The organism is Tenacibaculum agarivorans, from assembly GCF_001936575.1.
Lineage (GTDB): Bacteria > Bacteroidota > Bacteroidia > Flavobacteriales > Flavobacteriaceae > Polaribacter > Polaribacter agarivorans.
Genome location: NZ_MSMP01000003.1, coordinates 1 through 57,671 on the forward strand (window position 1 = coordinate 1; position 57,671 = coordinate 57,671).

General features: G+C 29.6%; 55 protein-coding genes (1 of these 55 running past the window's edge). 24 read left to right on the plus strand and 31 right to left on the minus strand.

The features are described from left to right. The 5 genes from BVC87_RS02730 to BVC87_RS02750 form a co-directional block, all read left to right on the plus strand. Positions 1-669 (plus strand): gliding motility-associated C-terminal domain-containing protein (locus tag BVC87_RS02730; RefSeq protein WP_143569700.1); only part of this gene is annotated, 669 nt, incomplete at its 5' end. Positions 670-698: 29 nt separating this feature from the next. Then, complete coding sequence (locus tag BVC87_RS02735; RefSeq protein WP_075341016.1) at positions 699-1,637, plus strand: PorP/SprF family type IX secretion system membrane protein; 939 nt, start codon at positions 699-701, stop codon at positions 1,635-1,637. A 196-nt stretch (positions 1,638-1,833) separates the two neighbouring features. Next, positions 1,834-2,997 carry a helix-turn-helix domain-containing protein gene (locus BVC87_RS02740; RefSeq protein ID WP_083629226.1) on the plus strand — a complete coding sequence of 388 codons (1,164 nt, stop codon included), beginning with the start codon at positions 1,834-1,836 and terminating at the stop codon, positions 2,995-2,997. 94 nt (positions 2,998-3,091) lie between these two features. Then, positions 3,092-4,237 (plus strand): acyltransferase family protein, encoded by a 1,146-nt coding sequence (locus BVC87_RS02745; RefSeq protein WP_075340823.1) that lies wholly within the window; start codon positions 3,092-3,094, stop codon positions 4,235-4,237. Positions 4,238-4,269: 32 nt separating this feature from the next. After that, on the plus strand, positions 4,270-5,766 hold the full coding sequence (locus BVC87_RS02750; RefSeq protein ID WP_234974626.1) for a serine hydrolase domain-containing protein: 1,497 nt from the start codon (positions 4,270-4,272) through the stop codon (positions 5,764-5,766). A gap of 50 nt (positions 5,767-5,816) precedes the next feature. Here the strand turns inward: BVC87_RS02750 and BVC87_RS02755 are convergent, their stop codons facing one another. Beyond that, the gene (locus tag BVC87_RS02755; protein WP_075340824.1) at positions 5,817-8,303 is read right to left on the minus strand and encodes an outer membrane beta-barrel family protein; all 2,487 of its coding nucleotides are present in this window, start codon (positions 8,301-8,303) and stop codon (positions 5,817-5,819) included. Between the two features lie 240 nt (positions 8,304-8,543). Beyond that, a complete protein-coding gene (locus BVC87_RS02760) occupies positions 8,544-8,993 on the minus strand; it encodes a cation transporter (RefSeq protein ID WP_075340825.1) in 450 nt (149 codons plus the stop codon). Between the two features lie 90 nt (positions 8,994-9,083). Here BVC87_RS02760 and BVC87_RS02765 point away from each other — a divergent pair, with 90 nt between their 5' ends. Then, positions 9,084-9,956: a DMT family transporter gene (locus BVC87_RS02765; protein WP_075340826.1), complete on the plus strand. Its 873-nt coding sequence runs from the start codon at positions 9,084-9,086 to the stop codon at positions 9,954-9,956. Between the two features lie 50 nt (positions 9,957-10,006). On the opposite strand, the gene BVC87_RS02770 is transcribed toward BVC87_RS02765, so the two are convergent. Together BVC87_RS02770 and BVC87_RS02775 are read right to left on the minus strand one after the other, a co-directional pair. After that, positions 10,007-12,052: a M16 family metallopeptidase gene (locus tag BVC87_RS02770; RefSeq protein WP_075340827.1), complete on the minus strand. Its 2,046-nt coding sequence runs from the start codon at positions 12,050-12,052 to the stop codon at positions 10,007-10,009. A gap of 22 nt (positions 12,053-12,074) precedes the next feature. Beyond that, the gene (locus BVC87_RS02775; protein WP_075340828.1) at positions 12,075-13,391 is read right to left on the minus strand and encodes a M16 family metallopeptidase; all 1,317 of its coding nucleotides are present in this window, start codon (positions 13,389-13,391) and stop codon (positions 12,075-12,077) included. A gap of 259 nt (positions 13,392-13,650) precedes the next feature. Between BVC87_RS02775 and rplU the strand changes: the two genes are divergently transcribed. Together rplU and rpmA are read left to right on the plus strand one after the other, a co-directional pair. After that, positions 13,651-14,166 carry a 50S ribosomal protein L21 gene (gene rplU / locus BVC87_RS02780; RefSeq protein ID WP_075340829.1) on the plus strand — a complete coding sequence of 172 codons (516 nt, stop codon included), beginning with the start codon at positions 13,651-13,653 and terminating at the stop codon, positions 14,164-14,166. A gap of 24 nt (positions 14,167-14,190) precedes the next feature. After that, entirely contained in the window at positions 14,191-14,451 is a 261-nt protein-coding gene (rpmA, locus tag BVC87_RS02785) for a 50S ribosomal protein L27 (protein WP_075340830.1), read from the plus strand. A 408-nt stretch (positions 14,452-14,859) separates the two neighbouring features. On the opposite strand, the gene BVC87_RS02795 is transcribed toward rpmA, so the two are convergent. After that, on the minus strand, positions 14,860-15,516 hold the full coding sequence (locus BVC87_RS02795) for an HD domain-containing protein (RefSeq protein WP_075340831.1): 657 nt from the start codon (positions 15,514-15,516) through the stop codon (positions 14,860-14,862). Positions 15,517-15,594: 78 nt separating this feature from the next. Next, positions 15,595-16,602 (minus strand): aspartate-semialdehyde dehydrogenase, encoded by a 1,008-nt coding sequence (locus tag BVC87_RS02800; protein WP_075340832.1) that lies wholly within the window; start codon positions 16,600-16,602, stop codon positions 15,595-15,597. 193 nt (positions 16,603-16,795) lie between these two features. On the opposite strand from BVC87_RS02800, the gene trhO reads away from it, so the two are divergent. Beyond that, a complete protein-coding gene (trhO, locus tag BVC87_RS02805) occupies positions 16,796-17,836 on the plus strand; it encodes an oxygen-dependent tRNA uridine(34) hydroxylase TrhO (RefSeq protein WP_075340833.1) in 1,041 nt (346 codons plus the stop codon). A gap of 290 nt (positions 17,837-18,126) precedes the next feature. On the opposite strand, the gene yidC is transcribed toward trhO, so the two are convergent. After that, positions 18,127-20,013, minus strand: coding sequence for a membrane protein insertase YidC (gene yidC, locus BVC87_RS02810; protein WP_075340834.1), 1,887 nt, complete (start codon positions 20,011-20,013; stop codon positions 18,127-18,129). A gap of 174 nt (positions 20,014-20,187) precedes the next feature. Between yidC and BVC87_RS02815 the strand changes: the two genes are divergently transcribed. Continuing rightward, entirely contained in the window at positions 20,188-20,550 is a 363-nt protein-coding gene (locus BVC87_RS02815) for a cupin domain-containing protein (RefSeq protein ID WP_075340835.1), read from the plus strand. Between the two features lie 4 nt (positions 20,551-20,554). Here BVC87_RS02815 and BVC87_RS02820 read toward each other — a convergent pair whose 3' ends face one another. The 7 genes from BVC87_RS02820 to BVC87_RS02850 form a co-directional block, all read right to left on the minus strand. Then, positions 20,555-20,959 carry a hypothetical protein gene (locus BVC87_RS02820; RefSeq protein ID WP_075340836.1) on the minus strand — a complete coding sequence of 135 codons (405 nt, stop codon included), beginning with the start codon at positions 20,957-20,959 and terminating at the stop codon, positions 20,555-20,557. 77 nt (positions 20,960-21,036) lie between these two features. Then, positions 21,037-21,678, minus strand: a complete 642-nt coding sequence (locus BVC87_RS02825) for a response regulator (protein ID WP_075340837.1) — start codon at positions 21,676-21,678, stop codon at positions 21,037-21,039. Positions 21,679-21,736: 58 nt separating this feature from the next. Then, positions 21,737-23,524 carry a tetratricopeptide repeat-containing sensor histidine kinase gene (locus BVC87_RS02830; RefSeq protein WP_075340838.1) on the minus strand — a complete coding sequence of 596 codons (1,788 nt, stop codon included), beginning with the start codon at positions 23,522-23,524 and terminating at the stop codon, positions 21,737-21,739. After that, entirely contained in the window at positions 23,525-23,977 is a 453-nt protein-coding gene (locus BVC87_RS02835; RefSeq protein ID WP_143569702.1) for a hypothetical protein, read from the minus strand. A gap of 1 nt (position 23,978) precedes the next feature. Then, positions 23,979-25,127: a trypsin-like serine protease gene (locus tag BVC87_RS02840; RefSeq protein WP_075340840.1), complete on the minus strand. Its 1,149-nt coding sequence runs from the start codon at positions 25,125-25,127 to the stop codon at positions 23,979-23,981. A 123-nt stretch (positions 25,128-25,250) separates the two neighbouring features. Further along, positions 25,251-25,937: a ZIP family metal transporter gene (locus BVC87_RS02845; protein WP_075340841.1), complete on the minus strand. Its 687-nt coding sequence runs from the start codon at positions 25,935-25,937 to the stop codon at positions 25,251-25,253. Continuing rightward, entirely contained in the window at positions 25,934-26,659 is a 726-nt protein-coding gene (locus BVC87_RS02850) for an SAM-dependent methyltransferase (protein ID WP_075340842.1), read from the minus strand. Before BVC87_RS02850 ends, BVC87_RS02845 begins: the two co-directional genes overlap by 4 nt. Before the next feature lie 273 nt (positions 26,660-26,932). Between BVC87_RS02850 and BVC87_RS02855 the strand changes: the two genes are divergently transcribed. Then, a complete protein-coding gene (locus tag BVC87_RS02855) occupies positions 26,933-28,096 on the plus strand; it encodes a THUMP domain-containing class I SAM-dependent RNA methyltransferase (protein ID WP_075340843.1) in 1,164 nt (387 codons plus the stop codon). Positions 28,097-28,137: 41 nt separating this feature from the next. Here BVC87_RS02855 and BVC87_RS02860 read toward each other — a convergent pair whose 3' ends face one another. The 5 genes from BVC87_RS02860 to BVC87_RS02880 form a co-directional block, all read right to left on the minus strand. After that, a complete protein-coding gene (locus BVC87_RS02860; protein ID WP_075340844.1) occupies positions 28,138-28,908 on the minus strand; it encodes a pentapeptide repeat-containing protein in 771 nt (256 codons plus the stop codon). Between the two features lie 113 nt (positions 28,909-29,021). Beyond that, positions 29,022-29,294: an HU family DNA-binding protein gene (locus BVC87_RS02865; RefSeq protein WP_075340845.1), complete on the minus strand. Its 273-nt coding sequence runs from the start codon at positions 29,292-29,294 to the stop codon at positions 29,022-29,024. A gap of 184 nt (positions 29,295-29,478) precedes the next feature. Beyond that, on the minus strand, positions 29,479-30,423 hold the full coding sequence (fmt, locus tag BVC87_RS23650; RefSeq protein WP_200799157.1) for a methionyl-tRNA formyltransferase: 945 nt from the start codon (positions 30,421-30,423) through the stop codon (positions 29,479-29,481). Next, positions 30,424-32,307, minus strand: a complete 1,884-nt coding sequence (locus tag BVC87_RS02875) for a RecQ family ATP-dependent DNA helicase (protein ID WP_075340846.1) — start codon at positions 32,305-32,307, stop codon at positions 30,424-30,426. 2 nt (positions 32,308-32,309) lie between these two features. Continuing rightward, complete coding sequence (locus BVC87_RS02880; protein WP_075340847.1) at positions 32,310-32,840, minus strand: AAA family ATPase; 531 nt, start codon at positions 32,838-32,840, stop codon at positions 32,310-32,312. A 113-nt stretch (positions 32,841-32,953) separates the two neighbouring features. On the opposite strand from BVC87_RS02880, the gene BVC87_RS02885 reads away from it, so the two are divergent. Genes BVC87_RS02885 through BVC87_RS02905 form a run of 5 tightly spaced genes read left to right on the plus strand, consistent with a single transcriptional unit; the run spans position 32,954 to position 38,024 of the window. After that, a complete protein-coding gene (locus tag BVC87_RS02885) occupies positions 32,954-33,235 on the plus strand; it encodes a DUF493 family protein (RefSeq protein WP_075340848.1) in 282 nt (93 codons plus the stop codon). A 5-nt stretch (positions 33,236-33,240) separates the two neighbouring features. Beyond that, positions 33,241-34,848 (plus strand): peptidylprolyl isomerase, encoded by a 1,608-nt coding sequence (locus tag BVC87_RS02890; protein ID WP_075340849.1) that lies wholly within the window; start codon positions 33,241-33,243, stop codon positions 34,846-34,848. Positions 34,849-34,861: 13 nt separating this feature from the next. Continuing rightward, positions 34,862-35,728 (plus strand): hypothetical protein, encoded by an 867-nt coding sequence (locus BVC87_RS02895; RefSeq protein ID WP_075340850.1) that lies wholly within the window; start codon positions 34,862-34,864, stop codon positions 35,726-35,728. Next, positions 35,691-37,070 carry a peptidylprolyl isomerase gene (locus BVC87_RS02900; RefSeq protein WP_075340851.1) on the plus strand — a complete coding sequence of 460 codons (1,380 nt, stop codon included), beginning with the start codon at positions 35,691-35,693 and terminating at the stop codon, positions 37,068-37,070. Before BVC87_RS02895 ends, BVC87_RS02900 begins: the two co-directional genes overlap by 38 nt. Further along, the gene (locus tag BVC87_RS02905; RefSeq protein WP_075340852.1) at positions 37,071-38,024 is read left to right on the plus strand and encodes an AAA family ATPase; all 954 of its coding nucleotides are present in this window, start codon (positions 37,071-37,073) and stop codon (positions 38,022-38,024) included. It begins immediately after the preceding gene. On the opposite strand, the gene BVC87_RS02910 is transcribed toward BVC87_RS02905, so the two are convergent. Then, positions 38,021-38,377 carry a hypothetical protein gene (locus BVC87_RS02910; protein WP_143569703.1) on the minus strand — a complete coding sequence of 119 codons (357 nt, stop codon included), beginning with the start codon at positions 38,375-38,377 and terminating at the stop codon, positions 38,021-38,023. The genes BVC87_RS02905 and BVC87_RS02910 overlap by 4 nt on opposite strands. Positions 38,378-38,496: 119 nt before the next feature. Further along, positions 38,497-41,088: an endonuclease gene (locus BVC87_RS02915; protein ID WP_075340854.1), complete on the minus strand. Its 2,592-nt coding sequence runs from the start codon at positions 41,086-41,088 to the stop codon at positions 38,497-38,499. Positions 41,089-41,255: 167 nt separating this feature from the next. Between BVC87_RS02915 and pheT the strand changes: the two genes are divergently transcribed. From pheT to BVC87_RS02935, 4 genes are all read left to right on the plus strand, one after another. Beyond that, positions 41,256-43,682, plus strand: coding sequence for a phenylalanine--tRNA ligase subunit beta (pheT, locus tag BVC87_RS02920; protein WP_075340855.1), 2,427 nt, complete (start codon positions 41,256-41,258; stop codon positions 43,680-43,682). A gap of 166 nt (positions 43,683-43,848) precedes the next feature. Beyond that, positions 43,849-44,886 carry a quinone-dependent dihydroorotate dehydrogenase gene (locus BVC87_RS02925; protein ID WP_075340856.1) on the plus strand — a complete coding sequence of 346 codons (1,038 nt, stop codon included), beginning with the start codon at positions 43,849-43,851 and terminating at the stop codon, positions 44,884-44,886. Positions 44,887-44,906: 20 nt separating this feature from the next. Continuing rightward, a complete protein-coding gene (locus BVC87_RS02930) occupies positions 44,907-45,401 on the plus strand; it encodes a hypothetical protein (RefSeq protein WP_075340857.1) in 495 nt (164 codons plus the stop codon). Between the two features lie 10 nt (positions 45,402-45,411). After that, a complete protein-coding gene (locus BVC87_RS02935) occupies positions 45,412-46,029 on the plus strand; it encodes a LysE family translocator (protein WP_075340858.1) in 618 nt (205 codons plus the stop codon). Here the strand turns inward: BVC87_RS02935 and BVC87_RS02940 are convergent. Beyond that, positions 46,009-46,686: a tetratricopeptide repeat protein gene (locus BVC87_RS02940; RefSeq protein ID WP_075340859.1), complete on the minus strand. Its 678-nt coding sequence runs from the start codon at positions 46,684-46,686 to the stop codon at positions 46,009-46,011. The two genes, BVC87_RS02935 and BVC87_RS02940, sit on opposite strands and share 21 nt — an antisense overlap. Before the next feature lie 216 nt (positions 46,687-46,902). On the opposite strand from BVC87_RS02940, the gene lon reads away from it, so the two are divergent. Beyond that, positions 46,903-49,359 carry an endopeptidase La gene (gene lon / locus BVC87_RS02945; protein WP_075341019.1) on the plus strand — a complete coding sequence of 819 codons (2,457 nt, stop codon included), beginning with the start codon at positions 46,903-46,905 and terminating at the stop codon, positions 49,357-49,359. A gap of 55 nt (positions 49,360-49,414) precedes the next feature. On the opposite strand, the gene BVC87_RS02950 is transcribed toward lon, so the two are convergent. The 9 genes from BVC87_RS02950 to ruvX form a co-directional block, all read right to left on the minus strand. Continuing rightward, a complete protein-coding gene (locus BVC87_RS02950) occupies positions 49,415-49,942 on the minus strand; it encodes a hypothetical protein (RefSeq protein ID WP_075340860.1) in 528 nt (175 codons plus the stop codon). A 158-nt stretch (positions 49,943-50,100) separates the two neighbouring features. Continuing rightward, positions 50,101-50,922 carry a hypothetical protein gene (locus BVC87_RS02955; protein ID WP_075340861.1) on the minus strand — a complete coding sequence of 274 codons (822 nt, stop codon included), beginning with the start codon at positions 50,920-50,922 and terminating at the stop codon, positions 50,101-50,103. Positions 50,923-50,935: 13 nt separating this feature from the next. Next, on the minus strand, positions 50,936-51,490 hold the full coding sequence (locus BVC87_RS02960; protein WP_075340862.1) for a thioredoxin family protein: 555 nt from the start codon (positions 51,488-51,490) through the stop codon (positions 50,936-50,938). A gap of 25 nt (positions 51,491-51,515) precedes the next feature. Next, positions 51,516-52,244 carry an SDR family NAD(P)-dependent oxidoreductase gene (locus BVC87_RS02965; protein WP_075340863.1) on the minus strand — a complete coding sequence of 243 codons (729 nt, stop codon included), beginning with the start codon at positions 52,242-52,244 and terminating at the stop codon, positions 51,516-51,518. After that, positions 52,237-53,331, minus strand: a complete 1,095-nt coding sequence (locus tag BVC87_RS02970) for a glycosyltransferase family 4 protein (protein WP_075340864.1) — start codon at positions 53,329-53,331, stop codon at positions 52,237-52,239. Before BVC87_RS02970 ends, BVC87_RS02965 begins: the two co-directional genes overlap by 8 nt. An 8-nt stretch (positions 53,332-53,339) precedes the next feature. Continuing rightward, a complete protein-coding gene (gene mazG, locus BVC87_RS02975) occupies positions 53,340-54,122 on the minus strand; it encodes a nucleoside triphosphate pyrophosphohydrolase (protein WP_075340865.1) in 783 nt (260 codons plus the stop codon). Between the two features lies 1 nt (position 54,123). Then, on the minus strand, positions 54,124-54,543 hold the full coding sequence (locus BVC87_RS02980) for a DUF5606 family protein (protein WP_075340866.1): 420 nt from the start codon (positions 54,541-54,543) through the stop codon (positions 54,124-54,126). A gap of 8 nt (positions 54,544-54,551) precedes the next feature. Continuing rightward, on the minus strand, positions 54,552-55,136 hold the full coding sequence (def, locus tag BVC87_RS02985) for a peptide deformylase (RefSeq protein WP_075340867.1): 585 nt from the start codon (positions 55,134-55,136) through the stop codon (positions 54,552-54,554). Between the two features lie 56 nt (positions 55,137-55,192). Beyond that, a complete protein-coding gene (ruvX, locus tag BVC87_RS02990; RefSeq protein ID WP_075340868.1) occupies positions 55,193-55,603 on the minus strand; it encodes a Holliday junction resolvase RuvX in 411 nt (136 codons plus the stop codon). Between the two features lie 123 nt (positions 55,604-55,726). Between ruvX and BVC87_RS02995 the strand changes: the two genes are divergently transcribed. From BVC87_RS02995 to BVC87_RS03005, 3 genes are all read left to right on the plus strand, one after another. After that, positions 55,727-56,542, plus strand: coding sequence for a 2,3,4,5-tetrahydropyridine-2,6-dicarboxylate N-succinyltransferase (locus BVC87_RS02995; RefSeq protein ID WP_075340869.1), 816 nt, complete (start codon positions 55,727-55,729; stop codon positions 56,540-56,542). A 61-nt stretch (positions 56,543-56,603) separates the two neighbouring features. After that, on the plus strand, positions 56,604-57,350 hold the full coding sequence (locus BVC87_RS03000) for a glycosyltransferase domain-containing protein (protein ID WP_075340870.1): 747 nt from the start codon (positions 56,604-56,606) through the stop codon (positions 57,348-57,350). Continuing rightward, positions 57,350-57,671: the beginning of a glycosyltransferase gene (locus tag BVC87_RS03005; protein ID WP_075340871.1), read on the plus strand. The gene runs 479 nt beyond the window's last position; 322 of the gene's 801 nt are visible here — the first part of the coding sequence; the start codon lies at positions 57,350-57,352; its stop codon lies beyond the right edge, outside the window. Before BVC87_RS03000 ends, BVC87_RS03005 begins: the two co-directional genes overlap by 1 nt.

Here is a 57,671-nt window from a genome sequence, read left to right on the forward strand (position 1 = left end):
ACTTTAAGTACAGGTAATTTTTATTATACAGGAAGTGGAGGAACAGGTAGCTTATTAAATGCAGGGGATGTTATTACAAGTAGTCAGACGATTTACATTTACACTGGTACAGCTAGTTGTAATAATGAGAGTAGTTTTACGATAACGCTTAGTGGCTTACCAAGTGTCGATAGTTTATCTGATGTTTCAGCATGTAGTAGTTATACTTTACCAGCTTTAAGTACAGGTAATTTTTATTATACAGGAAGTCGTGGAACAGGAACTTTATTAAATGCAGGAGATGTTATTACAAGTAGTCAAACGATTCACATTTTTACAGGTACGGTTAGCTGTAATAATGAGAGCAGTTTTATAGTAACAATAAATAATTGTCTCAACTCTTCTTTTACTTTACCAAACGCATTCACACCAAATGGAGACGGTAAAAATGATTTTTTCGAATTAGCAGGTATAGAAAAATCTTACCCTAACTTTAATATTAAAATTTATAATCGAGTAGGTAATATACTATTTAATTACACTCATGATGGAAGTATTATAAATCAACCACAGTGGTGGGATGGTACTTATAATGGGGTAAAATTACCTCAAGGGACGTATTACTACACTTTGTCTTATAACAAAAATGACCTTCTTCCAAAATCATCTTGGATTTATTTGAATTATTAAAAATGTATTACATCATAAAAAGAAAAAGAATGATAAATAGAATTAAGTATCTATCAATACTAGTATGTGTTTTTTTAATTAGAGATTTATTTGCACAACAATTACCACAATATACACAGTACAATTATAATATGAATTTAGTCAATCCTGCCTACACAGGATCTATCAGCGCTTTGAAAGTTAATATGATGGGGAGATCTCAATGGAATGGAGTAGAAGGGGCACCAACAACAGGTACTTTAGTAGTAGATACAGCTTTAAAAAATAATATAGGCTTAGGTTTTTCAGCAATTTATGACCAGTTAGGTCCTGTAAAACAAACCCATATTTATGGTGATGTTTCATATGGAATAAGGGTTTCTGATGAAGGAAGGTTGGCATTTGGTCTAAAAGGAGGGATATCATTCCAAAATGTAAATACTAATTTATTACAATTTTCAATACCAGAGTCTGTAGTTAATGGAATCAACGACAAACCTTCACCAAACTTTGGAATTGGAATGTATTATCATGAAGATGAATTTTATTTAGGGTTATCGATACCAAATTTATTACCGAATAGCTTTTCTCAAATAACTAATGTATCGGTAAATAATATTGAGAATGAAACTAACATTTATTTGTCAGGAGGATATCTTTTTGAAGTTAATGGAAGCAGAGATTTTATTTTTAAGCCTTCTATCCTTGTTAGGTACTCTACGTTATTTCCTGTAATCACAGATATATCAGCTTCAGTATTCTTAAATCAAAAGATAGAATTGGGGATATCTTATAGAACCAATCAAACTATAAGTTTGACATCATTATTTAGACTCGGTGATAACATGAGAGTAGGATATGCTTACGATTATAATTCAGGAGAACTTTCTGCAATTAACAACGGTTCACATGAAATTCTATTACTTTTCAATTTCAGAAACGAACATAGAAGACGAAAAGGAAAATATAATAGATTTATGTGTTTTTAATTTTTTTAATCCCAAGTTTAATGAGATCTGCATTATTGCAGATCTTTTTGTTTGTTAAAATATGTAGATTAAATTTTCAAAGTTCATAAAACAACATATTACTTCGTTAAAAAAAAACTAGATTTAAGTGTACTCTTTTGGTTACTGGTTTTAAGAAATTCAATTACATTTATGATTTAAAATAAAGTTTGTTATAATGATGTCGGTTGAATTACGTTTAGATATTTCTGCCTTTATAATACTAGTTGGAATTGTTCTAGGATTTTTGTTATCGTATTTTTTTATTCAGAAATCATTCAAACACAATAAAGCTAATATTTTTCTAGGTTTGTTGTTACTAACATTCACATTGAATATGTTAGAAGGTTGGTTAAACTATACAGGACTTATATTTAGAGCGTTACATTTAACCAATTTTTCTGAACCCACTAATTTTATTATAGCGCCATTATTATACCTATTTGTTTCAAGGCAATTAGCTGAAAAACCCAGTAAAAATGAATGGATACATTATATTCCTTTCGTTTTATGGTTGTTGTATTGTGTATTCTTTTTTAAACAGTCTGCCGATTTTAAATATAACTCCAACATATATGCATTAGGGTTTGATTTAAATCCTCTGGAAATAGATTACAGCAAAGCAAATGATAATCCTTTTGGTATTAGAAGTTACGTGAACGAACTTACTATTTTGCATATCACCATATATTCATTGTTTCTACTTCGAAAAATAGTTAGAAAGAGTAAGTCTTTGGGAGAATCTATTTTTACAACGTCAAATCATACACTTAAATCGTTAAGAAGTTCTGTTTTCCATTTTATAGCGCTATTGGTATTATTAATTATAGTAAAAGCTACGTTCAAAAATGATTTTGGTGATTATATCTTATATATTTACTTATCTTTTATTTTATTACTAACAATGTTTCAAGTAATGAATAGTTCGTTGTATTTTGAAGAATCATCATCTTTTTTAGAATTTCCAACTTTAAAATATCAAAAGTCATCGTTAACGAAAAAAGATAAAAAAAGTATAGCTGAAAAAGTAAAAATGAAAATGGAAAAAGAATATTACTATAAAAGTAATTTAGCGTCCCTATCCGATTTGGCATTCCATATAAATGAAAGTTCTCATCATGTATCTCAAGTCATTAATGAGGAGTTAAAACTGTCTTTTTTTGAATTGTTAGCAAAATATAGAATTGAAGAAGCAAAAATTATACTGGCTTCTGTAGAAGGGAAAAAACTAACAATAGAAGAAATAGCTGAACGAGTAGGATATAACTCAAAATCAGCATTTAATACTTCATTTAAAAAGCTTACTAATACAACACCATCTTCATATAGGAAAGCAAATTAATGTTCTTCCCGATAAACTCGAACAGCTACTTTATAAGCAAATACATAAAAATGAAATAATCTAAAATAGGTTTGTAACTATAATTTTATAGCTTATGAAATCTAAAATCTCAACAAAAAACAATCGTCAGTTTTATATCGATTGGCTTCGAATTCTATTAATTTTTAGTGTATTTCTTTATCACATAGGAATGTATTTTAACTCATGGACTTGGCATGTTAAAAACAATATAACGGTAACTTGGTTAAATAGGTTGATGTGGTTTTTACATTTATGGAGAATGCCTTTATTGTTTTTGGTATCTGGTGTAGGAACCTATTATGCCTTAGGACATAGAACAGTAAAGAAATATCTTAGAGAACGTTTTGTAAGATTATTTATTCCATTTGTTATAGGAATACTGATATTAGTTCCTGTTCAGGTATATATTGAAAAAATTAATGAATATACCTCTTTAATTGATTTCTACTTTAATATGTTTAAGGGTGTATATCCCGAAGGAAATTTTAGTTGGCATCATCTATGGTTCATTTTATATTTATTTCTAATTTCTGTACTAATTTCTCCGTTTTTAAATCACTTAAGAAGCGAACAATTTATTTCTTTTAAACAAAGAATTATCCCCTTCTTTGAAAAGCCATTAACGTTAAATGTTTTTTTAATCCCCTTAATTATATCTCAAGCAATATTGAGAGAATTTTATCCTGATGAAACACATGCTTTGTATAATGATTGGGCTTACTTTGTTTACTACATTTTATTTTTTGTAGCAGGAATATTTTTTATAACAGATCAAAGTTTGGTAAAAGCTATTGAAAAACAACGTCAATTGTATCTAATAGAAACAATTATAGCTACGATCTTTTTATTTTCTATTTCATCTTTATTTACTAATGAAAATGTAATGGATTGGTTGTATGGAATAACAGAAATAGTAATAGGATGGAGTTGTAGTATTACTGCATTAGGATATTCGAGAAAATATTTTAATAAAGATTCAAAATGGAGAAAGTTATTAAATGAAGGTATTTATCCATTTTATTTATTACACCAACCCGTTATTATTGTGATAGGCTATTTTATTAAAGATTTAACTTTACCCATAATTTTAAAAATGATAATGTTAACTTTAACAAGTGCTTTTGTGAGTGCATCGATTTATTATTTTTTAATTAAACCTTATAATTTTACAAGAGTGATTTTTGGTATGAAAAGAAAAATTAATAAATCAAAACACTAGCTTATGAAACTATAACCAATATAAATCAAACAATGAGAAAACTAATATTATTCTTAATTACTTTAGTGATGATAGGTTGTCAAACTCAAACTACAAAATCAAAAGAAGAAAAGAAGAATACAAATGAAAAAAACTTTGCTCAATTAATAAATTTCGTTGATACCTATGCTAATGAAACGTTACAAAAAGGGAACATAAATGCCATAGGGCTCGCAGTATATAAAAATGGTGAAATCTATCATAATTATTATGGAGCTATTAATGAAGAAAAAGGAAAACCTAACGATAGTACACACTTCGAAATTGCATCTATTTCAAAGGTATTTGCAGGATCTTTGGTGGCAAAGGCAGTATTAGAAAATAAAATAAAATTAGAGGATGATATTAGAAAATATTTAAAAGGAGAGTATCCTAATTTAGAGTTTGAAGGTGTACCTATTACTATTAAAAATTTATTGACGCACACTTTAGGATTTAAAGAGAGAAGACCACCAAAAATGGACAAAATTTGGAACGATGTTTCTAAAGGTGAATACGAAAATAAATCCATAACATATGCTGTGGATGATTTTTTAGAAGAACTCAAAAATGTTGAACTTGATAAAAAACCAGGTACATATTACATGTATAATTCAGTAGGTTCTGAAATACTAGCTTATATTTTAGAGCAAGTTTATCAAGACTCTTTTGAAAATATATTGGACAAGTTTTTAAAAGAAATGGATATACACGATTCATATTTAGAGGGATGTAGACCACGAAGTGAACATATAATTGATGGGTATGATGAAAATGGACAGTTAGCATCAAAAACAAGAAATATATTACTAGGAGCAGGAGGATCAATGATTGCTACACTACCTGACTTAATTAAGTTTATGAAATTTCAATTGGAAAGTAAAAATCCACTAATTAAGGAGTCTACCAAGGAATTATATTTAGATAGAGAAGGTGACAAAACAGGGTATTTATGGGATGTTGGTTATGCTAAAGAAGAAGGTTTTTATTATAAGAAAACTGGTACTTCTGATGGAGTTCAAAGTGTAATACTTATTTGTCCTGATACAAATTATGGACTTATTTTAATTATGAATAATACTTCAGAAAAAGCTTATAGAGATTGGGCAAATTTATATAATAGAGTAGAAGTAGATCTTATTAAATTTCCTCGAAAAAACTTAGTTTCTGTACTTAAAAAAGAACTTTTAGAAAATACTGATGCTTCCATAATAGAATATAAAAAACACATTAAAAATGAATCAGAATATTTTGCAAAGCCTGGAGATTTAAATAGAATTGGGTATCAATTATTAAGAAATTCTAAAGTAGAAGAGGCTATTAAAATATTTAAATTAATGGTAGATCAATTTCCTGAAAATTCAAATGTTTATGATAGTTTAGGAGAAGGGTATTTTACAAATAAAGAATATAATAAAGCTTTAAAGAATTATGAAAAGTCATTTGTTTTAGATTCTACAAATACTAATGCGGAGAAATATATTTTAAAAATTAAAAAATTATTAGAATAAAAAAAAGGCTCACAAATTAACGAATTGTGAGCCTTTTTACTATGAATTAACTAACCTCCAAAACCTTCACCACCACCACCATCATAATCTCTTTGTGGACGTTGTCTTTTTTTCTTTTGATTAAAACGGTACGTAAAATTCAATGAAATTTGGCGTTCTCTCCATTGGAACGTACCATTAGATATAGTATTAGGATTTTCTCTTCCACCAAAAAAAGTAGTACTTTCTCGTTGACGAGAATTTAATACATCACTAACATTTAAAATCAATGAAGCTTTATCTTTAAATAGATCTTTGCTAAAAGCTAAATTAGCTACAAAAATTCCTTCACGATCGCTTTGAGCATTTGATTGCGGACCTCTGTATGACATTCTAGTTTGCCATTCTACTTTTCCTGGTAAAGTAATTCTAGAGTTAAATCGAGCAAACCAAGTACTTTCATTTACTTCACTTAATTGTTCAACTCTAGTTACTATTGTGTTTGTGTCTGGATCTAAAAAAGAATATGAAAAATCGAAAGGATCTGTTTGAAATTTAAAGAAATTAAAAGATCCTGATAACCTAATTTTTTTAGAAACAGCATAATTTGTAGTAAACTCAAAACCATACCTATTCTCATCATTTTGATTAACAGGTTGCCTTACAAAAACATTTGTTCCGCCTCTGATTTCATTTATACCTACTGGACGAATGATGTCTGTTGAAATTTGATAATATAATGAAGCACCTAACGTTAGCTTTTTAATTTTTGTATTATAGCCTAAATCAAAAGAGCTTGTAAATTCTGGAGTAAGTGCTGGGTTACCTCTAAATATATTGGTTGCAGAACTCCTAGTTTCAAACGGGTTTAAAAACCAAAAACGAGGTCTTTGTAGACGTCTACTATAACCTAAAGTTAAATTGTCATTATCATTCAATTCATATCCTAAATTTACAGTAGGAAAAAACTCAGTAAAGTTAATATCAATAAAATTATTGTCAGTTACTACAAATAAATCAATATCAGTAATTTCGGAACGCAATCCTAATAAGTAGGAAAACTTGTTAATTTTGCTCCCAAATTGCGTATAAAAAGCATAAACATTTTGTTTGAAATTGATCTCATTAGAAGGATCAAAATCGTTATTAGGGTCTAAAATTCGAACTCTAAAATCTGAATCTAAATCTTGTAATGTAGTTTTATGTCCGGCTTCAAACTGACTATTTTCTCCAATTGGTAACACATAATCTATTTGTAAAAGTTTATCTACAGAGTTTGTGATTTGAGAATTCAATTCAGATAAAGTACCGTTAACTGTTATAGGAGCATCTTCTACTTCGTTACTACCTCCATATTGAAGGTCTATCGTTAGTTTTTGTCCATTCCCGTCAAAATTATTGGTATAATTTATTGAATATTGTCGATCACTTCCATCTTCATCTTCGGTTTCTACACGATTTTCGTTAAATATAACTTGTGAAGGATCTTCAAACAAAAATCGATCTATGACATTAGTAGCTATATCATCACCTTTATTTTTTCTATAGAAGAAAGTTCCTGTTATTGAGCTTTTTTTGTTGATATAGTATTCTAAACCTAAAGAGGAATTGAAATTGTTGCTTTTTCTATCAAAAACTCTGTCTTCAGTCTGTGTACTTTCAATAGCACCAGTCGTTTCGTCTAAATAAGAAAATTTAGTAAATGAATTCCCTGGACCTTTTCTAAGTCGATATCCTATATTAGAGAAAAGGTTTAATTTTTTTGTTCTATAATTAATGTTTCCTCCAATTTGATATAATTCAGGATATCCAATAGTAGTATTTATAGCGCCGTTTAAGCCTGTGATTTTTCCTTTTCTAAGAATTATGTTTAAGATACCAGCAGTTCCTTCAGCATCATAACGTGCAGAAGGGGAGGTGATAACTTCTACTTTTTCTATGGCATCCGCAGGTAAGTTTCGTAAAGCATCTGTACCATTTAACCCCACTAAAGCAGATGGTTTTCCATCAATTAAAATTCTTACATTTTCATTACCACGCAGACTTACGGCTCCTTCGGCATCAACATTAACAGATGGCACATTATCTAAAACATCAGAAGCATTTCCACCTTTTAAAGTCATGTCTTTTCCTACATTATAAATCTTTTTATCCAATCGGATCTCTACTGTTGATTTTTCAGCAATGACTTCAACTTCATCTAGCGTTTCACTATCCTCGGTAAGCGTTATTGTACCTAAGTCTGTATTTTCAACTAATTTCTTTTGTGGAAGTTGTTTGGTTTTAAACCCAATAAATTCAACTTTCATTTGATACATTCCTTTCGGAATTTCTATAGAAAATTTTCCATTCAAATCTGTTACTCCACCAGTAACTCTTTTGGTTTTTACACTGGTTAAAATTAAAGTAGCATATTCTAAAGGTTGTTTTGAATTAGCTTCAATAATAGTTCCAGTAATAGTAATTTTAGGTCTTTTTTGAAAACTTTTAGCCCCCTGAGGTCTTTGAGCTAATACTGATGTACACAACAGTATTAGTAAGATGGTAATTTTTTTCATTAATGATTCGTTGATGTATAATCAAATTAGACAACGAAGTTCTATAATGGTTTAAAAAGTGTCTGTTAAAAGTGTGTTAAAGAAAAAAACCTCTAAAATATTTAGAGGTTTAGGGGATAGAATTTTTTTGAACGAACTACGTTTTACGTAGGACAACATTCTCTTTTGCAATCTTCCGCACACGACATTACCTTAGTCTTATTTGCACAGCTTTCATTTGCAATCTTCCGCACACGATATTTAAACTTTATCTGTTGTACAGCATTCTTTTTTGTTATCTTTCGTACACGATACTTTATTGTCTTTTTTTGTAGCACAACATTCATCTTTAGCATCTGTACTACATTCCTTTTTATTTGCTTCAGAAGCTTTATAAAGACCTCCAATGCCTTCAATAACAGAGATTAAATCTCCTTTGTTAATTTTATTAGCATCATATTTTACAGTAGCTAAACTATCATTAAAAATAACTTTAGCTTCTAATACGCCTTCCTTTTTAGCTAGCTTAGACTCTATTGTTTTTGCACAGCTCACTTCGCAAGACATTCCTGATATATTCAAAGAAACAGTTTCAGCCTTAGCAGCCATAGTTTCATTTGCTTGCTTGTTTCCTTCTTCTTTAGTCGCTGTTTTACAACTAAAAGTAATTAAACTTAATAGTAATACTAATGCTATATTTGAGATTTTCATATAAGATATCTATTTGTTTCGAATACAAATTTATTAAAAAAAGATTTCTATGTGTCTAAAATAGACGATTTTTACCTTTTAAACGACGAAATGAGTAAAAAACAATACAAGTGGTTCTATTTAATTTTTCTTTCTTTAATTTGGGGAAGTTCTTTTATTTTAATGAAAAAAGCACTAATCGGCTTATCGCCTATACAAGTGGGTGCACTAAGAATTATAATTGCTGCATTATTTTTAATCATCATAGGTTTTAAAAGTGTAAAGAAAATTAAGAAGAGACATTGGAAATATGTTTTTTTAAGTGCGCTTTGTGGTACATTTTTTCCTTCTTTTTTATATGCTTATGCGATTGTTGGTATTGATAGTTCGATAGCTTCGATATTAAATTCATTAACTCCTTTTAATACGTTACTAATTGGAACATTAATATTTCAAGTGGTTTTTAATAAAAAGCAACTTATAGGTATTTTGATAGGACTTTTAGGTACCATTATTTTAATCTTTAAGGGGGCAGATTTGAATCCGAATCAGAATTATTGGTTTGCATTATTCCCCATTGTATCATCTATTGGTTATGCTTGTAATGTTAATATAATAAAGAAGTATTTGCAAGATTTAGAACCACTGGCTATAACCACAGGAAATTTTATTTTAATTCTAATACCTACGCTGATCGTTTTATCTTTTACAGGATTTTTCACTTCATTTGAATTTTCTAAAGAAGCAACTGATGGATTGATTTATATTACAATTTTAGCTGTAATTGGTACTGGTATAGCTAAGGTAATGTTTAATAAATTGATTCATATTTCATCTCCAGTTTTTTCTACTTCGGTAACATATTTGATACCAATTGTAGCTGTTATTTGGGGTGTTGTAGATGGAGAGAAGCTTAGTGTAATACAGTTATTTGCTGGAATTATAATTTTATATGGAGTATATTTAGTAAATAAGAACAAATAAAAAAAAGAGCCAATATAATTGACTCTTTTTGTATAATTTATGATTATGAACTATTGGAAGTCTGCATCTGAAACTCCATCATTCACTTTAATCTCTTTTACAACAAAGTTTAAATCCATTGGCCCCATTTTACTATCGATTTTATGAGGGAATTTTACTCCATTTACTTCTTTGTAATCAGAAAATAATGTAGGAACTTTCATTTCTCCTTGTGGACTTTTAACTGTTCTTACTGATTTTATTTTTAAACCAGTTTTCATATCATAGAAAATTTCATTGTCGTTATGTTTAATTACATAAGCATTGTTACCATTTACAGGTTCTATTCTAACTAATTTTCCAGCTCTATAGGCTTCATCATCAAAAGGAGCTTTATTAGATTTTGCTTCTTCTAATTCTTTACCAGCTAAATCTTTTCTTCTACCTTGTTGTTCAGCATATCCTTTAGTTCCATCAAAAACTTGTTTACTTAACGTTTGTCCCATTCCAGTAACAACTTGAGATGTTTTGTTAGGAGCTGCTGATTTGGAAGTTAAGGTAATATCTAATCCTTGTACTTTAGCACCAGAAACCATTTTTACAGATTTAATTTGTGCTACCTTATCTTTCCCACCAATAGCTTTAAAATAATCATCTACTACTGTATTTGCAGTAACGCCAGCAGGAATAGGTAAATTCATTTTAGGTTTACTAGTAGGATTTCCTTTTTTATCAAAATATTTGATTGCGTATGATGTTTTCTCTAAATTTTTTAAAACATCACTACCTTTTCCAGTAACAAAGATTCTAGCTTTATCACCTTGGAAGTATTTTTTAGCTGCATTTTGAACATCATCTAATGTTACTGCATTAATATTCTCCAGATATTTTTCATAGAAATCAGCAGGTAAATTATAACGAGCGATGTTTAACGCAAAACGAGCTACAGTTCTTGGTTTTTGAACATCCATTACAAAGTTTCCAACATACTCAGCTTTAGAATTTTTAAGTTCTTCTTCGCTTACTTTTTGATAACGTATTTTATTGATTTCTTTTAAGATCTCTACAACAGAACTATCTGTAACCATATTTCTTACACTAGCACTAGCTTTAAATTTACCAGCATGCTTACTTTGTCTAACTCTTGAATAAGAACCATACGTATATCCTTTATCTTCACGTAAATTCATAAATAAGCGAGCAGTTCCACCACCACCTAAAATATTATTCGCAATTAAAGCAGCATAATAATCTTTATCTCCTAAAGTTAAATCGATATTATTTACAACAGCTACTTCAGATTGCACAGCATTTGGCATATTTACAAAATTGATTTCAGCAGTTGATGGATTTACAGGTTTAGGCATTGTATAATTAGGAATATTACCTTTTGTCCACCCACTAAATAATTTAGTTACTAATTTTTTTGTCTTCTTAGGATTGATATCTCCTACAATAACTAAATAAGCATTATTAGGTCTGTAATACGTAGTATAATTCTTTTTTACATCCTCTAATTTGATATTTTGCATTGATTCAGGTGTCACATACTCACCATATGGGTGTTTGCTTCCATATGTTAAATAGTCTTCAACTCTGCTAGCTATGGTTTTTACATCTTTCTCTTGATTTTTTAAACCTTCAAGATTCCTTTCTATCTCTTTATCAAATTCTTCTTGAGTAAAGATAGGGTTTTTAATTCCATCTGCCATTAAGGTTAAAATCTCAGGAAAATATTTTTCCAACGAGGCAGCAAAAGCTCCAGAACTAGAGAAATTTAAGCTTGCACCTAAATAATCCACTTTTTCATTAAACTCATCTTTAGACATAGTATTTGTACCATTACCCAATAAGCTTCCCATAATGCTAGATACTCCAGCTTTATCTCCTTCAAAAACAGGTTTGTTATCAATAGTTAAACTAGCTGAGGCGCGAGGTAACTTATGGTTTTCTACCAAAATAACTTGTAAACCATTTTTTAATTTAAATTTTTCTGGTTTTCCTAGTTTTATTTTGGGTGCAGGCCCAGGTTTTGGTTGGTTGTTTAAATCTCTTTGAGCATTAACAGCAAAAGACATGGTTAAGATTGCTATTAATGATGCTATTTTAATTTTCATAATTATATATTGTCTTTTGTTGTTATTGTTTCTTTTCCTCAGGTAAATATTCCATTACCAATCTTTGATTAGGATTTAAATATTTTTTAGCGACAGCTCTAATATCTTCTCTAGTAATAGATCTGTAAATATCGATTTCTGTATTGATAAGATTAGTATCTCCATATAATACATTATAAGTAGCTAAAGAACCAGCAATACCTTCAACACTAGCGTTAGAATTCACAAATCTATTTTCAAATTGATTTTGAAGTTTTTGATAATCTTTTTCAGAAATCAATTCATTTTGAAGTTTTACAATCTCAGCATCAATTTCTTTGGTAAGATCACTCAAGCTAACTTTTCCTAATGGTAAAGCATAAATGATATAAGTACCATAATCTTCTTGACTTAAATTAATGGCTCCAGCTTGTAAAGACATCTTTTTGGTATCTACTAGTTTTTTATAAAGAACTGAACTTTTACCAGTACTTAAGTATGAAGAAATCATATCTAACACTCTAGATTCTCTAGTTTTCATAGATGGAGTTCTATAAGCTTGCATTATTGCAGGAATCTGGATGTTAGGATCATAAGCTTTAGCATCTATTTGTTGAGTGATAGGATCTTCTTTTGGAAAGTTTCTTGTAATTTCTTTTCCTCTAGGGATTCTTTCAAAATATTCCTTAATCCAAGTTTTAGCTTGTTTTACATCTATATCACCAGCAACAACTAAAGTAGCATTATTAGGAGAATAGAATTTTTTATTAAAAGCCAAAAACTCTTCTAGGGTAGCAGCATCTAAATGTTCCATTTTTCCAATGGTAGTTCCTTTATAAGGGTGCTTTTTAAACATGTGTTTTTTCACATTTTCTAAAAAACGTGAATATGGCTGATTATCTACACGAAGTCTTTTTTCTTCTTTTACTACTTCGTTTTGGGTATCTACACCTTCTTGCTTGATAATAGGCTGTAAAAGTCGTTCAGATTCCATCCATAAACCTAATTCAAGATTATTAGATGGAAAAATCTCATAATAATACGTTCTATCATCTGTAGTATTAGCGTTATTTCTTCCCCCATTAGAAGAAACAATTTTAAACCAATCTCCTTTTTTGATGTTTTTTGTTCCTTCAAATAATAAGTGCTCAAAGAAATGCGCCATACCCGTTCTATTAGGTTGTTCATCTTTAGCACCAACATGATACATTACAGATGTTACTACCACAGGAGCAGAATTGTCTTTGTGCAAAATTACATGCATTCCATTACTTAAATCGTACTCTTCAAATTCTACTTTTTGAGCTTTCACAGCAAAAAAAGAAGTAAAAATGATAAGCGTTAAAATAGTTTTTTTCATTCGTTACATTTATTTTTATCAATGATTTTGGAATTTGACGCAAGTCACACCAAATTGTTACACATTGAAATATAATTTAATTTGTTTGTAAATATACTTAACTCTTAACGAGTGGTTTATTAAATAAAATTAAAACTAGAAAAACAGTGTTAATTTTTGATATAATAACTTGTTTTGCAGTAGAAAAAACGTATATTTGCACCCGCATTTTGTAGAAAATGTGAACAATTAATTATAAATAAACGCAAAACAAGTTAGTATGTATGCAATCGTAGAGATAGCAGGGCAGCAATTTAAAGTAGCAAAAGACCAAAAAGTTTACGTACACCGTTTACCAGAGGCAGAAGGATCTCAAGTGACTTTTGACAAGGTAATGTTAATTGAAGACAAAGGTAATGTAACTATTGGCGCCCCAGCTATAGAAGGAGCAGGAGTAACTGCCAAGATTTTAGGACACTTAAAAGGTGAGAAGGTAATCGTTTTCAAAAAGAAAAGAAGAAAAGGATACAGAAAGAAAAACGGTCACCGTCAGTATTTAAGTGAAATTCAAATCGAAAGCATTGCTGCTTCAGGTGTAAAAGCAACTAAAAAAGCTGAGCCTAAAGCTAAAGCTGAACCTAAAAAGGAAGCAGCTCCAGCTAAAGAAGTAAAAGCAGAGTCAACTGATTTAAGTTCAATGACAGTTGCAGAATTAAAAGCTTTAGCTAAAGAAAGAGGTATTTCAGGATACACTTCTTTAAAGAAAGCTGAATTAATTGAAGTATTAAGTAAGTAATTAACCTTTAAAAAACTATAAAAGATGGCTCATAAGAAAGGTGTCGGTAGTTCGAAGAACGGTCGTGAATCGGAATCGAAACGTTTAGGAGTAAAAATTTTTGGAGGACAAGCTGCAATTGCAGGTAATATCTTAGTTCGTCAAAGAGGAACACAACATTACCCAGGTGAAAACGTATATATGGGTAAAGATCACACTTTACACGCTAAAGTTGATGGTGTTGTTCAATTCCAAAAGAAAAGAGATAACAAATCATATGTTTCTATAGTTCCTTTCGAGGCTTAAGAAAGAAACTAACTGATATAAAATTAGAAAGCTCAAATCTATAGATTTGAGCTTTTTTGTTACATTAGTTTTACTAGCTGCTCATATATTTTAATTATCAATTATATGATATAGTTATATCTTGGTGAATAAAATGAAGAAAGAATTATATAGATGTAAACTGACAAAACAGAAACTAAAAAGTATTTATAATTTAACAGAGATTTTTTGAGAACTTACTATTTTTAAGTTATTATTCACTTCTCACTTCTCACTTCTCACTTCTCACTTCTCACTTCTCACTTCTCACTTCTCACTTCTCACTTCTCACTTCTCACTTCTCACTTCTCACTTCTCACTTCTCACTTCTCACTTCTCACTTCTCACTTCTCACTTCTCACTTCTCACTTCTCACTTCTCACTTCTCACTCATACTGAAGCATTCCATTCTTGGTAAAATTGTTCTAGAAATTGTTCCATGAATTGATGACGCTGCTCAGCTAGCAATTTACCAGTTGCTGTGTTCATTTTATCTTTTAATAACAATAGCTTTTCGTAAAAGTGATTGATAGTAGGTGCTTTAGACTTTTTATACTCTTCTTTAGTCATATTTAGATTTGGTGGAATCTCAGGATTGTATAAAGCTCTATTCTTAAATCCTCCATAATTAAAGCATCTAGCTATACCAATTGCTCCTATAGCGTCTAATCTATCTGCATCTTGAATAATATCTAATTCTAGTGATTTGAATTTTTGCTCAAAGTTACCTCCTTTAAAAGAAATGTTTTCTATGATCTTTATTACGTGAACAATTTGGGGTTCTTCTACATTTTGACATTCTAGAAAAGCCCTAGCTTTTTTAGGTCCTACAGTCTCATCTCCATCATAGAATTTACTATCAGCAATATCATGGAGTAAAGCACCTAATGCAACAATAAATTCATCTGCATTTTTTTCTTGTTTAGCAATTGCTATTGCATTTTTATATACTCTTTCTACATGAAAGAAATCGTGTCCTCCTTCTGCGTTTTTCAATGTTTCCTTAACAAAAGTAATTGTATTACTTATAATTTCAATTGTATTCATTATTCAAAAATAAAAAATCCTGTTAGTTATAACAGGATTTTTATAATGTATAAGTTAAGTATTATAAATTCTAAAAACTTAAATAGCTACAGCACTTTTAATTAAGTTATGAGAAGCTAAATATTCTGCAATTTGTATGGCATTTGTAGCAGCCCCTTTTCTTAAATTATCTGATACTATCCACAAGTTTAAAGAATTAGGCTGTGATAAATCTCTACGAATTCTACCTACAAAAACGTCATCTTTTCCATGTGCATTTAAAGGCATTGGATATTCATTATTTTCAATATCATCTTGAACAACAACACCAGGAGTTTCTGATAAAAGTGTTCTTACATCATTCAATTCAAAATTATTTTCAAACTCAATATTAACAGACTCAGAATGACCGCCTACTACTGGTATTCTTACAGCAGTAGCTGTAATTCCTATTGATGGATCATTTAAAATTTTATGAGTTTCTCGTGTTAATTTCAATTCCTCTTTTGTGTAACCAGCTTCTTCAAATACATCACAATGTGGTAATGCATTTTTATGAATAGGATGTGGGTATGCATTTTCTCCTTCAACACCATTCACCTCATTTTCTAATTGTTGCACAGCTTTTACACCTGTTCCGGTAATCGATTGATAAGTAGAGATTACCAATCTTTTCATGCTATATTTTGAGTGTAATGGAGCTAAAGCCATAACCATCTGTATGGTAGAACAGTTTGGATTTGCTATAATTTTATCACTTTCTGTTAATTCAGAAGCATTAATTTCAGGAACTACTAACTTTTTAGTAGCATCCATTCTCCAAGCTGAAGAATTATCAATTACAGTTGTTCCTACTTCAGCAAATTTTGGAGCCCATTCAAGTGAAGTACTTCCTCCAGCAGAAAATAAAGCAATATCTGGTTTTAAATTTACAGCGTCATTCAGTCCAATAACAGTATAAATTTTTCCTTTAAAACTAATTTCTTTTCCAACCGATCGTTCAGAAGCTACTAAAAATAGTTCTGTAATTGGGAAATTACGTTCTTCTAATACTTGTAACATTACGTTACCTACCATTCCTGTTGCTCCTACAACTGCTACTCTCATAACAAATAGATTATATGATTAATATTTTATGATGTTTATTACAAATTTCGATAAAAAAGTTTTAAGAGAACGTTAAATCTATAAAAATTTCACAAGTTGTTTAATTTTAAACAACTTGGTATTTTGTAAATAAAAACTAAAAAATGTGTACATTTGCAGCCTTAAAATAATGTTTAACTTAAAATAGTATAGCATGCAACTGTACAACAAGTTAAGCGCAGAAGAACGCGCTAAATTAATAGATGAAGCGGGGAAGGACCGTATCACAATTTCTTTCTATCAATACTATAAGATAGAAAATCCTCAAATTTTTAGAGATAAACTATTCATTGAATGGAATGCATTAGATGTATTGGGTAGAACTTATGTTTCTTATGAAGGTATTAATGCACAAATTTCTGTTCCTGCTGAAAATTTTTTAGCGTTAAAAGCACAATTAGATAGTATTTCTTTTTTAAAAGATATCCGTTTAAATGTAGCGGTTGAACATGACAACAAATCGTTTTTAAAACTTAAGGTCAAAGTACGAAAGAAAATCGTTGCAGACGGGTTAAATGACGATACATTTGATGTTACGGATAAAGGAGTTCACTTATCGGCAAAAGAGTTTAATGACATGTTAGCAAATCCTAATACAGTATGTGTGGATATGCGTAATCATTACGAAAGTGAAATAGGACATTTTAAAGGTGCTGTAACCCCAGATGTAGATACGTTTAGAGATTCATTAGATATTATTGAAGAAGATTTAAAAGAACATAAAGAAGATAAGAACCTTTTAATGTATTGTACTGGAGGAATTAGATGTGAAAAGGCTTCAGCATATTATAAACATAAAGGTTTTAAAAACGTATTTCAACTCGAAGGAGGAATTATAGAGTATACAAGACAAGTGAAAGCAGAAGGCTTAGAAAATAAATTTTTAGGTAAAAATTTTGTGTTTGATCACAGAAGAGCAGAGCGTATTTCTGATGATGTAATTTCTCATTGCCATCAATGTGGAAAACCTTGCGATACACATACGAACTGTGCCAATGAAGCTTGTCATTTACTGTTTATTCAATGTGATGAATGTGCTGAGAAGATGGAAAATACATGTTCTACTGAATGTCAGGAGATAATTCACTTACCATATGAAGAGCAAAAAGCATTGCGTAAAGGTAAACATGCTAGTAATAAAATCTTTAAAAAAGGACGTTCTGAAAAATTAAAATATCAGAAACAAAATACGTAGTATTTTAGTCTAAATAAAATACAATTTTTTATTTCAGGCAAAGATAAAGGACTTCAATAATGTGAATCTTGCTTAAAGAAACTCCTGTCACTTCGAGTAAAATTATTTGTAATACAATGGAAAATAATTTTGTATCGAGAAGTATTTCACTAGTTCTCGATAAAATTTTACACCGTTAGCACTTTGTAAAATCACTCGAACTGACAAAAAAGTTTATCCAAGATCTTTCACGTTAAATAAAAATAGCCGCATTAGCTAATGCGGCTATTTTTATTTATATAGTTTGTGTTTTATTTCTTTTTTTTCTGAGTAGCTCTTTTTTGAGCTTCTTGTTGTTCTTGAGCTTGCTTCATAGCAGCATCTAAACGCTCTCTAAATTTACTCTTTTTAACAGGCTTCTTTTTGTTTTCTTCGATTTGTGCATGAATTTTAGTCTCATCAATAACATAATTCTTAATTACAAACATGATAGTGATTGTAAGCAAGTTTGAAATGAAATAGTATAAACTTAATCCACTAGCGTAGTTGTTAAAGAAAAATAACATCATAATAGGAGAGAAGTAGATCATGTATTTCATCATCTTACTCATGTCAGGCATTCCTTCTTGTGGCGGAGCCTGCATAGCCGATTGTTGACTCTGATTCATCTTCATATAAAAGAATATAGCAATAGAAGCTAATATTGGGAATAAACTAATGTGATCTCCATAAAAAGGAATCTTTATAGGTAACTTAGCAATGATATCATAAGAAGATAAATCATTAGCCCATAAAAATGCTTTTTGACGGAAATCTATATTGGTTGGGAAGAACTTAAATAAAGCAAAGAAAACGGGCATTTGTAATAATGCCGGTATACAACCAGACATCATACTTACTCCAGCTTTTCGTTGAACAGCCATTATTTCTTGTTGACGCTTCATTGCATTTTCCTTTCCAGGATATTTTTTATTGATTTCTTCCATTTCAGGACGAATCACTTTCATTTTTGCGCTAGACAAATATGATTTGTATAGCACAGGAGATAAAATGATACGAACTACAATAGTCATTAAAATGATAATGATTCCATAATTTCCTAAGAAACCTTTTAGCATGTTAAATACAGGATAGAAAACAGTTCGATTTAAGAATCCAAAAATTCCCCAACCTAAATCAGAAATTTGTTTTAGGTCAGTTCCTTCATATGTTTTTAATAAATTATAATCTGTAGGACCATAATACCACTCCATATTATAATTTAACTCTCCATTCTGTAAATTCAAAGGAGTGTTTAGAGCAAAAGTCTTAGTAAATAAACTATCCTTTTCTTCACCTAAAAAGTCAATAGATTTTAATTTAGCATCTGTAAAAGGAGTGTCAGTTAATAACGCCGCAGAGAAAAAATGTTGTTTGTAAGCGACCCATTCAACGTCGTTAGCTACTTCATCATCCTTCATTTGTAAGTATTCTACATCTCCATCTTCTTTGTAATAGTAGTATGTATACATATTTTCTGTACGCATACTTTTTTCTTTACGTAAAGCTTTTAAATCCCAGTTTAAATTAATCTGTTGCGAATTGTTAATTACATTACTTAACCCTTGAGACCTAATAGCAAAACCAATTCTATAATCGTTTGGCTTAATTTCGTATCTATATTCTAAGAATTGAGTATCTGATACTTTCAATTTCATAGATAATACTGTATTTTCTCCGTTTTTAGTTTGGGTAGGAGAAAATAATAAATCTTCAGTATTTAAAATACGATTATCTGTAGTACCAAAATTGATATTGAAAGATGCATTTTTATCTTTTATAACATATAATGGTAATGAATCATACGTTTTATAGTTTTTAATTAAGGCTTTTGTTATTTGTCCTCCTTTATTACTAACTGTAAGTTGTACTAATTCATTTTCAATTACAGTTTCACCTTCTTTTCCTTGAATAGCACTAAGAGCAAAGGCACCTAATTTATTTTTTAAAGCTATCTGTTTTAAAGAATCATTTGCAATAGTGTCATTACTAACTATCGCTGGTGTATCAGGCGTAGTTGTAGATGTTTGTTCTGTCTGTGTAGTGTTTTGTTGCTCAGTTTCGGTTTCAGGTTTATTTGTGTTTAACCACCAAAGTAGTATACCACCTAATAATAACATTCCGATAAATGAGTTGAAATCAAATTTTTTTTCTTCCATCAATATGTGTTAAATGTCAACTTGTCATTCTCATAAATAGTTAGCTGAGAAAAACGCGACAAATGTAGCAAAACTACATCTTATTTCAGTTGTTTAGTTATAATTAATTTATTCTCTTTATATAGTTCAATTGGTGTTCCATTTTTTATTTTTGTTACACAATTTTATGAACCAATGAAAAAATATACAATTCAGAAATCTCCTTTTGTGGTTCCTACTACGGATGGAAAACTCATAGAAGAACATTTTGGGAATGCTACTGACGGAAATAAACAAGTAAGTATTGCCCATATGATAGCACCTGCAGGTTGGGCAGAACCTTTTCAAACTCCTGAATTTGATGAATATACGTATATAATTAAAGGGAAAAAGCAATTTATTATAGATGGTGACACTGTTGTTTTAGAAGCTGGACAATCTATTAAAATAGAAAAGAATACAAGAGTACAATATTCTAATCCTTTTACAGAAGAATGCGAGTATTTAGCTGTTTGTTTACCCGCATTTTCTATAGATTTTGTGAATAGGGAGGAGTAAATTTTTAGTACTTTTTTAGATAATCTAGCACATTAAATTTCTTGCGGGAATTTACACTACTCGTTTCTATATTTTTATCAAGATTCATAGGGGCAAGGTTTTTACCTCTATTATTGAAAAGGTTAGAAATCACTTTTAATAAGTTTTTGATAATTACAGGATAAAAGAATCCTATTAGAAAAAGTTTTGTATTAGAATTAATAGTATCAATTTTAATGAAATCAACAATATAATTAGAAGTGATTCCAAAAAATAGAATAGAGATGATTGTAATTCCCCAATATATTTTAGAATTAAAAATTTTGACATCATTTCCTAAAGCCCTACTTAAATTAAACCAATGCAAAATTTCTTGACCTAAAGCTCCTAAGAAACTCGGTATAAATGCTTGTAAACTAATTAAAAACATACGATTTGAATTTTAGTTAATGTTATTTCAAAAGTATGTTGGAAAGTAGCTGGTTTTTATCCCTACAATTAGGTAATTTAAAACTGATATTTCTTATCTATAGCGTATTTAACGAGTTCGTTACCACTGTTTAGGTTTAGTTTACGAATCATGTTTTTTCGGTGTGTATCTACTGTGGTTTTGGCAATAAATAAGGTTTCAGCAATTTCTTTTGAAGTTTTACCGTTTGCAATTAAGTGTAGAATTTCTTTTTCTCTGTTGGATAAAACTACTTTATCTGATTTACCAATAGTAACTTTAGTATCGACGTAGTCATTCATAAAGTTAACGGCAACATTAGGATCAAAAAAAGTTTCTCCATTTGCTACGGTTACTATAGCTTTAGAAAGCATTTTTATTCCAGAGTTTTTTAACAAATATCCAGTAGCCCCAGCATCTAACATTTGTTTAATAGCATCAGGTTGATCAAACATAGTTAATGCCAATACTTTAATATGTGGAAGTTTAGCTTTTATAATTTTAGTGGCTTCAATACCATCCATTTTAGGCATACGGATGTCTGTAATCACTAATTTAGGTTGTTTTAAGGAGACTAGCTTTACTAAATCTTCTCCATTGTTCACTGAACCAATGATATTCACATCTTCATCATACTCAAAAAACGATTTTACACCGTCAATAAGCATTTGATGATCTTCAGCTATCACAATTGTAATCATACTTTTTATTTCAAATATACCAAAGAATGAATAAGATTATTTACTTACAAATAGGTATTTACACAGGAATATTAATAATAATTGTAGTTCCTCTATCAGGCATACTGTCTATTTGAAAAGTACCATCTAAATGATTGACTCTCTTTTTGATGGAACCTAATCCCATACCAGTATTAAACTCAACGTTGTCTTTATCGAATCCTTTTCCATCGTCTTCTACAATAATGTTTAAAGTGTTTTCAAAGTGAGAGATGTTAATGGTAGCTTCTTTGGCTTCAGCGTGTTTAATGATGTTGGTCGTTAGTTCTTGAATAATTCTAAAAATGGTAATCTCTGTATTGGTGTCTAATCGTTTTTCTAAACCAAAATCTATGATTTGTATGTGTAATTGATGTGCTGCAGAAATTTTTTCTGTCATCATTTTTACAGCGACTAATAAACCTTGATTGGCAATAACACCAGCATTTTTAGCATGTGCAATACTACGTACTTTTAAATAGGTTTCATCAATCAATTTTTCGGTCTTATCATATAATTCTTCTTGATTGAAATGTTTCTTTTCTCTATTGAGTTTTAAATTCTCAAAATGTAGTTTTAGTGTGGCCAATACACTACCTATATTATCGTGTAAATCTTCTGCAATACGAATGCGTTCTTTTTCTTGGCCTTCTACCATGGCATTTATAGTATTGATTTCTTGTTCTTTGAGTAAGGTAAGATTCTTTTGTTTCTCAATTTCTTTTTGCTGTTCAGCAAGTAGGCGCTTTTTACGAGAGTTTTTAAGGTTTAAATAGGCTATGATTCCTCCTAAACATAGAAAAGCTAAGGTACCAAGGAATAAGTTTCTGTTTTGTTTTTTCTTTTGTTGCTCAACTAAAATTTGTTTTTCTTTTTCTGCAGTTTTGTATTTTTTATCTAGGTCTGCAATAGCTATATTTTGTGCATTATCATTAATGCTATCTTTTAATTTATTATATTTTCTTAAGTATAGATTTTCATTTTCGTAATCCTTCATTTTACGATAAGTATCCGCTATATTTTCATAAAAAATAAGTTTAGTTTTAGATTTATGCCTATCTAAAGGTAGAGAATCAGCTTTTTTGTAATAGCTTAACGCTTTCTTATAATTGCCTAGTAATTTTAGTTGTTCTGCTCGATTATTAAAATTGTACGCAAGAATATTAAGTTTTTTATACTTTATATAAAAAGGAGTTGCTTTTCTTGTATAGAATCTAGCTGAATCAATGTTTTTAGGAGGGATTGTTTGGAAGGAAGTACCGATATTTTCATAACAATATCCTATTCTTACGCAATCTTTTAGTTTAGATACAATAGGGATTATTTTCCTGTAGTATTTTATAGCTTCTGATTGATTTTGAGTCTTGACAAAATTAGAAGCTATTCTGTGGTATATTCTCCTTAAAGCTATTGAATCATTATTTTCAAGAGCATAATTTTCTATTTTAGTTATAATATTACTAACATCAATATTAATATTTTTTTGATGACTAAGAACTGATAAAATCAAAAGATAGCAATCTATAACATCTTTATTTTTTGATAATTTTTTAAATTGTTCGGACGATATCAGTAAATTTTTATACGATATATCGTGATTATCTAGCTTATAATTTAAATCAGAATAATAATATAACCAGACAGCCTTATCGTATTTTGTAATAGTAGTAGTATCTATTTTTTTTAATTCTTTGTCTACTTGTACTAAGTTATTATGATCAAAAGCTATCAAAAGATCCTTAAATACATCTTTTTCTTGTGAATACAAAAAATCAGTAATTAAAAAAATTACTGATATAAATATGATTTTTTCTATGACTACTTTCATTTAATCTCCACCGACAATAATGTTTCCTTTAGAAGTTTCAGGTATAATTCCATCATAAAAATAGCAGTCAAGACATAATTTTTTCTTATGTAAGCCTTCTAACCTTTCTTTATCAGAAAACTGTAAAATAACTACTTGATTCTTTGAAAAATCACAAGGAGGGTTTATTTTGAATTTTTTCCCAACTGGTGTAGAAATTCCGTGTTTAGCCTTTAATTGAAATTCATTACATTTTTCATTATTATTACATTTCCTCTTTTTTAATGTTTCAATTTCTGTTATTTCAAAGTTAGGGACTGTATTCGTTATTATTTCTATTTCAGTAGCTTTTTTAAGATCACGATCCCAAGAAGTAAATTTTCCATAGATTAGTTCATTTGCGTTTTCAAGATTAATGTAAAGTAGGTAAGGATTTTTCTTATCTCCTAATTTAACTGGTGTAATGATTTTCATTTTAGTCATTGTTATTGTCTTTGAAATTAATAAATTTTTTAAAACTAATTTTAGGCTGGCATTTTTTTAAATTTAATGATGGATTAAAGATTTCGTGGAAATGATTGGCAAAAGTGGCAGTGTTATTTGTTGTTTTTGCGAAAATTAAACCTACTACATGATTTGATTTACTTACTAATAAAGAACCAGAATCCCCACTATCAGCCATACACGTAGTCATTATTTGATTAGTATAAAAAACTTGTTTACCCCTTAATCCATCCATAAATGCAATTGTAGCATTTACTGATTTAATTTCTCCTTCAGAATATTCAGTAGTCTTTCCACACTTTTTTACAGTCATTCCAATACTAGCTTTAATAGGGGTTTTAAGTTCTATTTTTCCACATCTAGTAAATTTTTTTACTTCCATATTAGTATTTAGTCTGATAATACCAGCATCTAACTTACCTTCATCAATCATCCAAAAAATATTACCTATGATTTTTTCTTCTCCTACATCTCCTTTAGCAGGATGTACAATTGCACTATTGTTGTCATTACAATCACCTTTATGAAAAACATGAGCATTAGTAATAGCATAATTATCATTACTATTGTGCATCTTGAATATTCCACCTAGAGTTCCTCCAAATTCAAAACTTTTATAATGAGATATACCAATACCGCCTTCTAAATATTTTTGAGCGTAAACTGAAGGATTATTATTGTTTTTACATAATTTATTGACTTCACCTGCTTCCTTAATATATATGTTTTTATTTATAATTTCGATTGATATTTTTTCTGAAAATCCAATAGATTTTAATGTCATTTGTCCTAATTCATTAATAATTTTACTATCAAAATCATTATAATATTCTTTATCGTTAAAATCTCCCTTTTCAGTATTAAATTGTTTTTCTTCTTTAGAGATACTTTTTATTTCATCTATAATAATTTGATTAGTATTTTCGTTTACCAATAAGTATTTTAGCCTATCTATTAAACTAGTTATAGTACTATTTTTGTATCCTATTTCAATTGCATATTCAAATGGAATTTCTGGATGTAATACAACGGCTGCGTATGAAGGAGTTCCATTTATGTTTTTTGCAAAAATTTCTGTTTGATAATCTTTTAGATAGTTATTAGCTTCAAGTTCCGTCATGGTAATTATATTAAATGGTTAGTTGATGTGATATATTTATAGTCCAAAACTCTAAAAAATACGAGTGAGATCACTACCTACAACTAGGTATTTTAACTACTTAAATATAAGGAAGAAAGTTTTTTAGTGCATGGTAAGCACAGTTAGGATGAATCCTAAAAGAATTGCAGTGAACTTCTGAATGTTAAATTTATGATTTTCAGTAGTTTCAAAAAGAATAATAGTGGAGATGTGTAAAAATACACCAATAATTAGTGCAGAAATTTTATCGTGATGTGTGGAAAACCAAGCTACTTTTTCGCCTAAAAAATAACCTAAAGGACTCATTATACTAAATATAGCTACAAAAAGTAATGTAGTTTTTTTTGAGAATTTAGAACTTAAGAAAAAAGAAGTCAATACCACAGCAATAGGAATTTTATGTACTGCTATGGCAAAAAGAAGGTTAGCATTTGTATTATGTATAGGCAAACCTTCAGAAAAGGCATGGATACATAAACTCACAAATAATAACCAAGGAAATGTTTTTTGTTCGGAAAGATGTACATGACCGTGTTCAGCTCCTTTAGAAAAAGACTCTAATACCGATTGTATAAGAATACCAATTAGGATTAATATACCTATAGTATGAAACTGTGTATGATCTTTAGCGTCAGCATAAACTTCTGGTAATAAATGAAGCACTGTCACAGATAATAGGTAAGAACCACTAAAAGCTAATAATAACTTAGTAAATAGTTTATTTGGTTTTATAAAAAAAACAAAAGTACTACCTAAAAAAACAGCACCTATTAATAAAAGGTAATTCATTCAGCAACTAAAATTAATCTATCTGAGCTTTGCTCCTCAAAAGGATTCAGCTCATAATCTCCAAAAGTATGTGTAATTTTTAAGCCTACTTGCTCAAAGTAAGACTTCATTTTTTCAATACTTAAAAATTTTACTTTTTCAGTATAAGAGTGTTGTGTATCATCAGCAAAAAAGTCGATATGTTTTAAAATAAAACCGTCTTTTATTTCTCTTTTAATATGAAATTCAATTCCGTCTATCGTTTTTACTTCTTGCTGTACTAAATTAGCTTCTGTTTTAATTACATTTAAAAAATCCAAAACTAATACAGCATTTTCTTTGAGTCCGCTTTTCATAGCTTTTAATACTAATAAATCTTCAGTATCATCATCAAAATATCCAAAACTAGTAAACAAGTTAAAAATCGCATCGTATTTATGTTGCAATTGTTTTCTCATATCCCACACTTCAAATTGTAAGGAATCATTTTCAAACTGCTTAGCAAAATCAATACTATTCTTACTTAAATCTCCTCCAGTAACTTTATAGCCTAAAGAATTTAAATAAATTGAATGCCTTCCTTTTCCACAAGGTAAATCGGCTATGTGAGCTGATTTTGGAAGTTGTAAAAAGGAAGTGATATTTTGCATAAAAAGTTGAGCATCTGTGTCATTTCTATGCTTATATAGGGTATGATAATAACTTGTATCGAACCAAGAAGTAAACCAGTCTTTTGTCTCCATAACTAATGTGGACGCAAAAGTAATGAAAACTTACAGTTTGGTGATTTAAAAAATCAAAAGATTCTAATATTTAATCTGTAAATATATGAACAGATGTATTTCAGTAATATGATTTTTAAAGAGTTATAGGGCCTTTTATTCATAGGTTTTTTAAATTAACTTCTAATTTTTTGTCTTGAAACTCTCTTTATTTTTAAATCGAGAAAGCTTTCAATCATTTATTCCTGTAATCATTCCATTATTCGATCTATCTTTGCATTTCAATTTGAGCACATGGATAAAGATTTTAAAATGGTGGCTACTACAATTTCTGGTTTAGAAGGAGTACTAGCAGATGAGTTGAAAAAGTTAGGCGCTAGAGATGTAAAAGAAGCGGTTAGAAGTGTACATTTCAGAGGTGACAAAGGTTTCTTATACAAAGCTAATATAGCATTACGAACAGCTATTCGAATTTTAAAACCTATCAAACGTAGTAAAGTTTTTGATGAAGAAGATTTATATGAGGCTATCCAAAGAGTGAAGTGGGAACGCTTATTAGATGTAGATGGTACATTTGCAATAGATGCCGTTGTATATTCCAGAAATTTTACCTCTAACTCTCATTATATTGCTTTAAAATCTAAAGATGCTATTGCTGATTATTTTACACACAAGTTTAAGAAAAGGCCGAATGTGGATCTAAAATACCCAGATGTAAAAGTTCATGTGCATATTCATAAAGAATGGTTGACTATTTCATTGGACAGTTCAGGAGAATCATTACATAAAAGAGGATATAGAAGCGCTACCAATATTGCACCTATAAATGAGGTGTTGGCTGCAGGTTTGGTGTTACTTTCAGGATATAAAGGAGAGGAAAACTTTATAGATCCAATGTGTGGTTCTGGTACTTTATTAATAGAAGCAGCAATGATTGCTAATAATATTCCGGCCAATATTAATCGTAAACATTTTGCTTTTGAAAACTGGAAAGATTATGATGAAGATTTGTATTTTATTATTCAAGATTCATTATTGAAAAAAATTCGCAATTCTCATTTTAAAATTATGGGATTTGATAAAGCGCCTTCAGCAGTTAAAAAAGCACGACAGAATATTATTAATGCGAATCTAGAAGAATTTATAGGGGTACATCATGTAAACTTTTTTAATTCTAAGAAAGAAGTTTTTGGTAAAACCACTATTTTATTTAATCCTCCATATGGAGAACGACTAAGTATTGATGTTAAAGAATTCTATAGCAAAATAGGAGATACCCTAAAACATGGTTATCCAAATTCAACTGCTTGGTTAATTACATCTGATTTTGATGCATTAAAATTTGTGGGATTAAGAACGTCTAGAAGATTACCAATTAAAAATGGAGATTTAGATTGTAAGTTTGTTAAATACGAATTATACGAAGGCAGTAAAAAAGCAAAAAAAGTTACTGAATAGTAACTTTCTTTTGTTGTGTTGTTAAATGGAATGTCTTTCTATTATCTATTTTTAAATAGGTATTTACTAAAACTTTTTCCGTTTATTCTGGTGTATTTTGAATCTATATCATAGTTTACAACCATATTATTAATATCAAACTCACCAGATACTTTCATATATTTTATGTTTAAATCTTCTTTAAATTGAGTATTGTTAAATGATACACCATCTTTAAATTCAGTGTATTTGAAAACAGCCGTTTCACTGAATTTAGAATTTGCAAAACTTACAAATCTTTTAAATTTCGCATACTTAAATGTTGCAGGTTCGTCAAAATGAGTACCTTCAAAAGAAATATTTCTGTAAAAATTTGCATATTTAAAGGTGCTATCGTCTAAAAATTTGGTTCCACTAAAATCTGCATTCTCTTCAAAATCAGAATATTTAAACATCGATTTTCTTTCGAACGTACAATTTTTAAAAGCTACACTGCTTTCAAAGTTAGCAATAAAGGTATACCCGCTGTCTTCATGAGGAATGTAAGCTAATACATCATCAGTGAATGTGCAATTAAAAAATAAAATCTCGCCTCTGATTTGTTTTTCAACAGTGTTTGATCCTCCATTATTCCACCATTTTCTTCGTTTTGGTAAATTAGGTAATGCTTCGTCCATATATGTAAGGTCTAAGATACCTTCAATAGTTGCATTACTAATACTTACATTTTTTCCATCAGCAATGTCTTTTAAAAGATCACTTGCATATACTTTTTTCTGAGCTGTCAGCGAAACAGATATAATAAGGAGGGCTAATATTAAGATTTTTTTCATGATACTTAAATTTACTCATTTTATCATAAAGACTAAAGCATTTTTAGATTGTTACAATAAAAAAACGCCCAAAATGAATTGGACGTTTCGTATACTGTTCGATTTTTGATTTTTTAGTTCACAGAATCGCTTAAACCAGCACCTGCCTTGAACTTCACAACGTTTTTCGCTGGAATTTGGATTTCTTTACCAGTTTGAGGGTTTCTTCCGTTTCTTGCTTCTCTCTTTGTAACAGACCAAGTACCCCAACCAACTAAAGCAACTTTATCACCTTTCTTTAAAGCGCTAGTTACATTGTTAGTTAAAGAATCTAATGCAGCTTTTGCAGCAGCTTTAGAAATTCCTGCGTCAGCAGCCATTGCGTCGATTAACTCAGACTTGTTCATAATTTATAGATTTTAAAATTAATTAATAAATTTTTTGCATAAATGCTCAACAAATATAGATTTAATGGGGTATTGTGCAAGTGCGTACCTCAAAAAACAAGGCATTTGTTAATAAATAGCATTGATTTGTTAATAACCACACATAAAAAAGCCCAAAAACTCCAAATCCCTCATGAATAAAGGGCTACAGAACCGTTGCTTCAGATTCGAAAGAGAAACCGTTTAATAAACTTACAATATCAAGTTTTTTCTTACCAGAAAGCTTAATCTCTTTAATTACAAGGTATCCATCTTTCACTACAACTTTGAGTTCTTTCTTTGTAGTCAGTATTTTTCCAATTTGATATTCATGAGTTTCAAATTGTTTTTCTACACCGTAAACTTTAGCAGTAATTTCTTCATTTCCACTTTTAATAGTAGTCCAAGCAGCAGGATAAGGATTTAATCCACGGATATGGTTGTAAATCTCATCAAGTGATTTTGTCCAGTCTATTTTACAGTTATGAGGATATAACTTTGGAGCTGATTTTTCTTCTAATTCCGGTTGTTTACTTGTTTTTACTTCCCCTTTACCAATTAAATCTACAGTTTCAACTACTAAATCGGCTCCTAAATACATTAATTTGTCATGTAATTGTCCAACAATTTCATCCTCTTTTATTTGTATTTCTTTTTGAAGTATAATTTCTCCTGTATCAATTTTATCATCAATAAAGAAAGTAGTAACACCAGTTTTTGTTTCTCCATTTATAATAGCCCAATTAATAGGAGCTGCACCTCTATATTCAGGTAGGAGGGAAGCGTGTAGATTAAATGTACCGTATTCAGGCATTTTCCAAACTACAGTAGGTAACATTCTAAAAGCTACTACTATTTGTAAGTTAGCTTGTAAACTCTGTAATTCTTCAATAAAGTCTTCACTTTTTAAGTTTTTAGGTTGTAATACTTTTAAATTTTGAGAAACAGCATATTTTTTTACAGCTGATTCGTTTAATTTTCGCCCTCTACCAGCTGGTTTATCCGGAGCAGTAATTACTCCAACAATATTATAGTTTTTCTCAACTAATGTTTTTAAAATGGTAACTGCAAAATCTGGAGTTCCCATAAATACAATTCGTAAGTCTTTCATCTAGGTTAGTAAATAAGTATTATAATTTGTTACCTGTATTTTTTCTTCAGCTAGTAATTTTCGCAAATGTATCAAAATGTCTCGTTCTTTATAATTTAATTGTAAACAGATATCTCTTGAAGAAACCTCTTGATGTGTTTTTATCAATTCTAAAATATCATTAGAGACATTTTTAATTTTTTCTTCTCGCATGCATACATCACAAATACCACATTTTTTAGCTCCATTTTCATCAAAATATTCTAAAAGCTGAATATTTCTACAAAGGGTATTATTTTGTGCAAACTTAATAATACTTTTAAGTCTTTTGGATTTACGCTTGAGATGTATTTTTATTTCTTTTGCATGCCTATTTACTGTATGATTATCCTCTCTAGGATGTAGAAAATACAACTCACTGTGTTTTGAAGGAGTTTGATACTGTATAATTTCATCGTTATGCAATTCATTAAGGAGTTCAATAATCGTTTTTGAAGTGACTCCTAATTTTTTTGCAACTTTAAACTCGTTTATTGCAATTTCTTTTTCAAATAAACCACCATACATTCTAAGTAACAGATCTATAAATTTTACTTTTTTATAATTTGCTTCTTTATACTTAATAAGTTGGGCATGATGAATTAAAAATTGAATTGTGGATTTTTTCTGACTAAAATTATTGATTTCAATAATCCCAAAATTATGCAATATTTGTAAAGAATTAAATACTTTTTTGGGAGATACTTCGTATGTATTACTGAATTTATAAATGTCAAAATCAAATCCCGTAGGAATTAATTCTCCCTTTGCTATTTGAAAGTATTGATAAAGCTTTTTATGAATGTATTTTATATCTTCAATAGTAGGTTGACTATTTTTAAAAGATTCATAATGGTGTTTTAAACTACTTAAATTTGTTAGGGTTATTGCAAAAGATTTTTCATTGTTTCGACCAGCTCTTCCTGCTTCCTGAACATAATTTTCAATTGAGCTCGGAATATCATAATGTATCACAAGTTTTACATCAGCTCTATCTATACCCATACCAAAAGCATTGGTTGCTATAATAATAGGAGTTGTATTACTCATCCAATTTTTATATGCAGTTTCTTTATCAGTTGCTGATAAGCCTCCATGATAAAATGAAGTTTTAAAACCGTTAGATTTTAAATAGTTTGATATTTCAATAGTTCTTTTTCTGGAGTTTACATATACTATAGCAGGAACATTTTGTTTTAAGAAAATATGTTTTAGTTTGTATAATTTATCTTCAGTAAACAAAACATGATATCCTAAATTTTCTTTATAGAATGATTTTTTAAAAGTGATTACATTTTCTAAAGTTAATACTTCATCAATATCTTTAATCACTTTTTTAGTAGCCGTGGCAGTTAAGGCTATTATTTTAGCATCAGGTTTTAGTGTTTTTAAAATATCTAATTTAGCATAAGAAGGACGAAAATCATGCCCCCATTCAGAAATACAATGCGCTTCATCTACAGTGAAAAAAGAAATGGGGAGTTCTTTTAGTTTTTCTTGAATGAGTTTAGATTGAATTCTTTCTGGAGATAGATATAAGAATTTATAGTCTCCGTACTTTAAGTTGTCAAAAATTCGAACAATTTCATCTATAGAACTCCCAGAAGGAATTTGTAGTGCTTTAATTCCTTTTTTAGAAAGCCCTTGAATTTGATCGTTAATTAAAGCGAGTAAAGGTGAAATTACCACACAAATACCTTCTTTAAGTAGCGCGGGTACTTGAAAGCATATAGATTTACCGCCTCCAGTGGGTAATAAGCCAATGACATCATTATCTTCTAAAACAGCGGTTATAATTTCAAGTTGTTGAGCTCTAAAGGTATCAAAACCCCAATATTTTTTTAATATTTCGCTCGGTTGTTTCATTGTTATAAATGACTCAAAATAAAATTTGCTCTATTCTTTACACTATCAAAAGGTACATTAATAATTTCATATCCTAATTCTGAATATGCATCATATAAAAAAGTACTAATAACTTCTGCTTGTTCAAAAGTTTCGTAACGTTCATTATCGGACCTATATATTTTTTTCCAAGGTAAAAATTGAAATATTTTTGTGTATTTATATTGTATACTTTTTTCTATAAAAACGTCTGGAAATTCGGTATTAAAATATCTCATATAAGCATAAACACTTGGAATTCCTCTATCGAAAAAGATCACACGATCTTTTGTGTTTTCAGCTTCAATATACTGTTTTTCTCTTCCTTCTAATAGTTTGGTACTGAATAAAATAGGGTCTGTAAGAAAAAGCTGATCTATTCCTTCTTTTTGTGCTTGTTTAGTAACCTCTCTGGAAATTTCGGGCATACATGTAAACCCTTGTCTTTTTAAATATCGTAAAACAGAAGACTTACCCGTTCCTGGTCCCCCTATAAAAACAATTTTTTGTTGCATGTAGCAAAAATACTAGTTTAAGTAGTTAAATTTAATAAATAGTGTAATTTTGTGTTCAGTTTTTGTCAAGGTAAATCCAATACACAAAATTTAAAGCAATATAGAAGAATTTTATGTCAGATAGAGAAGCGTTTTATGAAAGTTTAAGAGAGAAATTAACAGATACTACGAATTTTCCAACCAAATATTTATATAAATTTATCGTTCCTTCTAAAGAAACTCAAGTTAAACAAGTTCAAGATTTGTTTACTAAAGGCGGTGCTGTAATTAACACAAGAAAATCAAGATCAGGGAAATACACCAGTGTTTCTATACATATTGATGTTACTGATGTTGATGAAGTAATCTCCTATTACAGAAAAGCCGAAAATATTGAAGGTATTATATCATTGTAAAACTTATGAAAACACTATCAACTTTTATTATCTCTTTCCTGTTTGCAGGAGTTGTTTTTGCACAAAAAAAACAAGTATTATTAACTATTAATAATGAGCCTGTTTATGTTTCTGAATTTAAGAGAGTTTACGAGAAGAATTTAGATCAAATAAAAGAAGAGGATAAGGATATTGATAAAAATTTAGACCTTTTTATCAATTATAAACTAAAATTAATTGATGCATATAAACTTAAACTAGATACTTCTAAATTATATAAGAGTGAACTGAGTTCGTATAAAAACCAGTTAATGACTCCGTATCTTCATGATGATGAATTCAAACAAAAATTATTAAAAGAAGCTTACGAAAGAACAGTTAATGAAGTTAGAGCAAGTCATATATTAATCTCTTTTTCTAAAAAAGGTGAACATAATGATTCTATATCTATCAAACAAAAACTACAAAATGTTAAGGATAGAATTGCCAAAGGAGAATCATTTGAAAAATTAGCAAAAGAAGTATCCGATGATCCTTCCGCTAAAGTAAATGCAGGTGATTTAGGATATTTTTCTGCTTTCAGAATGGTATATCCGTTTGAAGAAGCTGCATACAAAACCAAAGTAGGAGAAGTATCAGAGCCATTTAAAACTAGATTTGGATTTCATATTTTAAAAGTTACAGATAAAAGAAAATCTAAAGGAGAATTTGAAACAGCTCATATTTTAATCAGAAATGATAAGTCTAATGCTAAATCTATCATAGATTCTTTATATAATGAGATTAGAAAAGGGGCTTCGTTTGAAGATTTAGCTAAGAAATTTTCTGATGATAAAGGATCAGCAAGTAATGGAGGTAAACTACCAAAATTTGGTTCAGGAAGAATGGTTTTACCTTTTGAAAAAGCAGTATTAAATTTACAAAAAGAAGGAGAAGTAAGTAAGCCTTTTCAAACAAGATTTGGCTGGCATATAGTGAAATTAATTAAAAATTATCCGGTAAAAACTTTTGAAGAGTTAGAGCCTGAATTACAGCAAAGAATCAGAACAAGTAATAGAGGTAATCTGTCAGTTAAAAAGTTAATTAGTAATTTAAAAACTAAATATAAGCCTCAATTTGATCAAAATTTGATTGATTTAGTTAAAAATAATAAAGAAAATACTACTTTGAGTAGTGAAAAGTTAAGCGCTCCAGTTATAACTATAAAAGAAAAGCAAATACCGCTAAAATCTTTTGTAACTTACATAGAGAATAAAAAATATATTCCTTTTGATGATTTATGGGAAAAATTTCAAAATGAAGAGATACTTTCTTACTACAAAGATGATTTAGAAAATATTTACCCTGAATACAAATATACACTTCAAGAATATAAAGATGGTTTACTATTATTCGATTTAATGAAGCTTAAAATTTGGGATAAGTCACAAAATAACACAAAAGAATTAGAAACGTATTTTGAAACGAATAAAGCCAAATACAAAGGGGAAGAATTAGACAAGGTTAGAGGAGAAGTAATCAATGATTATCAAAAAGATTTAGAAGATAACTGGATTGCTAGTTTAAGAAAAGAAAATACAATCAAAATAAATAAAAGAACACTCAAAAAAATAAAGAAATCGTATAATCAATAATAATAAATCGAGGTTGAAAAAAGTAATTTATATATGTAGTATAATTGCTTGTTTTTCATGTGATAAAATCAATCTATTACGTTCAGAGGGGGCACAAAAACGTAATGAACCTATAGTTGCTTCTGTGGGAGAGGCAAAGCTATATTTATCTGATGTAGATGGTATAGTACCAAAGGGTACAGCTAAAAATGACAGTTTAGTTTTGATTAAAAGTTTTATTACAACTTGGGCAAAACAACAATTATTACTTCAAAAAGCAGAAAATAACATATCTGAAGGTCAAAGTAATCAAATAGATCAGTTGGTAAAAGACTATAAGGAGAGTTTATATATCAATGACTATAAGGAGAGTTTGATCAATCAGCAATTAGATACTATTATTTCTGATGAATCAATTGCTCAATATTATTTAAGAAATAAAGAGAATTTTAGATTAAATGAAGAGCTATTACAAATAAAGTTCATTTATTTTGGAAAAGATTTTTTAGATAAGGAAGAAGCAATTAAAAAATTCAAGTCAAGTGAAATTGAAGATTTAGAGGAGCTGGAGAATTTAACTATTAATTTTAAAGATTATCAGTTAAGAGATTCTACATGGATTACTTATGATAAATTTTTACTTAAAATTCCGCCTTTTAGATATGAAAAGAAAGAAAATTTGTTAAAAAAATCCAAATTCATTCAAAAAGAAGATAGTTTAGGAGTATATTTGGTCGCTGTGAATGGAGTTTTAAAAAGAAATGACATTGCTCCTATAAGTTATATTAAAAACAACATTAAACAACTTATTTTACACAAGCGTAAGATAGAGTTAGTTAGAGAGATAGAAAAAACGTTGATTAATGATGCAATTAAAAACAATGAGTTTAAAGAGTATTAGTAGTGTACTAATTTTAGGGTTACTTCCTTTTTTGAGTAGTGCTCAGGAAAATAAAATTGATGGTGTAGCAGTAGTAATTGGTAAAAACATTGTTTTAGATTCTGATATAGAGAAGTTTAAACAAGAGGTTGAGTTAAGAAGTGAGGGTAAGGTTCAAATCTCAGATTGCGAGATGTTAGAAGAATTAATGCAACAAAAATTACTAGCACATCACGCAGTTGTAGATAGTGTAGTAGTTTCTCAAAGTGAAATTGACTCTAGAGTACAAAGAAGTATAGCTTTTTTTACTCAGGAATATGGTTCTGAAGATAAGGTGGTTGAAGCATATGGTTTTAATGACGTTAAAGATTTAAAGAAAGAACTAGGACGAGTTCAAAAAGAAAACTTACTTATAGAGAAAGAACAACAAAAAGTTACTGAAGATATAGATGTTACTCCAGAAGAAGTTCGTTTGTATTTTAACGGATTAAAAGATAAAGAAGAACTACCTGAATTTCCTGCTGAAGTACAATTAGCTCAGATAGTATTAAGAGCTGAAGCTACAGAAGAAGAGAACAATGAAATCATTGACAAATTAAATAAAATTAAAAAGGAGATTGAAGTAGATGGTGCTAGTTTTAAATTAAAAGCTATTATCAATTCTGATGATCCATCTGTAGGTAGAAATGGAGGTAATATGGGACCGATCACTAAAGATAGTCCTTTTATAAAAGAATTTAAAGAAGTAGCTTTTTCTTTAGATGAAGGTCAAATCTCTGAACCATTTAAAACTATTTTTGGTTATCATATTGTTTTGTTGAATAAAATAAAAGGAAATGCTAGAGATGTATCACACATATTAATGACTCCAGAAATTAGTGATAAAAAACTAGAAGAAACTAAGCAAAAGCTTGATAGTATAAGAATAGATGTAGCTGAAGGAAAGATTAAATTTGATGAAGCCGCAAGAAAATATTCTGAAGATAAAGAAACAAAAAATAGTGGTGGATTAATTGTTAATCCTTATACAGGTGAAACTACTTTTGATTTGACAAGAATGGATCCTGCACTTTATGGTAGAATTAATGATCTACAAAAAGGAGAATTATCTGAAGTTTTTTATGATGAAACTAGAGCAGGAGAGAAGATGTATAAACTCATCTTTATGAAAGAAAGAACCAATACGCATAAAGCAGATCTAGTAGAAGATTATGTAAAGGTTCAACAATTAGCTTTAACGAAGAAAAAAGAAGAAACAATCACAAAATGGTCAAAAGATAAGATATTAGAAACTTATATTAAGCTTGGAAGTAATTATAAAAAGTGTAACTTTAAAGCGAATTGGAAAAAAGATAATCAATAAATGTCAGACGTTACTGCAGTAAATAATTTAGTAACTAAATATACACAGTTACAACAAGAAATAGGTAAAGTAATTATTGGTCAAAAAGAAGCGGTTAATTTCACGTTGTTATCCGTTTTTTGTGGAGGACACTCTCTTCTTATAGGTGTGCCTGGATTAGCAAAAACGCTACTAGTAAATACTATTTCAGATGCGTTAGGATTAGGATTTAATAGAATACAGTTTACTCCTGATTTAATGCCATCTGATATACTTGGAAGTGAAATTTTAGATGAAACTAGAAATTTCAAATTTATAAAAGGACCTATTTTCTCTAACATTATTTTAGCAGACGAAATCAATAGAACACCGCCTAAAACTCAAGCAGCTTTATTAGAAGCTATGCAGGAGCGTTCAGTAACAATAGCCGGTAACCATTATAAACTTGATTTACCTTTTTTTGTATTAGCTACACAAAACCCAATTGAGCAAGAAGGAACATATCCTTTACCAGAAGCTCAGTTAGACCGTTTCATGTTTTCTATTAATTTAGATTATCCTAGTTTTGAAGAAGAAGTACAAGTAGTTAAAAACACTACAGCTGAGCTTAATCAAAAAGTAAACGCTTTATTTAGTGCTTCCGAAATCATTGAAATCCAAAAATTAATTAGAAAAATACCTGTTGCAGATAATGTAGTAGAATATGCTGTTTCTTTAGTAGGAAAAACAAGACCTAAATCTGAAAATGCTACAGATCTAGTTAAAAAATATATTGATTGGGGAGCTGGTCCGCGTGCTTCACAGAATTTAATTTTAGCAGCTAAAGCTAATGCAGCAGTAAATGGAAAATACTCTCCTGATATTGAAGATGTTCAAGCAGTAGCAATCCCTATACTTTCACATAGGGTCGTTAAAAATTATAAAGCAGAAGCAGAGGGAGTTACAGTTAAAGAAGTAATTACTTCTTTATTTTAATCTTTTACCAACTTATCAGTTAAAACTTTGGTAGTTTCATTAAAATTATACTCAAATGTATAATTACCAGATTCCAATGGAGTTTCACCAACAAAATCAATGGGCATCCAACCATACTGTTGTCCTTCAATAGTAATATTCACTGAACCATAACTATAAGATGTTTCAAATGCTTTGTAATCAGATGTTTCATTAGGTTTGAGGTTACCAAAATTTACTTCATTAAACGTAGCGTTTTCGAAGGTAATATTACTATTATTTTTAAGTCGTATTCTTATTTCTCCTTCTATACTTTCAGATGTTGAACAAGACAAAAAAAAGATGATAAATAAAAAACTGTAGATATATCTCATGGTTTATTCTTTTCAATAAGATATCATTTAATCTGTATGGTTGCGTTGAAAATTAATTTTTATATAAAAAAACTCGGAATTTTAAAATCCCGAGTTTATATTCCATACGATTGAAAAGTTTAGTTTTTAATAATCTTTTTAGTAAAAGAGCGTTGTCCATCACTTATTTCAAGTATATAAATCCCTTGAGTAAAGCTACTAACATCAATTGCTTTATCTGTACTTCCAACTTTAATAATTTGTCCAACATAGTTCATGATTTTAAAAGTAGCTTCTCTAGCATCTCTTAAAGATATATTTATAAAGTCTGTAGTTGGATTAGGATAAATGTCAGCTTTAAAAATTGGTTCTTCATTGCTTAATTCTTCATCTATTTGAATAGGAGTTGAAGTATTAGAATTCCTTGAAGAAGTTCCTATGTTTACAGTATAATCTTCAACTTCTCCATATGAAAAAGTTTCACATGCTGTAGGTGCTCCATTCCACTTCATAGATACACGCATTCTTGTAGCGCCAGTTTTTGCTGTGTTTGGAATAGTAAAAGTATATGATAAATTTCCAGCACTAGACGATGAACCAGACACTACTTCTTCACCTGATTCAAAAGTACCATTTTGATTAAAATCTATCCAAACTTTCCAATATTCAGTATAAGGAGAACCAACAAAAGCAGCGCTAACAATAATTGTATTACTACCAAAAGATAAATTACCAGTTAAATTTGTGAAATCTCCATATCCTCCGTTTGCAGCTGTACTATTTGAAATACCACCAATTGTTACGTTGTCAATGTATTCATAATTGGTACTATTTCCTTTAGAACTACAATAGACTGCTGTTGCTGATTGTGTGGTAACAGTAATAGCATTACTAGAATTTGAAACATTTCCTGCAGCATCAATAGCTCTTATAGTAAATGTATACGTAGTATTGGCTGTTAATCCTGTTACATTATAATTAGTGTTGGTTATAGTAGTAATTCTAGTAGATCCTCTGAATACCTCATAACCAGTTACAGCTATATTATCCGTAGAAGCAGACCAACTTAAGTTAACTGAAGTTTGTGTAGTATTAGATGCTCCTAAATTTGAAGGAGGAGATGGGGCTAATGTGTCTGGACCAGGACCACTTCCACCACCATCTACACTATGTGTACCTAATCCATCAGAGGTGTTATTAGCTAAAGAATCCCATTCAGAAGTTGTATAAGATGTATTAGGAGAAGTAATTGAAGATTTACGACGTAAAGTTACGTCTTTACCAAAATTAGAGCTGCTATTAGAAGTACCAACAACATCAATAATAGAACTATTTTTAAATAAAGCTACAGCATCATTTCCATTAAAATTTACTACACCACCACTAATTGTTTGGTTGGCATTACTTGTTATAGCTGATGATGCACTTGAATGTGCTATTACATATACTTCACCGTTAGCTAATTGTCCAGATAAATTCAATGTACTACCCCAAGAATTATTACCATTGGTAGTTTTCTGTAATGAATATCCTGATAAGTTAACCGTACTACCTGTAAAATTAGCAATTTCAATAGCTTTATTAAAAGATGAACCTTCAACATACTCTGAGATAATTAATTCTGTTGTAGTTCCTGTTCCTCCACCAGTACCTCCAGAGGTAGTAGTCACACTTACACTGTTACTATTTCCAGATACATTACCAGTAGCATCAAAAGCTCTCACACTAAAAGAGTATGAAGTACCAGCAGTTAATCCAGTTACATTATAAGATGTTGAAGATGTGGTGTTAATAAGAGTTGTTCCATTGTATATATTATAACCTGTTACAGCTACATTATCTGTAGAAGCATTCCAAGTTAAATCTACTGAGTTTTGAGAAATATTTGAAGCTATTAAACCTGAAGGTATAGAAGGAGCTTGTGTATCAGTAGAGCCACCGCCTGTATTAAATAGGTCTTCAGCTTGTGGACCACCCCAAATTTGAGTAGCAAAAGCAGGATTATCAATAAAAGGATTTCTGTTTCCTTGTTCTTGTGCTAAAATAGGGTTACGCTGCTTTTCTAAATCTGAAACAGGATCTTCGGCATTCCACTGTAAGAATAGACTGATCATGTTTGAATCTGTAGCTACAGTACTTCCTACTCCCACATTAGTTGGTAATGTTTGATTTCCGTAGCGTAAATACATATACATCATCATTCTTGCAACATCACCTTTCCATTCATCACCGGGGTACCAGTGACCTTGAGGAGTAATATAAGAAGCTGCTCCACTACCTGCAGCAAACTTTCTATTACTTCTTGAAGAATTTCTAGAACCATCACAAGGTCGTAAACTATGCGCGTCAGATCCAGGACCAGAACTTCCTAAATTTGGATTTCCTAAAGATCTAGGGTATACATGTTCTCTATTCCAGTCTCCAGAACTACCACCATTTGCATCTCTTCCTCTAGTTCTATCATTAGTTATATTAGAATCTGAATCATCCCAACCATAAATTAATAAAACACGAGAAGAATTATTAGGATCTAAATCAGTTTGCTTTAAAGCATTCCATACACCTGGCGTATAGCTTAAAAAATTATTATGTGTACTGATTATTTTTGTGGCAAGTTCATTTTTAAGTGATTGACCACTAAGATTTAAATTTACATCATTATAATATGATGGAATTTGGCTGAACACTGATAGTGAGGTAATCAGTGTTACAATGAGAAAAAATTTTTTCATTGATTAAAAGTTTGGGTTAAGTTTTTTAGTCGTTAACAAATAACAGTTGAATATGTTAATAAAACATTAACAAACAGTTAATTATCGTTAAGTTATTAACAAAAAGAAATCAAGTGGAAAATCATTAGAAAAAATGTAAATTTGCAGGCTAAATACTAAACTAAAAAATGAAGATATCATATAACTGGCTACAACAGTTTTTACAGTTTGATTGGGCACCAGAAAAGATAGGTGAGTTATTGACCGATTTAGGACTTGAAGTTGAGGGAATTGAATTAAAAGAGAGTATTAAAGGAAGTCTTAAAGGGGTTGTTGTTGGTGAAGTTTTAACTTGTGTAAAACATCCAAATGCAGATAAATTAAAAGTAACTACCGTTAATTTAGGTTTGGAAAACCCAGTTCAAATTGTGTGTGGAGCTCCTAACGTTGCTGCTGGACAGAAAGTTCCTGTAGCTACTATTGGAACTATGTTATATGATGACAAAGGAGAAGGCTTTAAAATTAAGAAAGGGAAAATAAGAGGTGAAGAGAGTCATGGGATGATTTGTGCTGAAGATGAATTAGGATTAGGAAATAGTCATGATGGAATAATGATACTTGATAATGACTTAAAACCAGGAACACTATGTTCTGAAGTTTTCAATATTGAAGTAGATCATGTATTTGAAATTGGTTTAACACCGAACAGAGCAGATGCGATGAGTCATTATGGTGTAGCAAGAGACTTACGTGCCGGTTTATCTCAAAAAGAGGTTGTTTTAGAATTAATCTCTCCTTCAGTTTCTGACTTTCATGTAGATGAAAGAAGATTAAAAATTGATGTTGAAGTTGAAAATAAAGAATTAGTACCAAGATATTGTGGTATTACTATTACTGATGTTGAAGTAAAAGAATCTCCTGAGTGGATTAAAAATAGATTAAAAGCAATAGGAATTGCACCTAAAAATAATGTAGTAGATATTACAAATTATGTATTACATGAATTAGGACAACCGTTACACGCTTTTGATGCTTCAAAAATTAAAGGGAATAAAGTTGTAGTTAAAACTTTAGAAGAAGGAACAAAATTTACAACTTTAGATGAAGTAGAAAGAGAATTATCTGGAGAAGATATTATGATTTGTGATGCTGAAGAAAATCCATTATGTATTGGAGGAGTATTTGGAGGTTTAAAATCAGGAGTTACTGAAAATACAACTACAATTTTCTTAGAAAGTGCTTACTTTAATCCAGTTTCTGTACGTAAAACCGCAAAAAGACATGGACTAAACACAGATGCATCTTTCCGTTTTGAAAGAGGAATTGATATCAATCAAACGAAATATGCATTAAAAAGAGCTGCTTTATTAATAGAAGAATATGCAGGAGGTAAAATGTCTTCAGATATTATGGATTTCTTCCCTGAAAAAGTGAAAGATTTTGAGGTGTTTTTATCTTTTGAAAATGTATATAGATTAATAGGTCAAGAGATACCAAAAGAGACTATTAAAAAGATTTTAGCTTCTTTAGAAATAAAAATTAATAGTGTTACCGAAGCAGGCTTAGGTCTTGTGATACCATCTTATAGGGTTGATGTACAAAGAGAAGCAGATATTATCGAAGAGATTTTAAGAGTTTATGGTTATAATAATATTGAGTTTTCTCATAAATTAAATACGTCTATTTCTTTTGATAGTGATATTCAGGTAAAAGTAGAAAACTTAGCTGCTAATCAGTTAATTTCATTAGGATTCAATGAAACTATGGCTAATTCATTAACTAAAGCAGATTATATAGCACTTTCCGAGGATTTAAATGAAAACTTTAATGTAGAAATGTTAAATCCATTAAGTAATGATTTAAAAGTAATGAGACAATCTTTACTATTTAGTGGTTTAGAGAGCATTGCTTACAATATTAATAGAAAAAACAGTGCTTTAAAGTTTTTTGAATTTGGGAAAACCTACCATAAATATGAAAATGGTTATCAGGAAGATAAACATTTAACACTATTTGTAACTGGTAATAGAAATAAAGAAAGTTGGAAGGTAGCTTCTCAAACTTCAGATTTTTTCTATTTAAAAGGTGTAGTCTCTAGTATTTTAGAAAGATTAGGAGTAACTAAATTAAAATCATCACCAATTAAATCAGATGTTTTTTCTGAAGGAATTACTCTGAGTTTAGGAAAAACTAAGTTAGTTGATTTAGGAGTCGTAAAACGAGCAATAACTAAAGAGTTCTCTATAAAACAAGAGGTCCTTTTTGCAGATTTTAAATGGGATGCTATCTCAGGTTTAATCGGAAAGAAGAATATTAAAGTAGCTGACCTACCTAAATTCCCTGCAGTAAAAAGAGATTTAGCATTATTGTTGGATAATAAAGTAGAGTTTAAAGAAATCTACAACTTAGCTTTTCAAGCAGAAAGAAAGTTATTGAAAGATGTAGATTTATTTGATGTTTATGAAGGTAAAAATTTACCTGAAGGTAAAAAATCGTATGCGGTTAGTTTTGTTCTGCAAGATGAAAACAAAACGCTAAACGATAAACAAATCGATAAAATAATGCAAAAATTGCAACAAACATTCGAAAAGAATGTTGGTGCAGAATTAAGATAATATTAGCTCCTAATGGAGCTTTTTTTATAATTTTATATTACCTCGAGTATTATTGAGTTTAAAAGTTTTAAACGAAAATAAGTAGTGCAGTCAACTAGAGGTGATAATACCTAAAGATAATTTTTAAAAAGGTCTCGACTGCGCTCGACCTGTCCTGTTAAGTACAATGTATAAACTAATTATTCGTCCAATATTTTTCCTTTTCGATCCAGAAAAGATTCATTATTTCACATTTTCTTTAGTGAAATTTATGTCTAAAATCCCTTTTGTTTCTTCAATTTTTAAAAGTTTATATGTAGTAAATAATAAAAAATTAGAAAGAAACTTATTTGGTCTTACTTTTAAAAATCCAGTAGGACTAGCAGCTGGATTTGATAAAAATGCTGTTTTGTATAACGAATTGGCAGATTTTGGTTTTGGTTTTATAGAAATTGGTACAGTTACGCCTAAAGGACAAATTGGAAATCCTAAACAACGATTATTCCGTTTAAAAGAAGATAAAGGGATCATCAATAGAATGGGATTTAATAATGAAGGCTTACAAGCAGCAATTGAGCAATTAAAAAAGAATAAAGGAAAAGTAATAATAGGAGGAAATATTGGTAAAAATACAGCCACTAAACCTGAAGATTATACAGAAGATTATACCACTTGCTTTAATGCATTACATCCTTATGTTGATTATTTTGTATTAAATGTGAGTTGTCCAAATGTTTCTAGTCATGCAAAATTAGAAGACGCAGATTACTTAAAAGAATTGATCACCGAAGTTCAAAAAATTAATAAGACAAAGGAGATACACAAACCAATTTTATTAAAAATTGCTCCAGATTTGAACGATAATCAATTGGATGAAATTATAGATTTAGTCGCTGAAACCAAAATAGCTGGTGTAATTGCCTCTAACACATCTGTAGATAGAAAAGGACTAAAAACATCTGATGAGCGTTTAACAGAAATAGGAAATGGAGGATTAAGTGGGCAACCAATAAAAGATAAAAGTACGAGAGTTATACAGTATTTATCTGAACAATCGAATAAAGCGTTTCCAATTATTGGAGTAGGAGGTATCCATTCAGCAGAAGATGCTGTTGAAAAAATAAATGCAGGTGCAGACTTAGTTCAAATTTATACAGGGTTTATTTATGAAGGACCGTCTTTAATTAGTAAAATTAATAAAGCTATTTTAAAAAATTATAATTAAAAAATGATTATAAGTAAGAGATGAGAGTTTTACTTACTTTTATTTCTTGTATGATTTTTGCAGTTGCCTCTAGTCAAAATTACACTAGAGACTTTTCATTATACAAGTCGACAAATTTACAATTAGGTTATGGATATAGTTTCGCAGAACCTAACACTAAAGACTTTCATCTTTTAGAAGTGGGAATTAATAAAACGGTTTATGGAGGAAGACATGGGGCTGGATTTCAGTATGGTTTTGGAACTGAAATAGGTTTAAATACTGAAAATTTAATTTTTGGGCCCAAGTTATCGGGATTTTTATATTACGGCTTTTTAACTTTTGGCGTTGAATTAGTGACCTATACCGATTTTAATCAAAATACATTACGATTTGTTCCTGCTTTAGGTATCGGTGGAGAACGATTTAAAATCACTATCAATCCACATTTAATTTTGATAAATAAAAGTTTTCAACCTATTGATAGAGGGATGTTAAGTTTTTCTATAAATATACCTTTACAGAGAAAAAAATAGAAAAAAATAAATGACAGAAATTTTAGTGTCTTTTGTATTTGCAACGACAGCATTAGCTATATCACCAGGTCCAGATAATATTTTTGTATTAACACAAAGTATTGTGAATGGAAAAAAATACGGATTAGCTACAGTATTTGGCTTAATGACAGGTTGTATTATTCATACCACTTTAGTAGCATTCGGTGTTTCAGAAATTATAAAAACCAATGACCATTTATTTTTAACTATAAAAATATTAGGAGCATGTTATTTATTTTATTTAGCCTATAAAGTATATAAAAGTGATGCACAAATAGCCTTTTCATTAGAAAATGTACAGCAAAAATCTACTTTAGCACTTTTTAAAACAGGATTTTGGATGAATGTGTTAAATCCTAAAGTAACTATTTTCTTTTTAGCTTTTTTTCCACAGTTTTTATTCTCTGAAAATATGAATTCTGTTTATCAATTTTATATTCTTGGAGGATTATTCATTTTAGTTTCTCTATTTGTTTTTTCTTCTATTGCTATTTTGGCAGGAACAATTTCAAATCAAATTAAGCAAAATAAAAACGTAGGAATATACTTGAAATGGTTACAAATAGTTGTTTTTATAGGTATTGCTTTATTTATCTTTTTTAGTTAATCGAGCTAAAGATCTTTTTGAACTTTCATTTTCTGGATTTACATTTAAAGCATCTTTATATGATTTTATAGCGTTAAGGGTATCTTTATTTTTCAAAAAAGCATCTCCTAGACTATCATGAGTATTAGAACTATTTGGATATAGCGTTTTATTAATTTTGAAAATATGTATCGCTTTAGTTATTTGATTTTTTCTAAGAAAGTTATATCCCATTCGATTTAAATGTCTCTCTTGAATTAAAGGACTTAAGCTATCTTTTTTTCTAATACTTAGATAGCCTTCTAAAGCCATTTCAAAGTTGTTTTCCGCTAAATATTCGCTTGGTGTTTTCTCACCATCCTTCAATTTTAGAAAAATATATTTTTTACCTTCATGTTCCTTTTTTTCAGCAAGTACAATTTTATTTTCTTCACTTACAAAAATTAATTTTTCATTAAATTCTTTAACATAAAAAGTACTATCATTAAGTTTTAAAGGTTTTATAAGAGATTTTCTCCATTCGAGATATAACTTTTTATCTTTAAAAGATATTTCAATTACTTCATCAGCATTAAAAAAGTATCTCCCAGAAGTTTTTGCAATAAAATCATCACTATTGGTTTTAGAAACACAACTCATAATGATTATTGAGAATAAAGATAAAAGTTTTATTTTCATAAGTTTAGTGATTTGTTTAATAACAAGACGTATGATGAATTATTTTGTTACATCAAATATTAATAATATAGATGGCATAACTATTGACATTATAATAGAAAGATGTTATTAAATTTGTTCTTATCTTTTTGAAAAACAATATATTAGTTTTTGTTTGTTACAGAAGCAAATTAAAAGAACAAGAAATATAATGTCATATTGACAGATATTAGAGAAATGAGTAGATCAAAAATAATACACTTAGACAATTTGTCTTTGCAAGATATGTTAAATGAAAATTCAGAGTTAATTCCATTATTAACTCCTGAAGATGAGGAGATTATTAATAAAGAAGATATTCCTGAAGAATTACCAATTTTACCTTTACGTAATACAGTTCTATTTCCTGGAGTAGTTATTCCTATTACAGCTGGAAGAGATAAATCTATCCAATTAATTAAAGATGCTAATAAAGGAAATAAAACCATTGGAGTAGTTGCTCAACGCAATAGTGAAGTGGAAGATCCAGGTCCAAATGATATTTTTCACACCGGTGTTGTAGCTCAAATTTTAAGAGTTTTGAAAATGCCAGATGGTAATACTACAGTTATCATCCAAGGTAAAAAACGATTTGAAATTAATGAAGTAATTCAACAGGATCCTTATTTAAAAGCAAAAGTTTCTGAAGCAATTGAAGAACGTCATATTGATAATAAAAAGGAATTCGATGCAATTATTGATTCTATTAAAGAATTATCTCTAGAAGTTATCAAAGAAAACCCAATGCTTCCTTCTGAGGCTTCATTTGCTATCAAAAATATTCAGTCAAATTCTTTTTTAGTGAATTTCATTTCATCAAATATGGATTTGAGTGTATCGCAGAAACAAGTTTTACTTGAAAAAGATAGTTTAAAAGAAAGAGCGTTATTGACGCTTAAAAATTTAGATAAAGAACTACAAAAATTACAATTACGTAACGACATTCAATCTAAAACAAGATCAGATTTAGATAAACAACAACGTGAGTACTATTTACATCAACAACTAAAAACAATTCAGGAAGAATTAGGTGGAGTATCTCACGATCAAGAGCTTGAAGAGATGAAGGCTCAAGCCAAGAAAAAGAAGTGGACTAAAGAGGTAGGAGAGACTTTTGATAAAGAGTTGAACAGATTAAGACGAATGAATCCACAAATGGCAGAGTATGGGGTACAACGTAATTATTTAGAATTATTATTAGAACTACCTTGGGGAGAATATTCAGAAGATAAATTTGATTTAAAGAAAGCTCAAAAAATATTAGATAGAGATCACTTTGGTTTAGAAAAAGTGAAAGAGCGTATTATTGAGCATTTAGCGGTATTGAAACTTAGAGGAGATATGAAATCTCCAATTATTTGTTTATATGGACCTCCGGGAGTTGGTAAAACTTCTTTAGGAAGATCTGTAGCTGAAGCTTTAGGTAGAAAGTATGTACGTATGTCTTTAGGAGGTTTGCGTGATGAAGCTGAAATTAGGGGGCATAGAAAAACATATATTGGAGCAATGCCTGGTCGTTTAATCCAAAATATTAAAAAAGTAGGAACATCAAATCCAGTATTTGTATTAGATGAAATTGATAAATTGGGTCAAAGTCATCAAGGTGATCCTTCTTCTGCTATGTTAGAAGTATTGGATCCAGAACAAAATACAGAGTTTTATGATAACTATTTAGAAGTAGGTTTTGATCTATCTAAAGTATTATTTATAGCTACGGCTAACAATATTAATCAAATTCCTTGGGCATTACGTGATCGTATGGAGATTATTAATGTAACTGGATATACAATTGAAGAGAAAGTTCAGATTGCTAAAAAATATTTGTTACCTAAACAGTTGAAAGAACATGGTCTAAAAGAAGAACACTTAAAGTTAGGAAAATCTCAAATTGCAAAAGTAGTTGAAGGATATACAAGAGAGTCTGGTGTACGTGGTTTGGAAAAGCAAGTGGCTAAAGTTGTAAGATATGCAGCTAAATCTATTGCTATGGAAGAAGAATATAACATTGAACTAACTAATGATGATATTGAAACTATTCTAGGTCCTGCAAGATTAGAACGTGATAAATATGAAAATAACGATACTGCGGGAGTAGTAACTGGTTTAGCTTGGACTTCTGTAGGAGGGGATATTTTATTTATTGAATCTATATTATCTAAAGGAAAAGGAAATCTATCGATTACAGGTAATTTAGGTACCGTAATGAAAGAGTCTTCTACTATAGCAATGAAATATATAAAATCTAATGCTGAAGATTTTGGAATTAATCCTGAGATTTTAGAAACTTATGATGTTCATATTCACGTTCCTGAAGGAGCAACACCTAAGGATGGACCAAGTGCAGGTATTACCATGTTAACATCATTAGTATCTGTATTCACACAGCGCAAGGTTAAAAATAAGATTGCCATGACTGGAGAAATTACTTTAAGAGGTAAGGTATTACCAGTAGGAGGAATCAAGGAGAAAATTTTAGCAGCTAAAAGGGCTAATATCAAGGAAATCATTTTGTGTGCAGACAATAAAAAAGACATTGAAGAGATTAATCAAAGTTATTTAAAAGGATTAAAGTTTCATTACGTAACTGAAATGAGTGATGTGATAGATATTGCCTTAACGAAACAAAAAGTAAAGAATGCTAAGAAATTAGCATAAAGCGTAAAAAAAACTCCCTTTAAGGGAGTTTTTTATTTTACAAAATAATATATTTCTATTTAGTAGTGGAATATAGTTGTTGGTGATTTTCATTATGGAAATTACTAGCAATTGTTTCCAATTTTTTCTCTGAAAGCTTAGAGGTATTTCTTATAATATCTATAAAAACATCTACATCTTCTTTTGTAGATGGATAACCAATATTTTTATTAGTATTCTCAAAAGAGGTTTTCACATAATTTCCTGTATTATCAATTATACACCAAAAAGGGAATTTAATTTCACTACAGTCTTCCTCTCCAAATGATTTAAATGGATTCGAACAATTTACATATTCTGAGGTCTCTTCTTGAGGAACTTCAATATTTACAATAACATAATTAGATTTGAAGATTTTACTCTCCATTTGTTTCTTTAATTTGTCACTAGTTTTGCATGAAGCAGCTAAATAGTTTACAAAAACATGTTTGTTTTCTTTCTGAGCTTTAGTAATAGCTTTACCTATAGTAGTTGTATCGTTATTTTGAGCGTATGAAAAATTAAATGTAACAAGAAACAATAGTAAATATAAATATTTACACATAACGCATTGGGGATTTAAAGTTATTGAATGTAAATATAAATAATGAGGATAACGAAAACAAGTACATTCATCTATGTAAAACTACATTTTAACGTAGGTTTATACTATTTCGTTATTTTTTAACTTTTGTTTTTAACAGATAAATGATTTTTTTTTGCTTAAAAGCATGGTTTTTTACCCCAAGGATTAGCTTCGTGATCTATAGTAAAACTAAATTTCTTATTATCTTTTCCTCTAAAATAAGTTACATAATCCCAATTACCTACGTGAGCAATTTCGTACTTACCATTAATATTTCCATTAACTATTTCATTATAAACCCCAGTAATGGTACGCTCAAAATATTGTGTTTTAACGTATTCTAGATGTATGATATCTTTTTGACCTTTATATTTTAATTGTATAGCTCTTCCGCCTTCTCCATAGCCTACCCAAATTTTTAATTTTGAGTGATTATCTCCATTGAAACATACATAACTTTCAACTTCAAACTTTTTAAGTGGTGTTTTACTAAACTCTAAATAATTCTTTATATGAAAATCTCCACAACCATTATAAAAATTATTACCATAGTAAAAACTTAGAAAAGTATGATGTTGTTGTTCCGCTAAATCTTTACATATTTCATGTACAATTTCAATAGGTGTTTGATATTTCTCATGAGAAAGTAACAATTTTAAAGTTTTAGAGTTTTCAATGCGAAATAATTCTGCCTTACCCGTAACTCTTGTTTTTTCATTATCTATTGTAAGAGTATAGTTTAATTCATCTTCTTCTTTAAAAATCTCTAAACTCCAACTAGGTTCACTACCATTAGCTTTATAAATCAACGTTTTATTTTGTTTTTCATAATTTGAGTTTCCATTTGAAGAAGTTTCTTTTGTTTCTTGATTAAAGCTAGGTTTATCTTTCTTAGAATTTGCTTTACCACAAGATTGTAGTAAAACGATAGAAAATATAAGTAAAATGTAATTTTTCATGTAAAAACAACGTTTATTTCCATTTGATATTACAACCTATACTAGGTTTTTGAAGCTGTAAAACTGAATTATCTGTTAGTAAGGCATCTAGTGCATTTCTAAAATCCTTACCTGTAACAGTTTTACCATTACCTGGACGAGAATCATCTAATTGACCATGATAAACTGACTTTAATTCTGAATCAAATAAGTATAAATCGGGAGTACAAGCAGCATCATATGCTTTAGCTACTTCTTGAGTTTTATCATATAAATATGGAAAAGGATAATTTAGCTTTTCAGCAACCTTTTTCATGAATTCTGGCCCATCTTGAGGATATTTATCAGCATCATTGCTACTTATGGCTATAAAAGAGATTCCATTACTTTTATAATCATTGGCAACTTTTACTAATTCGTCATTAACATGAATTACAAAAGGGCAGTGGTTACAAATAAAAAAGATAGCTGTACCTTTTTCGCCTTTTATATCAGAAAGTTTTACTAGTTGGTTATCAACTGTATTTATAAGCTCGAAATTTGGAGCTAATGTTCCAATTTGAAAGTTGTTAGATTCAGTAAGTGCCATTTTTAGGGTTTTTAATGAGTTGATTTTAAAGATCTCTAAGATCTAAAGTTACTCCATTTTTTAATTTATTATTGGTATCCAAATCAAAAATACGTTCTGCAACAAAATCAGGAGTATATAATTCTTGATTATTCTTCAAATCAATAAAACGTTGTACATTTTTAAAGTCTGAAATATTTGTTTTTCGTATTTGTGATTGCATATTTGTATCAACAACTCCAGGACGAATTCCAAAAGCTAAAACAGGGTTGTTAAACTGCTCTTGTTCTTGAGCAATAGTAGCAGTCATCATATCAACAGCTGCTTTAGAGCTACAATAAACACTCCATCCATTATAAGCCTTTTGTGCTGCTCCAGAGGAAATAGTAATTATTTGTTTTTTACAATTGACTGAAGATAGCTCTTTAATGAAGATACTAGAAAAAGCAAGTGGTATAGTAGTGTTAACTAAAATAGAAGTATGAATATCTTTTGGTGGAATATTTTCTAAATTCGAAATTTGACCAAGTCTACCAGCATTATGAATTAGAGTAATTGATTGAATAGATTTCTTTTTAAGTTGGTGAATAAGTTTTTCAAAACTTAATGTAGCATTTTCTATATCAGATAAATCAATCGAAATTTCATGTAAATGCTCTTGATTAATAACTGTTCTAGATAAGGAATAAACAATATAACCTTCATTTGAATATTTAGTAGCTATTGCATTACCGATTCCTTTGCTTCCTCCAGTTATAATTAAGATATTACCCATGTAATAGTTTTTTATATAAACTTAAAGTTTCAGTAACTGTCCTCTCAATAGTATATACAGTATCAATTCTCTCTTTTGCTTTTTTTCCCATTTTTAACCTTAGCTGATCATCATTTGTAAGTTTAGAGATAGCTTTACCTATGGCTTTATAATCCTTTAATGGAACTATAATACCTGAATTTTCATCAATAAGTTCTGTACAACCACCAGCATCAGTCATTATTATAGGTTTTCCTAAACTCATAGCTTCACTTATAGCTCTACCGAAACCTTCGCTAAGAGAAGATTGGACATACATATTGGAACCAGCGAGTAATTCAGGTACATCATTTCTTCGTCCTAATACATGAATATTACCAGCTATTTTACTTTGATCTTTAATTTTAGATAAATGTGGTGCATCAGTATTATCACCAATTAAAATATAGTGTACTTCTTTTTGAGTATCTAAGTAATTTGATGATTGTAAAAAGTATTTTGTTCCTTTAATCTTTCTATGATTTCCAATAGAACATACAATAATAGCATCTTTTGGAATCCCTAAAGTTGTATAATCAAAAGGAGTAACATCATTAAACCAATCTGTACTATATCCTTTAAAAATACGAACTGCTTTACGTTTATTTTTTCCAAATAGTTGCTTTTTTACATGGTTATAAACAAAATTGCTATTTCCTATAATAGCATCTATTCTGGGGCTTAGGTACGTAAAATAGGCGCTAGGATCATGCCAATGTAAGCTAACAGAACCAAAGTAAATTACAGCTTTAATTTTAGGGAATTTCTTAAGCACAAGCAAACCTATTCTTGCTGCTTTACCATTTATGAAATGAACAAGATCAATTTTTTTAGATTGTAAAATATCAGTAAATTCTTCTTGATAAATTTTATCAAATTTTTCTCTTGGATAAAGATATTGATATGTTTGAGGATCAACATTTTTTTCTTTTAAAAAGTCAAAAACTTCCTCAGATATATTACCTATTAAGTATATGTTTACTCCTTGCTGTTGTAACCCTAAAAAAAGTGCTATTTGAGCTATTTGAGAACTTAAATTTCCACCGCCAACAACGAAAAGTACATTCATTTTAAAAATTATTTGTAAAATGTTTTTGCTTCATTCCAGAAAACATCCATCTCAGCCAAAGTCATATCAGATAACTCTTTCCCGATCTCTTTAGATTTTTGTTCTAAGTATTGGAATCTATTCATAAATTTTTTATTGGTTTTTTCCAATGCATTTTCTGGATTTACCTTTATAAACCGTGCATAGTTAATCATAGAAAACAATACATCTCCAAATTCTTTTTCAATATTTTCTTGATTACCCTCTTTAATTTCATGATTAAGTTCTGAAAGTTCTTCTTGAACTTTTTCCCAAACTTGACTAGGTTCCTCCCAGTCAAAACCAACACCAGCCACTTTATCTTGAATCCTATTAGCTTTTACTAAAGCGGGTAAGCTTCTAGGAACTCCTTCTAAAACCGATTTTTTACCTTCTTTAAGTTTTAATTTCTCCCAGTTTTGTTTTACTTCTTCTTCATTTTCAACAGAAATATCACCATAAATATGAGGGTGACGATCTATAAGTTTATCAGATATAGCATTAGCAATGTCAGCAATATCAAATGCTTGCTTTTCGCTTCCTATTTTAGCATAAAAGACGATATGCAAAAGCACATCGCCTAATTCTTTTTTTAGTTCTTCTAGATCGTTGTCTAAAATAGCGTCTCCTAACTCGTAAACTTCTTCAATGGTTAAATGGCGTAAACTTTCTAAAGTTTGTTTTTTATCCCAAGGACACTTTTCTCGAAGCTCATCCATAATATCCAGTAGTCTATTAAAAGCTTCTAATTGTTGTTTACGAGAGTTTAACATACTATTCTTCTTCGTCTGTAGTTACTTCTTTATTTAATTTAGAAAAATCAAATCCAGCTTTTACTAAGATGTTATACCACTGTAAAACTTTTTTAATGTTTGAGGTATACACTCTCTCATCATCATAATCAGGTAAAACTTCAGCAAAATAAGCTGTTAATTTATTGGCACTTTCTTTATGAGAAATAGCTTCCTTATTATCCTCTTTTGCAGCAATATTTTTGAAAACATCCCCTAAAGGCACATCTTCTTCGTAGGTAAATATTGCTATATTTTCTAATAAACTTACATTATGAGTTGCTGTAATAGGCATTCTTTTATCATCTAATAATGATCTCACAATAACACCAGTTTTGGTTTGTGATAAAATCTCGAATAATCCTGGCTTACCAGATACAGCTATTATTTTACTAAATTCCATGTATTATATTATCTTTTTAAATTAGGAAAACGCATTCTATATCCTGAATTTATTTTTCCTTTTGAAATATTTTCTAGTTTTTTCTTAATTAATCTTTTCTTTAATGATGACAGTTTGTCTGTAAAAAGAACTCCTTCAATATGATCATATTCATGTTGAAAAACTCTAGCAGCTAAACCATCAAAAGTTTCAGTATGCTTATTAAACTCCTCATCAAAGTACTCGACAGTAACTTTTGGTTGTCTCCATACATCTTCTCTAACATCAGGAATGCTTAAACATCCCTCATTAAAAACCCATTCTTCTCCTTCTTCATCAAGGATTTTTGGATTGATAAATACTTTATTGAAATTTTCTAACACCTTTCTTTCTTTTTCACTTAAATCATCATCTTCAGCAAAAGGAGATGCATCTATGATGAATAAACGAATAGCTTTTCCTATTTGAGGAGCAGCTAAACCAACACCAGATGCATTATACATAGTTTCTTTCATATTAGCGATCAGCTCAGAAAGATTAGGATAATCTTTGTCAATATCCTTTCCTACTTTTCTTAATACTGGATCACCGTAAGCAACTATTGGTAAAATCATACTATTATATTGTTTTTAACGCACGCAAAAGTACAAAGAAGGTTTTTCATTGTAAATTATTTATTATACAAATATGATTGTAGAATTATAGTAGCGCTAATTTCATCTACTAGTGCTTTATTTCTACGTTGTTTCTTTTTTAATCCACTATCTATCATAGTTTGGAAAGCCATTTTAGAAGTGAAACGCTCATCAATTCTTTGTATAGGAACTGAAGGAATCTCTTTTATTAGCTGATTTATAAACGGTTGTATTAAGCTTTCACTTTCACTATCCGTGTTATTCATCTGTTTAGGTTTACCTATAACAAAAAGTTCTACATTTTCTTTAGAAATATAATTCTTTAAAAATGTTAATAGTTCACCTGTATCCACAGTTGTTAAACCAGAAGCAATGATTTGTAGTTCATCTGTAACTGCAATTCCTGTTCTTTTTATACCATAATCTATTGCGAGTACTCTTGCCAAATTACTATTTATTTTTGCGCAAAAATAATCATTTTAAACAAGGAATTATTTTCTGTTTAAAAAATGAGTTTTACTATTAATTGTTTTGTCGTAAGGCTATATTTGTAAAAAATATTTTACCAAATGACAGAAATTCGTTCTATTATAGAAAACGCATGGGATAACAGAGAATTGTTGAAACAAGAAGAAACTACATCGGCTATAAGAAAAGTTGTTGATTTATTAGACGCAGGGGAACTTCGCGTAGCTGAACCTACTGCTGATGGATGGCAAGTAAATGAATGGGTGAAAAAAGCTGTAGTGTTGTATTTCCCAATTCAAAAAATGGAAACTTTAGAAGCGGGTATTTTTGAATATCATGATAAAATCCCATTAAAAAGAAATTATGAAGCAAGAGGAATCCGTGTAGTACCAAATGCAGTAGCTCGTCATGGAGCTTATATTTCTCCAGGTACCATATTAATGCCTAGTTATGTAAATATCGGAGCATATGTAGATGAAGGTACAATGGTTGATACTTGGGCAACTGTAGGATCATGCGCGCAAATTGGTAAAAATGTACATTTATCTGGTGGAGTAGGTATAGGTGGTGTTTTAGAACCTTTACAAGCTGCTCCAGTAATTATAGAAGACGGTGCTTTTTTAGGTTCACGTAGTATTGTAGTAGAAGGAGTTAGAGTAGGAAAAGAAGCAGTTTTGGGAGCCAATGTCGTATTAACTATGAGTACTAAAATTATTGATGTGACTGGTGATGAACCAATTGAGATGAAAGGAGAAGTACCACCTCGTTCTGTTGTAATTCCTGGAAGTTACACTAAAAAATTTCCAGCAGGAGAATATCAAGTGCCATGTGCTTTAATCATAGGAAAGCGTAAAGAAAGTACCAATAAAAAAACATCTCTTAATGATGCATTAAGAGAGTACAATGTTGCTGTATAAATTTTAAATCAATTCATACTTCAGTATAAGACCGAATATAATTTTATATTTGGTCTTTTTTATGAATAAGATTGTCATATATACTGGAGCCTTCGGTGAAAATTATGGATTTATCCCTCAAAAGAAGATTGACGGGGTTGACTTTTTTTGTTTTACTGATGATGAAACTAAGATAGTTTCACCTTGGAAACCAATGAAATTGAAGTTTGATAGTAACAATGAAGTTTTAAAAAATAGACATCCCAAATTATTACCACATGAATATTTTAAAGATTACGATATTAGTATTTATATTGACAGTAACTTTTTAATAATAGGTAATATCCATAAATTACTAGATTCTTTGGATGATTTCAAAATGGCTACTTTTGATCATTCACAATCTGATGACGCCAGAAATTGTATTTATAAAGAGTATAATGCAATTTTAGAGTTAGGAAAAAGTAGAGGGGTATTTAAGGATGATCCTGATATAATGAAAAAACAAATAGATAGTTTTAAATCAGAAGGGTATCCTGAGAATAATGGATTAATAAAAGGAGGGCTTCTCATTAGAAAACATAATGATTCTGAGGTTATCAAAGTTATGGAAGATTGGTGGGAAATGGTATCAACCAGAAGTAAAAGAGATCAATTAAGTTTTAATTATGTGGCTTGGAAAAATAACTTTACATCAAAAATTATTGCTGGAGATCTAAGAAGAGGAAATCCTTATTTTTATTTCTTATCTGCCGCACAACAAAATTATTCATTTAAATTATTGAAATACAAGGTTAAACGATTTTTTGGAATAAAGAAACATCCCTAATGGTAAAATTATCAGTAATCATATCTTATTATAAAGCTTTAGAGAATCTAAAGTTAATTTTAGAAGCTTTACAGAATCAGAGTTCAAAAGAATTTGAAGCCATAATTTCTGAAGATGATAACAACCAAGAAACAATAGATTTTTTAAACACTAACAGAGAGCAGTATAATTTTTCAATTTTACATGTCAATCAAGAAAAAGATGATGGTTTTAGAAAAACAATGATGCTAAATAAATCAATACGAGCTTCTACTTCTGAAACATTGGTGTTTATTGATGGAGATTGTATTCCACACAAGCATTTCGTGAAAGCTTACGTTA

What these genes read in the sequence shown, in the direction of transcription:
- BVC87_RS02735 (WP_075341016.1), top strand. Translation starts at nt 699, where the DNA reads ATGATAAATAGAATTAAGTATCTATCAATACTAGTATGTGTTTTTTTA.
- BVC87_RS02740 (WP_083629226.1), top strand. Translation starts at nt 1,834, where the DNA reads ATGATGTCGGTTGAATTACGTTTAGATATTTCTGCCTTTATAATACTA.
- BVC87_RS02745 (WP_075340823.1), top strand. Translation starts at nt 3,092, where the DNA reads ATGAAATCTAAAATCTCAACAAAAAACAATCGTCAGTTTTATATCGAT.
- BVC87_RS02750 (WP_234974626.1), top strand. Translation starts at nt 4,270, where the DNA reads ATGAGAAAACTAATATTATTCTTAATTACTTTAGTGATGATAGGTTGT.
- BVC87_RS02755 (WP_075340824.1), bottom strand. Translation starts at nt 8,303, where the DNA reads ATGAAAAAAATTACCATCTTACTAATACTGTTGTGTACATCAGTATTA.
- BVC87_RS02760 (WP_075340825.1), bottom strand. Translation starts at nt 8,993, where the DNA reads ATGAAAATCTCAAATATAGCATTAGTATTACTATTAAGTTTAATTACT.
- BVC87_RS02765 (WP_075340826.1), top strand. Translation starts at nt 9,084, where the DNA reads ATGAGTAAAAAACAATACAAGTGGTTCTATTTAATTTTTCTTTCTTTA.
- BVC87_RS02770 (WP_075340827.1), bottom strand. Translation starts at nt 12,052, where the DNA reads ATGAAAATTAAAATAGCATCATTAATAGCAATCTTAACCATGTCTTTT.
- BVC87_RS02775 (WP_075340828.1), bottom strand. Translation starts at nt 13,391, where the DNA reads ATGAAAAAAACTATTTTAACGCTTATCATTTTTACTTCTTTTTTTGCT.
- rplU (WP_075340829.1), top strand. Translation starts at nt 13,651, where the DNA reads ATGTATGCAATCGTAGAGATAGCAGGGCAGCAATTTAAAGTAGCAAAA.
- rpmA (WP_075340830.1), top strand. Translation starts at nt 14,191, where the DNA reads ATGGCTCATAAGAAAGGTGTCGGTAGTTCGAAGAACGGTCGTGAATCG.
- BVC87_RS02795 (WP_075340831.1), bottom strand. Translation starts at nt 15,516, where the DNA reads ATGAATACAATTGAAATTATAAGTAATACAATTACTTTTGTTAAGGAA.
- BVC87_RS02800 (WP_075340832.1), bottom strand. Translation starts at nt 16,602, where the DNA reads ATGAGAGTAGCAGTTGTAGGAGCAACAGGAATGGTAGGTAACGTAATG.
- trhO (WP_075340833.1), top strand. Translation starts at nt 16,796, where the DNA reads ATGCAACTGTACAACAAGTTAAGCGCAGAAGAACGCGCTAAATTAATA.
- yidC (WP_075340834.1), bottom strand. Translation starts at nt 20,013, where the DNA reads ATGGAAGAAAAAAAATTTGATTTCAACTCATTTATCGGAATGTTATTA.
- BVC87_RS02815 (WP_075340835.1), top strand. Translation starts at nt 20,188, where the DNA reads ATGAAAAAATATACAATTCAGAAATCTCCTTTTGTGGTTCCTACTACG.
- BVC87_RS02820 (WP_075340836.1), bottom strand. Translation starts at nt 20,959, where the DNA reads ATGTTTTTAATTAGTTTACAAGCATTTATACCGAGTTTCTTAGGAGCT.
- BVC87_RS02825 (WP_075340837.1), bottom strand. Translation starts at nt 21,678, where the DNA reads ATGATTACAATTGTGATAGCTGAAGATCATCAAATGCTTATTGACGGT.
- BVC87_RS02830 (WP_075340838.1), bottom strand. Translation starts at nt 23,524, where the DNA reads ATGAAAGTAGTCATAGAAAAAATCATATTTATATCAGTAATTTTTTTA.
- BVC87_RS02835 (WP_143569702.1), bottom strand. Translation starts at nt 23,977, where the DNA reads ATGAAAATCATTACACCAGTTAAATTAGGAGATAAGAAAAATCCTTAC.
- BVC87_RS02840 (WP_075340840.1), bottom strand. Translation starts at nt 25,127, where the DNA reads ATGACGGAACTTGAAGCTAATAACTATCTAAAAGATTATCAAACAGAA.
- BVC87_RS02845 (WP_075340841.1), bottom strand. Translation starts at nt 25,937, where the DNA reads ATGAATTACCTTTTATTAATAGGTGCTGTTTTTTTAGGTAGTACTTTT.
- BVC87_RS02850 (WP_075340842.1), bottom strand. Translation starts at nt 26,659, where the DNA reads ATGGAGACAAAAGACTGGTTTACTTCTTGGTTCGATACAAGTTATTAT.
- BVC87_RS02855 (WP_075340843.1), top strand. Translation starts at nt 26,933, where the DNA reads ATGGATAAAGATTTTAAAATGGTGGCTACTACAATTTCTGGTTTAGAA.
- BVC87_RS02860 (WP_075340844.1), bottom strand. Translation starts at nt 28,908, where the DNA reads ATGAAAAAAATCTTAATATTAGCCCTCCTTATTATATCTGTTTCGCTG.
- BVC87_RS02865 (WP_075340845.1), bottom strand. Translation starts at nt 29,294, where the DNA reads ATGAACAAGTCTGAGTTAATCGACGCAATGGCTGCTGACGCAGGAATT.
- fmt (WP_200799157.1), bottom strand. Translation starts at nt 30,423, where the DNA reads ATGAAAGACTTACGAATTGTATTTATGGGAACTCCAGATTTTGCAGTT.
- BVC87_RS02875 (WP_075340846.1), bottom strand. Translation starts at nt 32,307, where the DNA reads ATGAAACAACCGAGCGAAATATTAAAAAAATATTGGGGTTTTGATACC.
- BVC87_RS02880 (WP_075340847.1), bottom strand. Translation starts at nt 32,840, where the DNA reads ATGCAACAAAAAATTGTTTTTATAGGGGGACCAGGAACGGGTAAGTCT.
- BVC87_RS02885 (WP_075340848.1), top strand. Translation starts at nt 32,954, where the DNA reads ATGTCAGATAGAGAAGCGTTTTATGAAAGTTTAAGAGAGAAATTAACA.
- BVC87_RS02890 (WP_075340849.1), top strand. Translation starts at nt 33,241, where the DNA reads ATGAAAACACTATCAACTTTTATTATCTCTTTCCTGTTTGCAGGAGTT.
- BVC87_RS02900 (WP_075340851.1), top strand. Translation starts at nt 35,691, where the DNA reads ATGATGCAATTAAAAACAATGAGTTTAAAGAGTATTAGTAGTGTACTA.
- BVC87_RS02905 (WP_075340852.1), top strand. Translation starts at nt 37,071, where the DNA reads ATGTCAGACGTTACTGCAGTAAATAATTTAGTAACTAAATATACACAG.
- BVC87_RS02910 (WP_143569703.1), bottom strand. Translation starts at nt 38,377, where the DNA reads ATGAGATATATCTACAGTTTTTTATTTATCATCTTTTTTTTGTCTTGT.
- BVC87_RS02915 (WP_075340854.1), bottom strand. Translation starts at nt 41,088, where the DNA reads ATGAAAAAATTTTTTCTCATTGTAACACTGATTACCTCACTATCAGTG.
- pheT (WP_075340855.1), top strand. Translation starts at nt 41,256, where the DNA reads ATGAAGATATCATATAACTGGCTACAACAGTTTTTACAGTTTGATTGG.
- BVC87_RS02925 (WP_075340856.1), top strand. Translation starts at nt 43,849, where the DNA reads ATGTATAAACTAATTATTCGTCCAATATTTTTCCTTTTCGATCCAGAA.
- BVC87_RS02930 (WP_075340857.1), top strand. Translation starts at nt 44,907, where the DNA reads ATGAGAGTTTTACTTACTTTTATTTCTTGTATGATTTTTGCAGTTGCC.
- BVC87_RS02935 (WP_075340858.1), top strand. Translation starts at nt 45,412, where the DNA reads ATGACAGAAATTTTAGTGTCTTTTGTATTTGCAACGACAGCATTAGCT.
- BVC87_RS02940 (WP_075340859.1), bottom strand. Translation starts at nt 46,686, where the DNA reads ATGAAAATAAAACTTTTATCTTTATTCTCAATAATCATTATGAGTTGT.
- lon (WP_075341019.1), top strand. Translation starts at nt 46,903, where the DNA reads ATGAGTAGATCAAAAATAATACACTTAGACAATTTGTCTTTGCAAGAT.
- BVC87_RS02950 (WP_075340860.1), bottom strand. Translation starts at nt 49,942, where the DNA reads ATGTGTAAATATTTATATTTACTATTGTTTCTTGTTACATTTAATTTT.
- BVC87_RS02955 (WP_075340861.1), bottom strand. Translation starts at nt 50,922, where the DNA reads ATGAAAAATTACATTTTACTTATATTTTCTATCGTTTTACTACAATCT.
- BVC87_RS02960 (WP_075340862.1), bottom strand. Translation starts at nt 51,490, where the DNA reads ATGGCACTTACTGAATCTAACAACTTTCAAATTGGAACATTAGCTCCA.
- BVC87_RS02965 (WP_075340863.1), bottom strand. Translation starts at nt 52,244, where the DNA reads ATGGGTAATATCTTAATTATAACTGGAGGAAGCAAAGGAATCGGTAAT.
- BVC87_RS02970 (WP_075340864.1), bottom strand. Translation starts at nt 53,331, where the DNA reads ATGAATGTACTTTTCGTTGTTGGCGGTGGAAATTTAAGTTCTCAAATA.
- mazG (WP_075340865.1), bottom strand. Translation starts at nt 54,122, where the DNA reads ATGTTAAACTCTCGTAAACAACAATTAGAAGCTTTTAATAGACTACTG.
- BVC87_RS02980 (WP_075340866.1), bottom strand. Translation starts at nt 54,543, where the DNA reads ATGGAATTTAGTAAAATAATAGCTGTATCTGGTAAGCCAGGATTATTC.
- def (WP_075340867.1), bottom strand. Translation starts at nt 55,136, where the DNA reads ATGATTTTACCAATAGTTGCTTACGGTGATCCAGTATTAAGAAAAGTA.
- BVC87_RS02995 (WP_075340869.1), top strand. Translation starts at nt 55,727, where the DNA reads ATGACAGAAATTCGTTCTATTATAGAAAACGCATGGGATAACAGAGAA.
- BVC87_RS03000 (WP_075340870.1), top strand. Translation starts at nt 56,604, where the DNA reads ATGAATAAGATTGTCATATATACTGGAGCCTTCGGTGAAAATTATGGA.